We start from the raw sequence: 41,222 nt of genomic DNA, 5'->3' as shown, positions 1-41,222 counted from the left end.
GGTCACCGCGACCCGCGAGGCCCCCGACCTGCGCCTGGGCGCCTCCCCCCGGGCCGCCCTGCAGCTCCTGCGCACCGCCCGCGCGGTGGCCGCCCTCGAGGACCGCGAATACGTCGTGCCCGACGACCTGCAGGCGCTGGCCGTCCCGGTGCTCGCGCACCGGATCATCCCGACCGCCGACGCGCAGCTCGCCCGGCGCACGACCGACGCGATCGTCGCCGACATCGTGCACCGGCTGCCGTTGCCGCACGACCGCGGCCGCAACCCCTACGACACCCGCCCCCAGTCGTCTGACGGACGCGGCGACTACCGGAGGATGTGACGTGCGCGAAGCGCTGCGCGGGCTGACCACGCGCGGCCGCTCGTTCCTCGCGGCGGGCGGCGCGGCCGCCCTGTCGGCGCTGATCCTCGGTGAGAAGGATCTGCTCCGGGTCGCGGTGCTGCTGGCGATCCTGCCGCTGCTCGCCGCCGCGTACGTCGGGCGCAGCCGCTACAAGCTGGCCTGCAGCCGGTCGCTGGAGCCCCACCGCGTGCAGGTCGGCGCGAGCTCCCGGGTGATCCTGCGGCTGCAGAACCTCTCCCGGCTGCCCACCGGCACGCTGTTGCTCGAGGACCGGCTGCCGTACGCCCTGGGCAGCCGGCCCCGGGTCGTGCTGGAACGCCTCGGCGCGCACCAGGCCAGCTCGGTCGCCTACACGGTCCGCGCCGACGTGCGCGGCCGCTACGAGGTCGGCCCGCTGGTCGTCCGGCTGACCGACCCGTTCGGCCTGTGCGAGCTGTCCCGCTCGTTCCCGTCCGTCGACCGGCTCACCGTGATCCCGCAGGTCGTGCCGCTGCCGTCGGTGCGCCTGGTCGGCGAGTTCGCCGGCACCGGCGACAGCCGGGCCCGGTCGGTGGCCGTGCACGGCGAGGACGACGCGGCGACGCGCGAATACCGCCGGGGCGACGACCTGCGGCGGGTGCACTGGAAGTCCACGGCGCGGGTCGGCGAGCTGATGGTCCGCCGCGAGGAGCAGCCGTGGGAGAGCCGCGCCACGGTCGTCCTCGACACCCGGCAGGTCGGCCACCGCGGCGAGGGTCCCACCTCCAGCTTCGAGTGGGCGGTCTCCGCCGCCGCCTCGATCGCCGTGCACCTGCGGGCCGCCGGCTACAAGCTGCGCCTGGTCACCGACTCCGGCGTCGACGTCGACGCGTCCGAGGCGGGCGGCGAGGGCACCCTCCTCGACCACCTGGCCGAGGTCAAGCTGACCTCGCGCAGTGACGTCGGCCTGCTCGTCGAGCGGGTCCGGCGGCGCTCCGACGGCGGCCTGGTCATCGCCGTCCTGGGCGGCCTCGAGCCCGGTGAGACCGAGTTGCTCGCCGCGCTGCGGGGCAACAACGCCACCTGCATCGCGGTGCTGATCGACACGTCGACCTGGCTCAACCTGGCCCCCGAGGGCCGGGCCGAGGCCGACACCGCCCGCGAGGCCGCCGCGCTGGGCCTGCTCAGCAGCGGCTGGCGGGTGGTCGGGGCGGCACACGGCGACAAGCTGCCGGCGCTCTGGCCGCAGGCCGCCCGCGGCTCGCAGGGCTTCGCCTACCGCGCGACCATGGCCGAGACGGTCGCCGGCACGTTGGGAGTGACGCGATGAGAAGCCGGCGGCACATGGGCCTGGTGGCGGCGCTCGCCACCATCATGGCCGCTGCGCCCCTGAGCACCATCTTCGAGCAGTGGACCTGGCTGATCCAGTGCACCATCGCGGTCGCCCTGATCGCGGGTGCGGCGACCCTGGCCCGCACCGCGCGGGCGCCGGTCTGGGTCCAGACCATCGCGATGCTGGTCACCCTGCTGCTCGCGCTGACCTGGCTGTTCCCCAGCGGCCGGGAGCTGTTCGGCATCGTGCCGTGGACGGGCACGCTCGAGCACTTCGGCGAGCTGCTCACCCAGTCGGGGACCGACATGCGGACCTTCGCGGTACGCGTACCCGACAGCGACCCGCTGCTGTTCGTCACCGTGCTCGGCATCGGCGCGGTCGCGGTGATGGTCGACCTGGCCGTGGTCGGCATGCGCCGGCCCGCGCTGGCGGGTCTGCCGATGCTCGCGATCTACTCGGTCCCGGTCGCGGTCTACTCGGAGAGCGTCTCGTTCCTGCCGTTCGTGGTCGGCGCGATGGGCTTCCTCTGGCTGCTGGTCGCCGACAAGGTCGACACGGTGCGCCGGTTCGGCCGGCGGTTCACCGGCGACGGGCGCGACGTCGACGTCTGGGAGCCGTCGCCGCTCGCCGCGGCCGGTCGCCGGCTCGCGATCGTCGGTGTGCTGGTGGCGGTCGCGCTGCCCGTCGCCGTCCCGGGGATGACCTCGGGCCTGCTCAACCGCTTCAACGGCGGCGCGGGCGACGGCGTCGGGCTCGGCGACGGCTCCGGCCGGCCGGGCCGGATCAACCTGTTCGCGGCGCTGCAGGGCCAGCTCCGGCAGAACAACCTGGTCACCTTCGCGCGCGTGACGACCACCGACCCCGACCCGTTCTACCTGCGGTTCGCGGTCGCCGACGACGTCACCTCGGAGGGCTTCCGCAGCCGGTCGCCACAGGGGCGCAGCCTGCGCCAGCTCGAGGACCCGCGGGAGGCGCCGCGGGCCGGCGTCACCTACGAGCAATATTCCGCCGAGGTCGAGATGTCGCCCGACTACCAGATGCAGTTCGCGCCGCTGTACGGCATCCCGATCGGCACCGACGGCCTCGACAACCAGTGGCTGTTCGACACGAACCAGCAGGTCATCTTCTCCAACCGGGCGACCGCGCGGGACAAGGACTACCGGTTCGACTTCGTCCGCGGCAACTACACCGAGGACGCGCTGCGCCAGGCCCCCGACCCCGACCCCAACGGCCTCGAGGTCAAGCGGTTCACCCAGGTGCCGCCGGTGCGCCAGGTCCAGACCCAGGTCAACCAGCTGACCACGGGCGAGGACACGACGTACGACAAGGTCATGGCGATCTACCGGTTCTTCTCGGCGACCAACAACTTCCGGTACGAGCTGCAGACCGAGGGCGGCACCTCCAGCGAGGACATCGTCAACTTCCTGACCAACCGCAAGGGCTACTGCCAGCAGTACGCGGCGACGATGGCCTGGATGGTCCGGGCGGCCGGCATCCCGGCACGGGTGGCGTTCGGCTTCACCAACGGCACGTCCCGCGAGGGCGGCGCGATGGTGCTGACCAACCTCAACCTGCACGCGTGGACCGAGGTCTACTTCGGTCCCGAGTACGGCTGGGTGCCGTTCGACGCGACGCCGCGCACCGGGGTGCCGGGCGCGGTGCGGCCGGACTACGCGCCGGATCCCGACGCGCCGCGGATCACGCCGTCGGCGACCCCGTCGGCCGCCCCCGGCGGCAACCCGGACGACCTGGAGGACCCGCGGGACCGCACCGACCCGGGCGGCAACGAGGCACTCCCGGCGGCCCCGCCGCCGACGCTGCCGCGCTGGCCGTTCTACACGGCGGGCGGGATCCTGCTGGGCCTGCTCCTGCTGGGTCTGCCGGCGTTGCGCCGCTCGTCGCTGCGCCGCCGCCGCCGCGCGTCAACGGGCTTCGACCCGGCGGCACCGACGGTGCTGCCCACGACCGAGGAGGCCCGCCGGGGTCGGCACCACGCCCACGCGGCGTGGGACGAGCTGATCGACACGATGGTCGACTTCCGGGTACCGATCGACCGCACCGAGACACCACGGGCGACCGCGGAACGCCTCGCGGTGGCGGAGCTGCGCGGCGACGCGTCGGGCGCGGTCGACGGCGTGCGGCTGCTCGGGCAGGCCGAGGAGCGGGCACGGTACGCCCGCAGCCCACTGGCCGGCCCGGGCCTGGGCCACGCGGTCCGCACGGTCCGCCGGGGCCTGGCGAGCCGCGCGACCCGCCGCACCCGCCTGGTGGCGGCGCTGTTCCCACCATCGGTCCTGTCCCGCTGGCGCGGGGCGGTGGTCGACGTGTCCACAGGTGCGGTGACCTGGCTGTCCCGGGGCCGGGAACGCCTGGGCCGCCTCAGCCCGCGGCGGTTGCTGACGAACCGGGCCCGCTGACCCTGTCCTGCAGGCCGCGCCGCTCCCCCTGGGACGGCGCGGCCTTCGCCTTCCCGACGGCGGCGGCGTCCGCCCAGGCCACGCGCAGCTTCATTGGTCGGCCGACGGTCCGGCCGGGAACGCCGCCGGGATCGGAGATCTGAGCGCGCCCGACGACCCGCCCGCCGCGCGCGGCGTAGAAGGCTCTGGCCCTGGTGTTCTGTTCTTGAACCCAGAGATAGAGCGCGGACCCGCCCGCTTGGGCGGCGGCCCGGGTGAGCAGCGCGGACCCGAGCCCACCGCCCTGCTCCGCGCGGCGGACGTGCAGGTTGTCGACCAACGCTCCCCAGGTGGGGTCGTGGTCTCTGACCAGATGCACGAACCCGAGGATCTGGTGTCGGCTTTCCGACTCGGGGTCGACCACGATCGTGACGGCTCTGGGGTCGGGGTGGTTAAGGCGGGCGGCCCAGACGGCCAGGCGGTCGGCGAGGAGGTCACCGTCGAGGTAGTCGTCGGTGTAGGCGCCGCGATAAAACCGCCGCCAGCTATCGGCATGCAGAGCGGCGACGGCTTGGATGTCGCTGGCCAGGGCCGGACGAAGACGCATGCGGCGGACCCTCCATCGGAACGGCTTGCTGCGGGCCTGCCCACTCAACAAGACACGGCACCAACCCGGCAACGCCAAATCGGTGGTGACGCCCGCGGCTCTACTGATCCGGCGAGGGTCCGCAGGCCGACTCCGACCTAGGCGCCGCCGGCGGCCGCAGCGCCCGCCGCTCGGCTTGGTCGCGCGTGAGGCTGCCTTTGCTTCCAGACCCGTCGATCTGGGAAGCCATGGGGCCGATAGCCGGCGTGGAAAGTCGGCGCGGTCCACGCCCGCCGCGTCGTAATCGACCGCGACGGCGTCGGCCGACTCCTCGATTTGAGGTCAACGGCTAGCCGAGCGGTTCAACGCGCTGACCTCCGGCGGCCTGCGCAGGATGCCGAACCGCCGCTGCCAGCTGGGGGCAGGCGCCCCCCACCCGTCGACAACCCACATCCTGGCGAACCACATCCCGGCAACGCCTACTTACCGCCCCCCAGCCGCCGACGACCCGCATCCCGGCAATCCGCCGTCCCGGCAACGCCTACTCACCGCCCCCGCCGCCGACCACCCGCATCCCGGCAATCCGCCATCCCGGCAACGCCTACTCACCGCCCCCGCCGCCGACCACCCGCATCCCGGCAATCCCGCCTGGCCAGACGACCAGCGCGCACCCGTGCCGGACAGAACAGTCCCGCCGGCCTGGCGAAGAAGCACCGCCGCCTTTGCTCTTCGATCTGTCTCCGGTCCTCCCCCGTCCCCCCGATCGGTGCCGGATGCTCGGCTCTCGACCGGAGTCAAGGGTGGCCGCAGGCCATCGGCGCAGCCGACGCGAAGCGCCCCTGACGCCGGCCGAGAGGCGTGGACGCTCGTGCAGCGGGGGGACAGTTCCGCGCCACAGGCATCGGCGTATGCCGACCCGACGCGCCCTTGACGCCGGCAACGAGGCGCGGACTTTCATGCGGCGGGGAAACAGATCCGCGCCGCAGGCCACCGGCGCACGCCGACCCGAAGCGCGCTCGACGCCGGCCGGGAACCGTGGACACTCGTGCAGCGGAGACGGATCCGCGCCACAGGCATCGGCGCATGCCGAGCCGACGCGCCCTCGACGCCGGCGACGAGGCGCGGACCTTCATGTGGCGCGCGAGCAGATCCGCACCGCAGACCACCGGCGCATGGCGACCCGAGCGCGCTCGACGCCGGACGAGAGCCCCGTGGACGCTCGGGCACCGCGGACCGCTCCCCGGGTCGGGGCCGGATCAGGGCGCAAAAAGGCGTCGGACGCATGGTCCGACGCCACCAGAGCTATTTCCGTTGTGGCGGCCCGGGCGCCGCCCCAGCGGTTTGTCAGCGGTGTCCTTCGGGGCGCTGGCGCCAGCGCTCTTCGAGACGGTCCAGGAAGCCCGAGCGTCGCACGCGCGTGCGGCGGCTGGCGGTGCCGCCCACGACGTGCAGGTCGGGCTGTTGGCCCTTGCGGTGCGACTGCATGGCGAACGCCGCGGCGCCGAGCATGATGACGAAGCCCGCCACGCCCAGTAGCGGTGTCTTGTTCACCGTGCCGAAGACAACCAGGGCCAGGCCAGCGATGATCACGACGGCGGCCAACAGCAGACGACGCCGCGCGTGGAAACGCGGGTCGCTGGCACGCACGGCCGAGGCGAACTTGGGATCCTCGGCAAGCGACCGCTCGATCTGCTCGAACAGCCGCTGCTCGTGCTCAGAGAGCGGCACGGCACTCCTCCCCGGTCGCGAGGTCGACCCGGGCGGGCCGACAGACCGTGACAGTCAAGCGACTGCTTACCCGCAAGTCTACGAGGGGCTTCGCGGGTCGGAAAGCGGGACGACCGACGGCCGGGGTCGAATTTCCATCCGTTCGCCCGTGAGGAGGCTGGCCGGTCGGACCACAGATCGCCCGAAACGGGCAGCGGCGGCATCAGCGGCCGCTTCCGCCTCGCGCCACCCGCGCTCCGGCGCACCCAGCTCAGGCTGCCGCGCGGCCCCCGACGCACCCGTCAGCCCCTCGACCCGCACGCCCACCAACCTGACCCGGTCGCCGGGTCGAAGTGCCTGGTAGAGCGCCCACGCGGTCGCGAAGATCTCGCGCGCCACGTCGGTCGCGGTGCCCATGGTGCGCGAGCGGTTGACGGTGCGGAAGTCGGCCAGCCGCACCTTGATCGAGACCGTGCGCCCGGCCTGCCCGGCCCGGCGTAGTCGCTCACCGACCTTCGTCGACAGTTCCAGCAGCGCCCGCTTGATCACTTCGGAATCAGCGACGTCGGTGTCGAAAGTAACCTCGGCCCCGATCGATTTTTCGACGTGCTCGACGGTCACCCGGCGCGGATCGCGTCCCCAGGCGAGCTCGTGCAGGTGCGCCGCGGCCGCGTCGCCGAGCGCGCCCCGCAACATCCCGACCGGTGCCTCGGCCACCGCGCCCACGGTGGCGAGCCCGAGCCGGCGGAGCACCTCGGCCGCCTTCTCCCCCACGCCCCAGAGGGCGTCGACCGGCAGCGGGTGGAGGAACTCGAGCACCTGGTCGCGCGGCACGACGACCACGCCGTCGGGTTTGGCCCGCGCGGACCCGAGCTTGGCCACGAACTTGGTCGACGCGACCCCCACCGAGGCGCTCAACCCCTGCTCCTCGGCGACCCGCCGCCGGATCAGCTCCGCGATGGCCGAGGGCGACCCGAGCAACCGCCCCGCGCCGGCCACGTCGAGGAACGCCTCGTCGACGGAGAGCGGCTCCACCAGCGGCGTGATGTCGTGGAAGATCGCCATCACCGCCCGCGACGCCTCCCCGTAGGCGGCACCGTCCACCGGTAGGAACACCGCCCCGGGACAGAGCGCCCGCGCCCGCGCGGTCGGCATCGCACTGCGCACGCCGTATTCCCGGGCCTCGTAGCTGGCCGAGCTCACCACCCCGCGCGGCCCGATGCCCCCGACCACGACGGGCCGCCCGGCCAGGTCGGGTCTCTTGCGCACCTCGACCGACGCGAAGAACGCGTCCATGTCGACGTGCAGGATCGGACAGCCGGTGTCGTCGGCACCGGGCCCGAACCGCGGGTCACCCCCACGCGGCACCACCGCACTACGTCCCACGCAAGACAGGCTAACCAGGGGGTACGACGAAACCGGCCGGTCCTGAGCGCCGTTTGGTTGTGAACCGCGGACCTGGCAGCGGAGCGAAGCGGAGCGGTGTCCGGCGGGAGCGACGGTCCGGACCACCGCGGACCCGGGACAGGAGTCCTTGATCCTTTGTCTTATCGGGTCTTCGACGCCCGCGTTAGGGGCGGGCGCGGGAGATCAGGAGGGGGATCTCCATCTCGACCGCCGAGTACGCGCCGTGGTAAGCGATCAGCATCGCCTTGATCGCGTGTTCGGAGGTGGGGGCGACGACCGCGTGGGTGCCGTGGCAGATGGCCACCACCTCGCCGATGCGGGCGATGTTGCAGTCCGGCACGGGGCCGAACCAGCCCTGGGCGATGACCTCGTCGCGGTGGGCGACCCAGGCCGCGTCGCCGAGGATCTCGGTCCAGGTGGCCAGGACGTCGTCGGTCGCGCCCGGCAGGGTGTGCAGGTAGCGGACCCGCGGCTCGCCCGCGACCGCCCGCACGCCGGCGCGCAGGCGGGCGTCCGCGTCGAAGTCGAAGCGGTGGTGCGGCGGCACGTCGAGCTGGCCGTGGTCGGCGGTGACCAGCAGCGCGGCGTCCGGGGGCAGGCCGTCGAGCACCCGGTCGAGCAGGCGGTCGACGGCGGCCGCGGCCTCGCGCCACGGGTCCGAGTCGACGCCGAAGACGTGGCCGTAGCGGTCGAGGTCCGGGAAGTAGCCGTAGGACAGCGCCGGTGGCGCGCCCGGGTGGCCGAGGCCGGCCACGACGGCGGCGGCCAGTTCGTCGACGTCGGAGGCCGGTTGGTACGCGGCGCCGCGGTTGGCCGCCAGGGTCAGGCCGCTGGCGGCGAACTCGGGGCGGTTGGCGACGCTGACGGTCAGGCCGGCCGCGGCGGCGCGCTCGAACAGCGTCGGAACCGGCTGCCAGACCGCCGGGTCCGGGTCGGTGCGCCAGTGCGTGTGGGTCAGGACGGTGTCGGTGCCGGGGATCGCGACGCGGAAGCCGAGTACGCCGTGCGTGCCCGGGCCGACGCCCGTGCCGAAGGAGACCAGGCTCGTGGGGGTCGTCGACGGGAAGCCCGTCGTGATCATCCGGGGTGCGCGGGCGGCGAGGTCGGCCAGGGTCGGCGCGTACGGGGCCGCGGTCGGGATCTGGTGCCAGCCGAGGCCGTCGATCAGCAGGATGGCGATCCGGCGTACGCCGTCGAGCTCCAGGCCGAGGACGTCGGTGCAGCCGGGCACGCCGAGCTGGGCCAGCGCGCTCGGCAGCACGTCCATCAGGCTGTCGGCGCCGTACCTCGGCAGGACCTGGTCGAACTCGCTCATGCCTCCGCCGCCCTCCGGTCAGGCTGGCTCATACCGGGTCGGCGGGGCGGCGGGCGAGCAGGTGCAGCTGGGCGGCGATGTCCCGGTACGGCGGTCGGGTGGCGGCGGCCAGCTCCAGGTCGAGCAGGGTGCGCGGGTCCGCGTCGGCGGCGGCGGCCGGGACCAGGTCGGCCAGGACGCGTACGCCGTGGACGTCCTCGATCGCGAGACCCGCGTCTCGGAGCAGGTCGGCGGCCCCGTCGGCGTCGTAGCGGCGGCGCAGCGTGTCGCGCGGGCCGGTGCGGCCGTCCGGGTCGGCGAGCAGCGCGGCCGCGGCGGCGAGGTTGCCGCCGGTGGCGCGGGCCAGCACCGCGGCGGCCCGGGAGGCGACCAGCACCGAGGCGGCACCGCCGGGGCGCAGGGCGGCGGCGATCGCGGTGACGACGCCGCGCGGGTCGTCGACCACCTCGAGGACGGCGTGGCAGAGCACCAGGTCCACCGAACCCGGGGTGACCAGGCCGGTCAGCGCGTCGCCGTCGCCCTGGACCGCGCGTACGCGGGGCGCGACGCCCGCCTCGGCGGCGCGGCGGTTGAGCGCCGCGAGCGCGTCCGGGCTGGCGTCGACGACGGTGACGCGGTGGCCGGCCTCGGCCAGCGGCACGGCGAAGCCGCCGGTGCCACCGCCGACGTCGAGGATGGTGAGCCCGCCGTCGGGGGCACGGTCGAGCTCGCGGCGCAGCACCTGCCAGACGACCGCGGTGCGAGGGCCGGGACGGACCGTTGTTCGCTCCACGCGCCGAGCCTAACGGTCGCGTGCCGCACCGGTGCGCTGCGGCGATCCCGGTTTGGGTGGAGGCGCCGCGCGGATCACTCCAGTTTCATTGCGTACGGGCCGGCTTTGGCTGGATCGTTGTTCCAGTCAATTGATGGTGCTTCCAGTGAACGGAGGTCAGAATGACGCTTGCCGAGAAGCTCGCCCGTGGGGTGCTCGACGCCATGAACGCCGGTGACATCGCTGCTGTCGGCCCGCTCGTCGCCCCGGATTTCGTCGACCACGGCGCGCCGCCGTGGGCGCCGCAGGGGCGGGCGGGCTATCTGGAGATCCTCGGGTACGTGACGCGCGCGCTGCGGATCCGCTACGAGGTGCACGACGTGGTGGCCGCCGGCGACAAGGTGGCGATCCGGGCCACCGCGCACGGGGTCAACGAGGTCGACATGCTGGGGTTCACGCCGACAGGCAAGCCGTACGCGATGCACACCATGCATCTTTACCGCGAGGCCGGCGGGCTGCTGGTCGAGCACTGGGGCATCCGGGACGAGATCGGTGTCCTCTGGCAGGTCGGCTCGCTCCCCCGCCCGCGACCGGCGGGTTTCGGTCTGCCCGCGGCGCGGTAGCGGGCTGGAAGAATCGGTGGGGTGACCACGCGGCGCTATCAGAGTGCGGTCCGCGCCGAGCAGTCCCGGGCCACCCGGCAGCGGGTACTCGACGCGGCCCGCGCCCTGTTCGTCCGCCGCGGCTACAACGGCACGACGGTCGAGGCGATCGCGGCGCGGGCGAAGGTGAGCGTCCAGACGGTCTACAACACGGTCGGCGGCAAGGCGGCGGTGCTCAAGGCGGTCTACGACGTGACGATCGCGGGCGACACCGACCCGATCCCCATGATCGAACGCCCGACCGGCCGCGCCCTGCGCGCCAGCGAGGACGGCCGCGAGGCGATGCGGTTGTACGCCCGGATGAGCCGGGAGATCTACGAACGGATCGGGCCGCTGGTGCCGATCCTGCTGACCGAGGGGGCGGCGGGTGATCGTGAGGTGCGGGCGTTCATCGACACGATCGAGAGCGAACGGGCCGTCGGCACGACCAACATCGCCCGGCACGTGGCGAGCCGGTTCGGTCTGCGGGCCGGGCTGTCGGTGGAGGATGCGGCCGACATTCTGTGGACTCTGACTTCTCCGGATGTTCTGTATCGGTTGGTCCGGCGGAGGGGGTGGTCGCTGGACCACTTCGAGAGGTGGCTCGGCGAGACGATGGCGGACTCGCTGCTGGGGCCGGTGAAGGACGCCTGACCGACGCGCGGGCCCGGCGGGCAGCCGCTGGTCAGCGGAAGTCGCGGGAGGCCGGCGTGACCGGTGGCGTGATGGCGTCGAGCCGGTCCGCGCGGAGGTTGACCACCCCCTCGGCCATCTCCAGGCGCCCGCGTACGACCAGGGCCGCGCTGCGACGGGCCACCCGCTGGTAGCGCTGCCACAGCCCCTGCGAGCACGTGACGTTGAGCATGCCCGTCTCGTCCTCCAGGTTGATGAACGTGACCCCGCCCGCGGTGGCCGGGCGTTGGCGGTGGGTGACGATGCCGCCGACGCGGACGCGTTGGCCGTGTTCGTAGCGGCCCAGGCGGGCGATCGGGATCGCCCCGATCGCCGCCAGTTGCGGGCGGATGAACTGGGCCGGGTGGCTGTCGGGTGACAGGCCGGTGGCCCAGACGTCGGCGACCAGGCGGTCGACCTCGTCCATGCCCGGCAGCGGTGGCGCCTGGGTGGCCGCGGTCGTGCCCGGTAGTCGGCCGGGGCGCTCCTGGGCCGCCGCGCCGGCCGCCCACAGGGCCTCGCGCCGGGTCAGGCCGAAGCAGGCGAAGGCGTCGGCGGTGGCCAGTGCCTCCATGTTGGCCGTGGTGAGGCCGACCCGGCGGGCCAGGTCGGACATGTCGCGGTAGGGCCCGGACTCCACCCGCTCCCGCTCGATCTTCTCGGCCAGGTCGCTGCCGATCGTGCGGACGCCGGACAGGCCGATCCGGACCGCCGGACCGCCCAGCCCCCAGCGGTGCGGCGGCTCGCCGGGCGCACTGCCCCAGCGGGTGTCCTTCGTGGACTCCAGGACCGCCTGGGCGTTGCTGGCGTTGATGTCGGGCCGGCGCACCTCGACCCCGTGCCGGCGGGCGTCGTCGGTCAGGGTCTGCGGCGAGTAGAAGCCCATCGGCTGGGCGTTGAGTAGCGCGGCGAGGAACGCGGCCGGGTGGTAGCGCTTGAGCCACGAGCTCGCGTAGACCAGGTAGGCGAAGCTCATCGCGTGGCTCTCGGGGAAGCCGTAGCTCGCGAACGCCGACAGCTTGAGGTAGATGTCGTCGGCCAGCGCACCCGTGATGCCCCGCTCGGCCATGCCGGTGTAGAGCCGGTCGCGGATCTGCGCCATCTTCTCGGTGGACCGCTTGGACCCCATCGCCCGGCGCAGCTGGTCGGCCTCGGACGGGTCGAAGCCGGCCACGTCGATGGCGAGCTGCATCAGCTGCTCCTGGAACAGCGGCACCCCGAGCGTCTTGTCGAGCGCCTTGGCCATCAGCGGGTGGTCGTGCTGCCACTGCTCCTGGCCGTTCTTGCGGCGGATGAAGGGGTGCACCGAGCCGCCCTGGATCGGGCCGGGCCGGATCAGCGCGACCTCGACCACCAGGTCGTAGAACACCCGGGGTTTCAGCCGCGGCAGCGTCGCCATCTGGGCCCGGCTCTCGACCTGGAACACCCCGACCGAGTCGGCCCGGCACAGCATGTCGTAGATCTCGGGGTCGTCGAGCGGCATCGTGCTGATGTCGAGATCGTCTTCGATCATGTCGTACGCGTAGCGCAGCGCGGAGAGCATGCCGAGCCCGAGCAGGTCGAACTTGACCAGGTCGACGGCGGCGCAGTCGTCCTTGTCCCACTGGAGCACGGTGCGGCCCGGCATCCGGCCCCACTCGACCGGGCAGACCTCGATGATCGGCCGGTCGCAGATCACCATGCCGCCCGAGTGGATGCCCAGGTGGCGCGGGAACGTCTGCAGCTCGTTGGCGAAGTCGACGACGTGCTCCGGGATGTCGTCGACGTCGACCTTGGCGACCGAGCCCCACCGGTCGATCTGCTTGCTCCACGCGTCCTGCTGGCCGGGCGAGAACCCGAACGCCTTGGCGATGTCGCGCACCGCCGACCGCGGCCGGTAGGAGATCACGTTGGCGACCTGCGCGGTGTGCCGCCGGCCGTATTTCGCGTACACGTGCTGGATGACCTTTTCCCGCTGGTCGGACTCGATGTCGACGTCGATGTCGGGCGGCCCGTCGCGCTCCGGGGCGAGGAACCGCTCGAACAGCAGCCCGTGCTGGACGGCGTCGACGTTGGTGATCCACAGCGCGTAGCAGACCGCGGAGTTGGCGGCGCTCCCCCGCCCCTGGCAGTAGATCTTGTTGTCGCGGCAGAACGTGACGATGTCGTAGACGACCAGGAAATAGCCCGGGAAGCCGAGCTGCTCGATCATGTCGAGCTCGTAGTCGAGCTGGCGGTAGGCGTCCGGATGCGCCTCCCGCGGCCCGTAGCGGACCAGCGCCCCCTCCATGGTCAGCCTGCGGAGGTGGTCCATCTCGCTGCGCCCGTCGGGCACCGGGTAGTCGGGCAGCTTCGGTGCCACGAGCTGGATGTCGAACGCGAGGTCACGCCCGTATTCGGCGGCCCGGGCCACGGCACCCGGGTAGGCCGCGAACCGCTGCGCCATCTCGGCGCCCGTGCGCAGGTGCGCGGTCGCCGCCGCGGGCAGCCACGGGTCGATCTCGTCGAGGCTGCGCCGGGCCCGGACCGCCGCGAGCGCGGTCGCCAGCCGCCGCCGCGCCGGCGTGGCGTAGTGGACGTTGTTGGTCGCGATCGTCGGCAGCCCACGCGCGGCGGCGAGCGCGGCCAGCGCGTCGTTGCGGTCACCGTCGGACGGGTCGCCGTGGTCGGTCAGCTCGACCGCGACGTTGTCGGCCCCGAACAGCCGGGCCAGCCGGTCGAGCTCGCGCGCGGCCGCGTCGACCCCCTCGGTGAGCAGCGCCGCCGGCACCGTCCCCTTGCGACACCCGGTGAGCACCAGCACGTGGTCGCGGAGCTGCTCGGCGACGTCTTCCAGCGTGCCGTAGTCGGGTCGGCCCTTCTCACCGCCGTCGAGCTGGGCCTGCCCGATGACCGACGACAGCCGCGCGTAGCCCTCGGTGCCGTGCGCGAGCGCCAGCAGGTGCCGCCCGTGCGGGTCGGGCTCGCCCGAGCGGATCACGGTGTCCCGGCCCCGCACCCCCTCGGACAGCGACATCTCGGCGCCGAAGATGGTCGGCAGCCCCAGCGCCCGCGCCGCCTCGGAGAAGCGGACCACGCCGTAGAAGCCGTCGTGGTCGGTCATGGCGAGCGCGGTCAGCCCGAGCCGCCGCGCCTCCTCGGCCAGCTCCTCGGGATGGCTCGCCCCGTCGAGGAAGCTGAAGTTGGAGTGGCAGTGCAGCTCGGCGTAGGGCACGGTGTCGGCGTCCTGGCCGGACGACGGCTCCGGCGGGACGTAGGGCTGGCGCTTGCGGGTCCACGCCGGTGAGTCGCCGCCGTCGGCATCAACGGCCAGCGGGTCGACGACGTGCAGGTGGCGGCGGCCGGAGAGCGTCCCTTCCAGCTGCGACCACGAGATCCCGGGGTTATTGAAGCCCATCAGGAGCCCCCGCAGTAGCAGGAGCCAGGAGATCAGGATCTGGTCCCGGGCCCGCGGTGGTCCGGACCGTCGCTCCCGCCGGGCACCGCTCGCTGCGCTTCGCTGCCGGGTCCGCGTCGTCATACCCGTTACATCGAGATGACCTTGCGAACTGGTTCGCTCTAGTCATAGATCGCCTCCACCGACCACTGGCCGCCGGCCAGGGAGAGCAGGAAGGCGCTGCCGTCGGCGAGAGCGACCTGGAAGCGGGCGCGGCGGCGAGCCTCGGTGGGTGCCCACCAGCGTTCGTCGACCGGCCAGGGGCCGGTCCAGCCGACGATCTCGGCGGGCGGCCCGTTGCCGATCGTGAGGCGGGCCGGGGCGGCGGTGACCAGCAGCCGGGCGGAGACCCCGACGGGCTCACCGCGCGCGTCGCGGACAGTCGCCGGGAGTGGGGCCGGCAGGACCAGCGCGGGCGCCGGCGCCGGCAGCCGCCCGGGCCAGGGCGCGGCGGGTCGGGCCGGGGACAGCTCGTCGCCCCAGGGCACCAGGCGTACCTGGTCGGCCGGCGACCGGCCACCACCGAGCACGGCGGTGACCACCGACTCGGGGCCGAGGATGCCCTGGATCCGGTTGAACGACCGGTGTGCCCGCTCCTTCTCCTCCCCCGTCTCACCCCACAGGCCGGGTTGGAGGCCGGCGTGCGGGAGCACGCCTTCCGGCACGAGGCGCAGCCGGATGAGGCCGGCGGTCGGCCGGGCGGGTGCGCTCCGCGCGCCGCGGCCGGCGGTCCCCGACAGCCACCCGTCGAGCTGCCAGCGCACCCGGTCGGCGATCGCGGCGGTGGTCAGCAGCCCGTCGTGCCGCCAGACCCGGTGCAGCTCCTGGCCGTGCGCGGTGACCGCGCCGATGGCGAGCCGGGTGCAGGCCAGCCCGTAGCCGGCCAGCCGCTCGTGCAGCCGCTCCGCGAGCATCCGGGCGGCGAACGCGGCCACGTCGACCCGCTCCAGCGGATCGTCGCCGTAGTCCTCGCTGACCTCCAGGTCCGGCGGCGGCTGCCGGACCGCCAGGGGCCGCTCGTCGCCGCCCGAGGCCAGCCGGTGCGCCAGCGCGGCGTCGAACCCGAACCGCGCCAACACGTCGCCGCGGGCCAGCCCGGCGAACGCGCCGAGGTTCGTGATGCCGAGCCGCCGTAGCAGCTCGGTGAGCGCGGGCCGGGCCAACGCCTCCACCGGCCGCCCGGCCAGAAAGGCGATCGTCTCCCCACTAGGGACGATCAACCCTTCCCGAGCCGCGAGCCCGGCGGCGAACCCACCGTCGGCGACCCCCACCTGGCTCTCCACCCCGCAGGCCTGCGCGACGTGTTCGACGATCCGCTCGGCCGCGGGCTCCTCGCCACCGAAGTACCGGGCCGGCCCCCGCGCCGCGAACCCGCACACCCCCGGCCGGACCACCTCGACCCCGGCGACCATCTCCTCCACGGCCGCGACGACCGGCTCGAACGCCCGCGCGTCACGGGCCGGATCGTGGTCGACCACGACCAGCCCCGGACACCGGCTCTGCGCTTCCCGCTTGCGCAACCCGCGCCGCACACCCTCGCCCCGCGCCGCCTCGGACGCCGCCACGACCCGATTGGCATGCAACACCGCGACGGGCCCGGTAGCCGCCACCCCGTCGACGATCTCGGCCGCGATGACGGGCCAGTCAGGACACCAGAGCACAGCGGTACGCGCCACCGCGCCCTCGCCGCCCCCACCCCGACCAGCGTCGACCCGCCGGGCGCCCGAGCCACCCACCCTGCCTGCGGCACCCACACCGACCGCACGGTCCGCGGCACCCGGCCTGCCCGCAGCACCCGGACCACCCGCACGATCCCCGGCACCCACACCGCCCGCGCGGGCCGCGCGCGGCCTGCCCGCGGCACCCGCACGATCCGCGGCACCCGACGTGCCCACGACGTCCGGGCCACCCGCACGATCCGCACGGGCCGTGGCACGCCGGCCACCCGCACGATCCGCGGCTTCCGCGGTGCGCACGGCGCCGGAGCCGCCCGCACCACCCGCCATGTCCTGGCCGCCGCCGGCGGCGGCCAGGGTGCTCATCAGATCGGCGACCTCCGCACCGCCCCGGGCGGTCGGCTCCGGCGCGGTCGTCGGGTCCGGCCTCGTGGTCCGGCGGCGGGTGGTGGTGGGGGTTCGTCTGGTCGTGGTCATCGGACCCCGCCGCCGACGAGCTTGAGGCGGGGGCGGTCGTCCGCGTCCGCGTGCGTGGCGGACGGGCGCGGGCCGTTTCCGGCCGACCGGCCCGGAACCGCCCACGGGTCGGCCTGGTCAGCGGCGGTCTCCCCCAGGGGCGTCGGGACGCCCGAAGGTGACCCGCCTCCCGGAGCAGGCGGCGTCGACTCGGCTGCGGCGGCCGGCGTGTCCGGGCCGCCGTCCCCGGCGCCGCCGGGGACCGCGACCCCCGCGGCCCGGTCACCCGCACCCGACGACGGACCCGGCGAGGCCGCCGGGCGGGCGCGCGTCGCCGCGGTGCCCGGAGGGGGCGCGGGCGTGGCCGGGTCGCGGACCGCGTGCAGCGACGGTAGGGCGATGGGCTCGAGGGGTGCGATGGCGACCGTGCCGGTCAGTGGGCGGAAGCCCGGCATCCAGACGGTGATCTCGCGGGGTTGGGTGGCCGCGCCGCGGCCGCGGGCGACGATCGTGACCTCGCGGCGGCGGAGGCGGCCGCGGCCCGTGGCGGACAGGCCCTCCCAGCGGCCGCGGGTGACCCGCAGGGTGAGGTCGGCGCCGTCCCAGTGCCCGTAGGGCACCAGGACGCTGCCGCGTTGCCGGGCGCGGGCCGCGAGGCGGGCCGTGACCGAGCCGGAGACCGCGCCCGGGCCCGGCACCGCGAGCACCACCACGTCGACGCCGTCGATCAGGGCGGCGACCACCGTGGCCCACTCGGGGCCCGGGTTGGGCACCAGGGCCAGCCGGTCGAGGGCGACGCCGCCGTCGGCGGCCGCGACCGCGCCGAACGCCGGGACGCCCACCACCGCGCACCAGGAACCGGCCCGGGACGCCTCGGCGATCAGCGCGTAGACCAGCGACGTGCCGCCGCTGGGCGACCGCGAGCCGGCGCCGACCGCCACGGTGCTGCCGCGCCGGAGGCCCCGGCCGGGCAGCAGCCCGCGCAGCTCGGCCGGCACCGGCAGGGTGCGGTGCGCGTCGTCGGGTGCGGCGCTGGCCGGCCTGACCAGACCTGACAAGGCCGCTGATCCCAGCGTCATCTGCCCCGCCATGCGCTCACCCCCGTCGTGCTGGTTGTGCTGGTTGTGCTGTTGGTGCCGTGTCGTTATGTGCTGGTCAGGCGGCCAGGCCGTCGAGTGCGGGCTGGTGCGAGATGCCCAGCGCGACCTCGACCACGCCCACGAACTGCTCGGCGGCGCGGAGCAGGTCGTCGGCCTCGCGGGCGGTGACCACCCGCGGGATGCCCGCCTCGGCGGCGGCGCGCTTGGTCGCGCCGGCGGCGAAGAAGGTGGCCCACTCGTCGAGCTCGGGCGCGACCATCACGAGCAGCGTCCAGACGCTGGTGATGCGGTTGCGCCGGGTCGGCGACGGGCGGGCGCGGGCCGCGAGCATCGCCGCGGCCGCGCGTAGGGCGGATAGGTGGGCCGCGGCGTAGCGCAGGCCGTCGGGGCGGGTCTGCGCCGCCTCCGCCAACCCGTGCCGGGCGATCGCGAGCAGCTGGGCCGGCGTGCGGTGCGGCAGCACGTGTGCCGGCACGGTCGGCGCCTGGGCCGGGCTGGTCGTCATGGTTCTCCTCCGCGTGTGCAGCAGTCGGTGAGGACGTGCCCCGCCGCGGAGGAAGGCGCAGCGGTCGAGCTAGTTGCCGGTCGGGCGTGACGCTTCCCCACACCACACCCGACCGGCAGGTCGGCTGGTCCGTCGCCCACCGCCCGGGGGTCGAGGGCGGCGGACGACGGTCCTGCCTGATGTGCGGCCCGCGAAGCCGCACTGCCCGGAAGCCGCGCCGCGAATCGCGCCTCCCGGAGCGTCAGAACGAGTGTGCGAGCCAATCGAACACGCGTTCTAACTAAGAAGAAGAGTACACCTTGGGTCCGACAAAAACGCAACGTGGCGCGCGCTGATGTCGACTGATGTCCCCGAGCGTCGTACCAGCATGAGATCGTGTCCCGATGCAGGAGCACCCCAACGTCGCCGCTGTTCAGGCGCTACTTGACGCCGCCGGTGCCCGGGACGCGGCCGGCCGCCCCAGCCAGGTCCGCATCCTGACCGACGCCGCACCCACCGCCGCCGCGGCCGCGGCACAGCTCGGCGTCGAGGTCGGCCAGATCGCCAACTCCCTCGTCTTCGACGCCGACGGCGCCCCGCTGCTCGTGCTGACCAGCGGCGCTTACCGGGTCGACACCGACCGGGTGGCCAAGGAGCACGGCATCGAACGCGTACGACGCGCCAAGCCCGAGTTCGTCAGGGAGCACACCGGCCAGGTCATCGGCGGCGTCGCGCCGGTCCACCCCGGCCGCCCCGCCATGCGTACCCTGGTCGACACCGCCCTTTTCCAGTTCCCCGAGGTCTGGGCCGCCGGCGGCATCGCGCACGCCGTCTTCCCCGTCACCCCGGCCGAGCTCGAACGCCTCACCTCCGGCACCGTCACCGACGTCGCCTGACCAAGACGGGACGACGAGACGACGAGGAGGGACGACGACAACGAGGACGACAATGAGCGGGATGGACCCCGTCGTCACCCTGCACGTCTGGCGGATGCCCCGGCGCGCCCTGCCCGAGGTGCTCGTCCGGATGGCGACCGACCGCGCCCGCCTCCGCCGCCACCCCGGCGTCCGCTTCGCCAAGCTGCTCGGCACGGGCACCGGCACCGGCTTCGGCCCGGGCGACGTCGACCCGACCCGCTGGGCGGCCCTCCTTGTCCACGATCCGACACCCACGGAGCCGAGAGCCAAGGAGCCGAGAGCCACGGAGCCGAAGGTCATCACGGCCTGGACGAGAAGAAGCGAGGCCCACGCCCGGATCGACCTCACCCCACTCACCAGCCGCGGCACCTGGAGCGGCCACCAACCGTTCGAACCCAGCGATACGCGTACGAACGGCATGGTCCTGGCCCTGACCCGAGCCCGTCTCAAGCCGACCCGCGCGGCCACCTTCTGGCGCGCGATCCCCCCGGTCGCCGCGACCCTGACCGACGCGCCCGGCCTGCTGGCCCGGTTCGGCGTCGGCGAGGCGCCGATCGGTTGGCAGGGCACGGTGACCGTGTGGCGAAGCACGGCGGATCTGGTCGCCTTCGCGTACCGTCAGCCGGAGCATCGTGCCGCTATCGTGCGCACGGAGCAGGTCGGCTGGTACGCCGAGGAGCTTTTCGCCCGGTTCGCGGTGTCCGGCATCATGGGTGACCGCGGTGTGCTCGGCTGGGCACAGACGACAAGGAGCGATCCGGCATGAGGCTGGTGCCGTGGAAGCCCGACGACCTGGCGCGTCGGCTCGACGACGTGGTGGCCGTCTACGGCGAGGCGATGGGCTACCGGCCGGAGCTGATGGAGGCCCGGCGCGGGATCATCGCCACCCACGTCCGCCGGTCCGGCTTCCGCGCGGTCGCGACGCTCACCACCGACGGCCACCTCGCGGGTTTCGGCTACGGCTACGTCTCCGGCTCGGGGCAGTGGTGGCACGACCAGGTCCGCGCCGCGCTCTCCGAGGAGCAGCGCAAGCGCTGGCTGACGGACTGCTTCGAGGTCGTCGAGCTGCACGTGCGCCCGGCGGCGCAGGGCCATGGCGTGGGCGCCCGGCAACTGCGTACGCTGCTCGCCATGGCGCCCGGCGTGACCACCCTGCTGTCCACACCGGAGGCCGACGAGAAACGGTCCCGGGCCTGGCGCCTCTACCGCAGCTTCGGGTTCGTCGACGTGCTGCGCGACTTCCGCTTCCCGGGCGACGAGCGCGCCTTCGCCGTGCTCGGCCACGACCTGCCGCTGCGCGCGCCGTCCGGGGAATGACCAACAGGCTTGTCTGGTACGGGCTGGGTCTGCTGATCCTCGCCCAGATCTGCTATCCCCTGACCGGCGGCGGCGCGCGGGCGGCGGTCACCGTCACCACGGTCGTCCTCGGCTTCCTGCTCTCGGTCGGGCACGCGGCACTCACCCGGGGCGTGCGTACCGCCGGCGCCCTCGTGCTCGTCACCACCGGCGGCGGCCTGCTCGTCGAGGGGCTGGGCGTCGCGACGGGCTGGCCGTTCGGCGACTACACGTACTCGGGCGCGCTCGGTCCCAAGATCGCCGGCGTGCCGTGGGTGATCCCGCTCGCCTGGACCTGGATGGCCTGGCCCGCCTGGCTCGCCGCGGTGCGGCTGGTGCACCGGCGGGCGGCCCGCATCGTGGTCGCCGGCGTGGGTCTGGCCGCCTGGGACGTCTTCCTCGATCCGCAGATGGTCGCCGAGGGTTACTGGACGTGGTCGGACCCGTCGCCGAGCCTGCCCGGGGTGTCGTCGGTTCCGCTCGGCAACTACGCGGGCTGGCTGGTCGTGGCGCTGCTGATGATGGCGCTGCTCAGCACCCGGCGGGGGACGTCGAAAGGGCCCGACGCGCCCATGTACGCGCTGTATCTGTGGACCTATTTCTCCAGCATCCTGGCGCACGCGGCGTTCCTCGGGCTGCCCGCGTCGGCGGCCTGGGGTGCCCTGGCGATGGGCCTGGTCGCGCTGCCGCTGGCCGCGTCGCTGGTGCACGTCAAGACCATGCCGTGGGTACGGGCATGAGCGCGCTGAGCGGGCTCGCCTGGCTGCCGGCGGCGCTGGCCGGCGCGCTGGCGCTGCACGCCGTGGTCAACGCGCGGCTGCTGCGCCGCCCGTCGGCGACCGACTTCCCGGGTCCGGTCGCGGTGCTGCTCCCGGTGCGCGACGAGGCCGACCGGGTCACGCCGTGCCTGCGGTCGCTGCTGGACCAGCGCGGCGTACCCGATCTGTCGATCCTGGTCCTCGACGACGGCTCCACCGACGGGACCGCGTCGGTCGTGCGTGCGGTGGCCGGTGAGGACAGCCGGGTCCGGCTCCTGACCGGCGCCCCGCTGCCGCCGGGCTGGCTCGGCAAGCCGCACGCCTGCCAGCAACTCGCCGACGCCGCCGACCCGGCCGCCACCGTCCTGGTGTTCGTCGACGCCGACGTGGTGCTGGCCCCGACGGCGGTCGCGGGCGCGGCGGCCCTGCTGCGCTCGGCCGGGGTCGGCCTGCTCAGCCCGTACCCCCGGATCGTGGCCGGCTCGTGGGGTGAGCGGATCGTGCAGCCGTTGCTGCAGTGGTCGTGGCTGACGTTCCTGCCGTTGCGGGCGGTCGAGCGGTCGGCGCGGCCGTCGCTGGCCGCGGCCGGTGGGCAGTTCCTGGTGGCTGACCGTGACGCCTATCGGGCCGCCGGCGGGCATGCGGCGGTGCGGTCGTCGGTCCTGGAGGACATCGCGCTGGCCCGCGCGGTGAAGCGCGCGGGTGGCCGCATCGCGCTGGCGGACGGGTCGGGCGTCGCGACGTGCCGGATGTACGAGTCGTGGTCGTCGCTGGTCGCCGGCTACTCCAAGTCGTTGTGGGCGTCGTTCGGCGCACCGTCGGGCGCGGCGGCCGTGGTCGGGTTGCTGCTCCTGGTGTACGTCCTGCCGGTGCTGCTGGTCCTCGCGGGGCTGCTGGCCGGGTCGGTCTCGGTGCTGGTCGCCGGTGGCGTCGGGTACGCGTGCGGCGTGCTGGGCCGGGTGGCCGGCGCGGCGGCGACGGGCGGGCGGTGGTGGCCGGACGCACTGGCGCAGCCGGTGTCGGTGCTGGCGTTCGCCTGGCTGGTCCGGCGGTCCTACCGGCTGCGCCGCGGCGGCGCGCTGACCTGGCGTGGCCGGCCGGTGGTGCCGTCGGGTGGTGGTGCCCGTGGCTGAGGTTGTGGTGATCGGCGCCGGGGTGGGCGGGCTGGCCTGCGCGGCGCGGCTGGCGGCCCAGGGCCACCGGGTCACGGTGTTCGAGCGGTCCGCGGTGGTGGGCGGCAAGCTCGGCCGGCGGGAGGTGGTCCGGCCCGAGGGCACCTACCGGTTCGACACCGGGCCGAGCCTGCTGACGCTGCCGCAGGTGTTCGACGAGTTGTTCGCCGACATCGGCGGGGAGCCGCCGGCTCTCGTACCGCTGTCGCCCGTGGTCCGGCACGTGTTCCCGGACGGCACGGTGCTCGACTCGTGCGCGGACCCGGCCGAGTTCGCCGACCGGATCGGCGCGGCGCTGGGACCCGCGGCGGCGGCCGACTGGCGGCGGTTGTGGCGGCGGGCGGGCCGGGTGTGGGACGCGTCGTGGCGCGACATCCTGCGCCGGCCGGTCGACTCGCCGGCGGCGCTGGCCAACCTGGCGTGGCGGTTCGGCGACCTGGCCGCGGTGGCGCCGGGCCAGACGCTGCGGGGCCTGGGCCGGCGGCGGCTGCGCGATCCGCGGCTGCGGATGCTGCTGGACCGGTACGCGACGTACACGGGCGCCGACCCCCGCCACGCACCGGCGGCACTGGCGGCTGTGCCGTACGCGGAGCTGTCGTTCGGGGGCTGGTACCTGCCGGGTGGGCTGGGGACGCTGGCCGACGCGCTGCTCGCGCGGTGTGCGGCGCTGGGCGTGACGGTCCGGACGGGCGCTTCCGTGGACGCCGTCGAGACGGCGGGTGGGCGGGTGACCGGCGTACGGGTCGGCTCGTCGGTGGTCCGGGCCGACGTGGTGGTGTCCAACGTGGACGCGGTGACGCTGTACCGGGACCTGCTGCCGACGCCGGGCCGGCTGGGCCGGCTCGCCGACCGGAGCCTCGCGGGTTTCGTGCTGTTGCTGGGCGTCGCCGGGCGTACACCTGGGCTGGCGCACCACACGGTGTTCTTCCCGCCGGACTACGACGCGGAGTTCGACGCGGTGTTCGCGGGCCGGCCGGCCGCGGACCCGGCGGTGTTCGTGACGGTCGCCGACGACCCGCTGATCCGGCCGGCCGGGCACGAGGCCTGGTTCGTGCTGGTCAACGCGCCCCGGCACGGCGTCGGGGTGGGTGCGGTCGACTGGGACAGGCGCGGTCTGGCATCCGCGTACGCGGACCGGATCCTGGCGGTGCTCGCGTCACGCGGCGTCGACGTCCGTGATCGGGTGCTGTTCCGGGAGGTGCTGACGCCGGCGTCGCTGGAGCGTTCGGCGGGGGCACCCGGTGGTGCGATCTACGGCACCGCGGGCGGCCTGCTGCGCCCACCGAACCGCGGCCCGGTGCGCGGTCTGTACCTGGTCGGCGGCTCGACCCACCCTGGTGGCGGCCTGCCGATGGTGGCGCTCTCGGCCCGGATCGTGGCGGGCGAGATCGGCCGGGCCTGACCTACCACAGCGCTCACGACCGCAAATCTGTCACGCGTCCCAGTGCCGTCAGCTTCGCCGACGTCACGGCTGGTGATTCCAACGGGATGAACTTGCCGCCCACCATTTCAATCGAGCGCATCATCGGCGATCTCAAAAACTCCAATGCGTCTTTGATTTCGTCCGGATCCGGATATAGATCCTCACGTAGCAGGTAGCGCAACGCTGTGCTGTCGAGAGCACCCCCGCTGTGCGCAACCTCCCGCTCGTTGTTCGCCTCGATCCAAAGCGTCCGCATTACGCCGAGCAGCACCGTCTGGCGACGTAGCGACGACTCCCACAGGGCATGCGGCTCTGTCGTCTCCACATCGAAAAGCTTGCTGAGCGCGCTGGACGCCAGCGGGGTGCGTGCGTTCAGCCGCAGATACTCCGTAAGGGCAGCAATGTCGATCAAGCGTACTCGCCGTTTTCTGGCCCGCGCTTGAAAACGGCCCTCTGGAAATGACGGACCTACCACAGCGATGCCGTCGGCTTCGTGGCGCAATCGATGCTCCTCCAGCGAATCGAAGTCGACTGCGCTTTCGAGAACTTGGCCAGACTTTCCGGTCTTGGCGTCGACAACGAAGCGTCTGATCATGCCCGGTGCCATCCACGCGGACACCAGAACGTCGGTATCGCCAGACGGACCCAGATGCGTCGCTTGGAAGCCAAGCGTCGCCATTGCCTCACACACAGCTTGCTCAAATCGCGTGTATGCAGCAGTGTCCGTCGCTGCATCTGTGAGCTCCGCCACCAAGATTTCGAGTGGGTCGTCAGATGGTTCAGCCGCAGCAACTGCGATGACTTCTTCACGGGGTGTGGTATCGATCTGTTCGACGGGAATCGAATCCAAGAATCCGCGGCCTAGGGCTGTCGTCACGTAACTGGTATACGTAACCTTCGCCATCAGGCCTGCCGCGGTGAGCAGACGTAAGCGGGTGCTGATCTCTGCTCGGCTGGGCGCGCGACGGCCGAACGATGTGTTCGCCATGGACACGAAGGCAGATCCTTCGACTGGCGTGGCGGCTAAGTGCAGCAGCTCTCCTACCAGCACGACATGAGCGTGCAGAATTCTGACTAGATCCTGTGGCTCAGAAGACTCCAACCATTCGTGGGCCCACGGAGTTACTTCGAAGGTTTCGAAACCTACTTGTCGTATAAGCCCAGCGGCCTTGAGCGCGGTGAGCGTTGACGCGGCGGACGAAGCAGCGAGCCCGAAGTCTTGCCTGTACAGATCGATGAAGCGCTGTCGCGCAATCGGAGGGCTGCACAGCGTAGCAAGCTGGTGGAGACTAGCGAAGATCGATTCGGTGTCTGACCTTGATGGCACAAACCCGATGTTGCGTTTACGGCTCGCGAGACGCTTGGCGTCGAGCCGCCCGATCAACTCGCCAACGAGGGCGCTGGGCTTCGACGGCGCTGCTTTCGCCGCCGGATCCGGAATGGCCGCCGAAATAGATGCAGGTTCAGCGAGCTCGAGGGCATCGAGGAGCGCGTACCCCTCGGGAGTGACGGCGACCTCGGTGAAGCTCCATCTCGCGACGAACTGTGCAGCACGGAGCCAGCCAGTACGACGCCGCACCTGGTCGAGAGAACTCCATTCGAGGCCATATTTGTTGGCAGCTACTTCCAACAAATTCTCCTGCGTTCGCGCTCCCGCAGCGATCGCGGCAAGCGCCTCGCCGACGAATCGGATCCTGCTGTGGAGCAAACTGATCAGATAGCCGTCGTTGCGAGTACGGAGCCACACATCAGCGGCATCCGTAAGTTGAAGGACACCCGCTTCCGTCTTTCGCACCAAGCCCAGTGGGCCAAGGCGGTGAAGCAGCACGTCGCCTTTGCCCTGTGCAGGCTGGCCCCGCCACATCGTCGAGTTCGCCCGATGCGCACGTGCCGACACCGCCTGCAACGTAAGCGCGAGATCCGGCAGCCACTGTTCGACAGGGCCAGGAAGCGTCGGGATCGCAAGCAGTCGCTGGTGCCAGGGCCGAACAGGAACGATGTCACCGGCATCCCCGCTCGCATTGGAAGACGTCACGATCCACCTTGTCGTCGAAGCCATCGGAGCAGTAATCGACATGCTGTGTCCGGCAGTCTAGGAGTTGCTGAACACAATGCGCTAGATCGAAAAATCACTCGTACGAGTGCTTCTCGCGTCCGAATCTCCGCGTTCAAGCTATGTGAAGTCAGACTGGCCGAAGGCGTGCAAAGCCCGTCAGCGCAGGTGGCGGCGTACCGCGCGGGTGAGTTGGGTCAGGCCGAAGGCCGCCAGGAGGATCCAGAGCGCGAGGAAGACCGTGAGCGTGCCCGGGACCAGGTCGCGGTCGAGGCCGCCGGCGGCTGCGGCCGCCAGGAAGGCGACCGTGGTGACGCTGACGCGGCTCGGGCGTTCGCCGACCGTGACCGTGCCGATCTCGGTCATGCCGGCCGCGGCGGCGCGGGCGCGGATGTACTCGTGCAGCCAGGAGAGCGCGCCCGCCGTGAAGACCAGGGGTGCCGGGGCGCCGGCTACCCAGAAGGCGGTCAGCCAGCAGAGTTCGCCGAGGCGGTCGGCGACCGAGTCGTAGACGTAACCCAGCCTGGTCGTGCGGTCGGTCGAGACCGCGACCGCGCCGTCGACGCTGTCGGCCACCGCGGCCAGGAGGACCAGGATCGCGGCCGTGAGCAGGCCGCCGGGCGCGCGGGTGGCGGCGATCGGGGTGGCCGCGCAGAGGGCGAGGCCGCCGGTGGTGACCGCCGTCGGGCTGATCCGCAGGCGGCCGAGTCGCGAGCCGATCTCGTAGGACAGCCGGATCCAGCCGCGGACAGCGATGCCGGCCTGGCGCGGGTCGAAGCCCCCGTGGAGCGCCGCCCAGCGTGCCGCGTAGTCGTGCCAACCCAGCCTTGTGCCCACGTTCAGCTCAACCGTCGATCGGCGGTCTAGGTTTTGTCCCGATTTGTCGACCCAGGCCGGCCCTGCGACCACGTGCGGCCGCCGCGGCTCGGAGGTCGTCCACGTCGGGACAGGAGCCGGTCACACCGCGGCGTCGACCCGTAGGTGTTGCCAGACTTCGCGCGTCGCCGTGGACCGGTTGAGCGTGATGAAGTGGATGCCGGGCACGCCCTCGTCGAGCAGCCGGCGGCACATCTGGCTCGCCTGCTCGATGCCGAGCCGGCGCACCGCCTCGGGATCGTCGGCCACCCGCGCGAACTGCTCGGCCAGCGCCGGCGGGAACGGCGCGCCCGATAGCTGCTCGGAGCGGGCGATCGTGCTCATCCTGGTCACCGGCATGACGCCGGGCAGGATCGGGGTGTCGCAGCCGGCGGCGGCCACCCGGTCGCGGAGCCGTAGGTAGTCGTCGCCGTCGAAGAACATCTGCGTGATCGCGAAGTCGGCGCCGGAGCGGCACTTGCGGATGAAGTGCTCGGTGTCGCTGGCGACGTCGGCCGACCGCGGGTGCTTGTAGGGGAAGGCGGCCACGCCGACGCAGAAGTCACCGGACTCGCGGATGATCCGGACGAGATCTTCGGCGTAGTCGACGCCCTCGGGGTGGCGCACCCACTCCCCGTTGGGGTTGCCGGGCGGGTCGCCGCGCACGGCGAGGATGTTGCGGATGCCGGCGCCGGCCAGCCGGCCGATCACGTTGCGTAGCTCGGCCACCGAGTGGTTGACGGCCGTCAAATGCGCCATCGGCAGCAGTGTGGTCTCGGTCGCCACCCGCTCGGTCACCGCGACCGTGGTGTCCCGGGTGGTGCCGCCCGCGCCGTAGGTGATCGAGACGAACGACGGCCGCAGCGGCTCGAGCTCGCGGATCGCGCGCCACAGCTGCACCTCGCCTTCGGGCGTTTTGGGCGGGAAGAACTCGAACGAGAAGGTCGGACCCGCATCGCGGATCAGGTCACCGATCGACGGCTGTGATCCGGGAAGGATCGAAGGGAGTCCGAGTGCCACGGGTCGAGCGTACCGGCTGGGCGGCGGGCCGGGACGCCCCACCGAACGCCTGTGGACAACGCGGGTTTGCCCTGGTGGCGGCGTCGGCGGCGGGTTGGGGACGGGAAAACGTCGCACCCGTGGGGTACATGTGTTCTACGCGCCGCGGGCCGCCCCCACGGTCAGCAGGGCGACGCGTGGGATGCCGTTCGCGGCGTCCGGGGGCCACAGGCAGCACCGCTTGTCACGGGGAGGGTCCATGATGTCCGCGTCGCCACCGCACCCGTTCGACGCGGCCGGTCCGCGTCCCACGTTCGGTCCCTATCTGACACAGCTACGGCTGCGCCGGGGGTGGAGCCAGCTCCGGCTGGCCGAGCACCTCTGCGCCGCGTCGGGCAGCCCGACCGTGACCCGGCACGAGGTCAGCCGCTGGGAGCGCGAGGAGCGGCTCCCGGCCGAGTTCTGGCTCGGTTGGCTCGCCGCGGTGCTCGACGTGCCGGTCGACGGCCTGGCTGTGGCGGCCGAGCGGAGTCGGGTCCGGCAGCGGCTGATCGCGCCCGGGCGGCCCGGCCCCAACCGACCGGAGAGCCGCGACCGGGTCGGTCTCGACCTGCTGGGGCTCGCCCACACCTGGCTGACCGCCGACGAGCCGCCGCTGATCGGGCCGCCGCGGCCGGCCTCGGGGCCTGTCGCCAGGGCGGGGCCGGCCACCGTGGCCGAGGTGACCGCGCGGCTCGCCGCCGCCCGCCGCCTCGACGACGTGCTCGGCGGCGCCGAGCTCGCGATGGCGGTGCACGGGCTGGCGGCGACGGCCGACCAGGCCACCCTGCCACCGGCCGGCGTGCCGCTGACCCGCAAGGCGGCCCGGACCCGGGCCGAGGTGTTCCAGCTCCGCGGCTGGACGCTGGCCGACGCCGGCGACCCGGTCGGCGCGCTGTCCGCCTATCGCGCCGCGTTGGCCTCGGCCGCCGCCGCGGGCGACCGGCCGCTCGCCGGCCACGTCCTCGGCTCGGCCAGCCACCTGCTCGTCGGTTCCGGTGACCCGGCGCCGGCGCTGCTCCTGGCCCGCACCGCCTACGCGGGTGCGCGGCGCGCCCTGTCGGCCTCCGGCCGGGCGTTGCTGCTGCACCGGATCGCGTTCGCGGCGGCCTCGGCCGGGCTGCGCGGTGCTGCCGAGGCCGCGCTCGGCGCCGCCCAACGCGCGACCGAGCGGCGGGCCGCCGAGCACGACCCGCCCTGGCTCTACTGGCTCGACGAGGGCGAGCTCGACGCGTTGGCCGGCCGGTGCCTGGTCCAGCTCGGCCGGCCGGCCCGGGCGCTACCGCTGCTGTCCCGGGCCGCCGCCCGCTCGGGCCAGCCCCGCACCGCCGCGCTCGACCAGGCCTGGCTGGCCCGGGCCCGGCTCGACGCCGGCGAGCCCGAGGGGGCCGTGCTCGCGGCCGGCGCGGCGGTGCTCGACACGATCCGGTCCGGCTCGACGCGGGTGCTCGACCTGCTGACCGCGTTCGGTGATCGACTGGCGCCGCACGCGCGGTTGCCGGCGGCGCGGGACTACGCCGACCTGATGGTGGCGGCCCGGCCCTATCTGCCGCGGCCGCTGGGCGGCGAGCCGGCCTGGGGTTCCCGGTCCCGGGCGGCCGGCGATGGCTAGCCGGCCGGCCGCGTGGCGCGGGGGCGGTGCCGCGCGGCTCGGGGCGGCCGGGGCGATCGGTGCGCGCCGCGGCGGAGGTCGCGGGCCGCCGGCGAGGGCACGGTCCCGCGGCCGTACACGGTGGGTCGCCACGCGGTAGTTACCGCTCCAGTTGTCGTCGCGCCGGTTTGACCCTAGTTTCGTGGCGTGACCGCGCCGCACAGCCCCTCCGACGACGCCGGCCCCGGCGCTGCCGACCACGCCCGCCCGACGGCGGCTACGAGCCTGCCCGCCACGGACCGCATCGGCCTTCGGCATCGCGTCGACAAGTCGCTGGCGTGGTTCCTGGCCGACCGGCGCGCCTGGATGGCGGGGGTCGACAGCGCGCTGGCGCCGGTCGCCGACGCGATCGAGGGATTCGTCCTGCGCGGGGGCAAGCGGCTGCGGCCGGCATTCGGTTACTGGGGCTTCCGCGGCGCCGGGGGCCACGACTCCGACCAGGTGGTGACCGCACTGGCGGCGCTCGAGCTGGTCCAGGCCAGCGCGTTGATCCACGACGACCTGATCGACCGCTCCGACACCCGCCGGGGCGAGCCGGCGGTGCACCGCCGGTTCGCGGTCAGCCACCGGGCACAGGGCTGGGCCGGCGACGCCGACGGTTTCGGCGAGTCGGCGGCCGTGCTGCTGGGCGACCTGTGCCTGGTCTGGTCCGACGAGCTGCTGCACGCGGGCGGCCTCGACCCGGCGGCGATCTCCCGCGCCCGCCCGGTCTTCGACGAGATGCGTACGGAGGTGACCATCGGCCAGTACCTCGACGTCCTCACCCAGGCCACCGGCGACACCTCGGTCGAGCGCGCCGGCAAGGTCGCCCGCCTGAAGTCGGCGAAGTACACGGTCGAACGCCCGCTCCTGCTCGGCGCCGCCCTGGCGGACGCACCGGCGCCGGTCGCCGCGGCCTACTCGGGCTACGGCCTGCCGCTGGGCGAGGCCTTCCAGCTACGCGACGACCTGCTGGGCGTCTTCGGCGACCCCGCCCTGACGGGCAAGCCGGCGGGCGACGACCTCCGCGAGGGCAAACGCACCTACCTGGTCGCGGCGGCGTTCGAGTCGGCGACGGAGTCGGGCCGCGGCGACCTGCTCCGGCTGCTCGGGTCGCCGGAGCTCGACGCCGCGGGAATCGAGCGCCTGCGCGAGGTGATCGTGGGCAGCGGCGCGGCCGAACGCACCGAGCGCAGGATCACCGTGCTCCTGGAGTCGGCACTCTCCGCGATCGAGGCGGCCCCGATCGAGGGCGAGGCACGAACGGCCTTGATCGACCTGGCCCACGCCGCCACCACCCGCACCGACTGACGACCGCAACGTCCGCCGCCGACGCAGGCGGGAACGTTGGCGCCGCCCAGGCCCGACCTTCGTCCTGGCGAACGGTGAGCTTCGCGGCGTTGCGGCCGCACAGTGTTGTCAGGCCGCAGGGCGGCCGGCCCACCGTGAGTACGCGACGGCTGCTCTCCCGCGCCTGGATCTGCTGGTAGCCGAGGCGTGGGCATGTGCGGGCCAGCACTGGGGTTGATCCTCGAGGTTGTAAAACGCGTGGGCCGAGCAACAAGGTTGGTCATCGCCCGCAACGGTGACCGACCGCCATCCGAAGCCGCGCTGGCGGGCCGCCTGCGGCCCGCGTGATCAGCGACCTCCTCCGCCTCATCCGGCGCGGCGCCGGAGTGACCTGCGACGCTGCTGGTCCCCCGGCCTCACGGCGGGCAGTGGCGGCGGGTGGGCGTTCCGGGTCGGCGTGGGATCATCGATGGCGTGCGTGGCCTGGACAGCCCGTGGGGTCTGCGCGTCACCGGGCTTGTCGGGGTCGCCGTTGTCGCCGCGGGGGCGTATGGAGCGGGGGCCCTGCCGGGGCGCGACCCCGGTCTGGGCCTGCGCGGGCCTGGCACGCCCGGGGTCGGCTTCTGGCTCGGGCTGACCGGATGGGTGGTCGGGCTCGCGATCCTGTCCGGCGCGTGGTGGCGGATCGGGCGCCGGCTCGACGGGGTCAGCAGCCGGTGGGTGCTGGGTACCGGGGCCTTGTGGGCCACGCCACTGCTGCTCGCGCCGGCGTTGGCCAGTCGGGATGTCTACTCCTATGCCTGCCAGGGCGAGATCTGGCGGTCCGCGCTCGATCCCTACGCGGTCGGGGCCGTCGACGGTGGCTGTCCGTGGGTCGATGCCGTGCCCGACCTGTGGCAGCACACCCCGGCGCCGTACGGGCCCGTCGGCGTCGTGCTGTCCGGGCTCGCCGCGGCCGTCGCGCGGGGTGCGGGCGATCATCAACTGCTCGTCGCCGTCACCCTTCTCCGGGTTGTCGCGCTGATCGGTGGCGTGTTGATCGCCGGGTACGCCGGGCGGCTCGCCAGTGCCATCGGCGTCTCGCCGGTCGCGGCTCGGTGGCTCGGGTTGCTATCGCCGCTCGTCGCTGTCCACCTCGTGTCCGGTGCGCACAACGACGCGCTCACCGCCGGCCTCATCGTCGCGGCGCTGGCCGTCGCGGTGCCGGCAACCGCCGCCCGCCGCGACCCCGCCGGAACAGCGGCAGCGGGCACGACGGCCCGTGGTCCGGCAGTGCCCGCCGGAACAGCGGCGGAGGCCGTTCAGGCCCAGACCCCGGCAGGGCCGGCCGCGCACGACCAGAGCCCGGCAACGCCCGCCGGACCCACGACAACCGCCCTCCACACCCAAACCCCGGCAGGACCGGCCGCCCACACCCAGAGCCCGGCGGGACCCTCGACCCACACCCAGAGCCCGGCGGGACCGGCGGCCCACGCCCAGAGCCCGGCGGGACCGGCGACCCACGCCAACAGCCCGGCACCGGGCGGGCCAGCGGGGACACCGGCCCAAGCCCCAAGCCCGGGAGGACTTGCCGCACCAGACGAAACGACGTGGACGGGCTCACGCGGACCCGCCACCACCGTTCCAGCAGCGCATGCTTCCACGGTCTCGACCGGCTCAGACAGCAATCACGCGGTCATCACCCAGAGCACGGCCAGGACCAGCGCGAACATCCCGTCCCAGGTAAACGGGGAGCAGTCCCCACGCTCGGTCGGGGGCCACGCCTGGGGCGCTGCGGTCGCGGCCGGGACACTGCTGGGGCTCGCCGTCGGGGTCAAGGTCACCGCGATCATCGTCCTGCCGTTCGTCGTCCTGCTCGTCGCCGGCCGGCGGATCAGTCGTGGCGCACCCGCAGCGGGCGGCATCGCGCGAGCCGCCGGCGTCGTGACCGCGTCCGGCGTGCTTGTGTTCGCGGCCGCCACCCTCGCCGCCGGGCTCGATCTCGGGTGGGTCCGCGCCCTTTCCGACACCGGCAGCCTCGTCCAGTGGACCTCGCTGCCCACCGGCGTCGGCATGGCGGCCGGCTACCTGCTCCGGGCGGTGGGCCAGCCCGAAGGCGTCGACACCGCCGTCAGCGTCGCCCGCGCGGTCGGCATCGCCGCCCTCGCCCTCATCGCCCTCGGCCTGTGCTGGCGAGCCCTGCGGGCCACACTGCGGCTCCGCGAGGCGGACGGTGTCGAGGATGCGAGCGCGGCCGACCCGGAACAGCACCACCAAGGCGCCGTTCCGCTCGCAGAGGCGACCAACCTCCACCACGACCACAGGCTGACGGACGCCACGCACCAGCACACGCCAGGGCCCGGCGCCGACCGAGAACACGGGTCCGGGGAGGGGCGGCGGCAGGTGGTGGCTGCTGCCGGATGGAGCTTGGCTGCTGCCGCCGTCCTGCTGCCCGTCTTCTACCCCTGGTACGCCCTCGTCCCCCTCGCCGTCCTCGCCTGCGCCACCAAACCCGGCCGCACCAGAAACGCTCTCGCCGTCGCCGCCGTCGGGGTCACCGCCCTGACCCTCCCCAACGGCCTGGGCATCCCGGTCCTCACCAAGCTCCCCGGCGCCCTGGCCGACGTCGCGATCGTCGCCGCCGCGGCGACCTACTTCCTGCGGCGCAGGCGGCGCAACAGCCAGGACGAACCCGTCCCCGCGACCGGAGACCGCTGAACCCCGACCCGCCCCCAGAACACCCACAGCGACAGCGTCAGCAACACCAGCGCGAAACCGAAGAACAGATCCTCCACCGGCGCGTAGACGATCCGCAGGCCGACGATCGCGTCCGGGTCGTACAAGACGATCTTGCGGCCCGTCAGGATGCCGTTCGAGAGGAGCTGGAAGAACACGATGATCGGGTACGTGGCCCAGAACACCGGGCGCAGGAGCAGACGGGTACGCAGGACGAAGAGGTCGACCACCACCGCACCGACCACGCCCACCATTGCCGCCGTCGTGTAGGTCACTCCTCGTCACCCGCCGGTAGGCGCAGGACCGCCCGGACCGCCTCGAAGCCGAGGATCGCGCACAGCGGCACGACGAGGAAGAACAGCAACTCGTCCAGCGGCAAGCCACCGGCAAGGACCACGCCCGTCGTCTGGCGTGGGTCGAACGTCCAGTGGCCGGCGGCGATCGCGGCGATGTCCCAGACAGCGAACACCACCGCCACCGGCACCAGGGTCAGCAGCAGCCGGCGCCAGCGCCGCAGGACGTGGACCCGCAGGGCCGGTTCGAGCCAGAGTGCACCCGCCAGGCAGCCCAGCAGGACCGCCAGGTAGAGGAAGCGCAAATCTAGAAGCCCAACGCCTGGGCGCGGCGTTTCACCTCGGTGGCCTTGTCACCACCGAGCGCCGACGCCGGGTATCCGGGCAGCGTGTCGTCCTCGGCGTACAGCCACCGCAGGCACTCTTCGTCGTTGTACCCAGCGTCGTGCAGCAACGTGATGACGCCCGGCAGGTGCTTGAGCACGGTGCGGTTGGCCACCAGCTCGGCCGGCACCCGCAGGACGCCGTCGCGACGGACCGCGAGCAGCGAGCCGTCACGGACCATCTGGTGCACCTTGCTGATCGACACGTCGAGGCGCTCCGCCACGTCGGGCAAGGGCAGCCACTGAGCGGGAACGGTTTCGGTCACCCGCTCACATTGCCACGCCGACATGGCGTGACACCACCGAACCACCCGGTACGGGGTACCGCCGTACCGCACGATCATTTCGGAAGGATCTCCCGTGACCACCTGGCGGGGTGTGCGCAAGGAATTCGTCGGTGCGTGGCGGTCGCTGCAGTACGACCTGTCGCGGGCGCGCAGGAAGCGGCCGGACGGCGACGAGACCACCGAGCTGATCTTCCCCGGGCACGCCGGACAGCCGGGACGGCGGGTCGCGGCGGGCGGGTTCGTGCTGGTCAGCGTCGCGGGCGCCATCGGCACCTACTTCGCCGTGGTGAACGGGCTGGGCGCGCTGCTGGCGCCGGAGGCGGAGCAGGCCGACGAGACACCCGCGAGCGTCGTGGCCGGGGCCGCGGGCACCGGCCAGCGCCCGCCGGAGGCGCGGTTGGACCGGACGGTCCGGATCGCCCGGCAGGGTGGGCCACTCACCGTCGCCGGCAGGCAGGCCGCGGCGGGTCGCGCCGGATCATCGGATACGCGCGACGGCGCACCCACCGGCGTCGGACCCGCCCCGGACCTCGTCCGCGACCCGGGCGGCCCGCGGCCCGAGCAGTCGGAAGACCCCGCGCCGGAGCCGACCGAACCGCCCGTACCGTCGGAAAGCCCCTCGCCGTCCCCGCACCCGACGCCGACCGACGAGCCCAGCCCGTCACCGAGCGCGACCGCCGAGCCCACCGACGAGGTCGACGACGACGGCGAGAGCCGCCACCACCCGCGCCGTCAGCACCGCCACGACCGGGACGAAAACCCCTGAATGCGGGGTTAGCGGTGAAGTTGCCGGCACGGCTGTGTCGCACTCCGGGTACGGGCACATAGACTCCCTGCCGATGGACATCCAGGTCGCTGACTCGCTCTTGGGCACACTGGTCGACGGGCGCTACCGCATCCGTGGGCGGGTGGCCCGCGGCGGCATGGCTACCGTCTACACCGCGACCGACGAGCGCCTCGAGCGCACGGTCGCCCTGAAGATCATTCATCCGGCGCAGGCGCGCGATCCGCAGTTCCTCGAGCGGTTCACCGACGAGGCCAAGACGATCGCCCGGCTCACCCACCCGAACGTGGTCGCCGTCTACGACCAGGGCCACCACGCCGGGCTGCCCTACCTGGTCATGGAGTACGTGCGCGGCAACACGCTGCGGGACGTGCTCGCCCAGCGCCGCCGGCTCAACCCGGGCGAGTCGCTGGCGATCCTCGAGCAGATGCTCGCCGCGATCTCCGCCGCCCACCGCGCCGGCCTGGTGCACCGCGACGTCAAGCCCGAGAACGTGCTGGTCGCCGAGGCGCCCAGCGGCGGCGCCGGCAACCTGGTCGACAGCGTGGTCAAGGTCGCCGACTTCGGTCTCGCCCGCGCGGTCGAGGCCAGCGCCACCGACGCCGACGGCGGCCAGCTCATGGCGACCGTCGCCTACGTCGCACCCGAGCTCGTCACCGACGGCCGCGCCGACCCGCGCAGCGACGTCTACTCGGCCGGCATCGTGCTGTTCGAGATGCTCACAGGCCGCGTCCCCTACGACGGGGCGCAGCCGGTCGAGGTCGCCTGGCAGCACGTCGACCGCGACGTGCCGGCGCCGTCGAGCCTGGTGCCGGGCATCCCGCCGGTGGTCGACGAGCTGGTCGCCCGGGCCACCCGGCGCGACCCGCAGGCCCGCCCGACCGACGCCGGCGCGTTCCTCTCCGAGGTGCAGGCCACCCGCGACGACCTCGGCTCCGCCAACGCCAACACCGCGCTGCTGCGGCAGGTCTCCGCGCGTACCGTCACGATCCCGCGCGTCCCCGCCGAGCCCGAGCGGCCGACCTGGGCCCGCCTGCCCGGCCAGGCGGAGCCGGCGCCCGCCGGCCGGCGCCGCGCTCCGGAGCCGGCGTACGACGACTACGACGACGACCGCGGTGGAGGCTCCCGGATCGGCGACCGCTACCGCATGGTGATGTCGCACCCCCGGGGCCGGATGGCGGTGGCCGCCGCGATCGTGGTCATCGGCCTGGTCGCCGCGATCAGCGGCTGGTGGTGGGGCATGGGCCGCTACACGGTCGCCCCGCAGCTCGCGGCGATGGACAAGGCCGCCGCCGAGGCGCAGGCGACCCGGGGCGGTTTCGCCATCGCGTACGGGCCGGGCCAGTTCGACGAGAAGGCCGCGAAGGACGTCGTGCTGCGGCAGGACCCGCCGGCCGCCGGCCGGATCCTCAAGGGCGGCACGATCACGCTGGTCCTCTCGCTCGGCGCCGAGCGCTACACGGTGCCCGACGTGGTCGGCATGACACTCGACCTGGCGACCTCCGAGCTGGAGCAGACCAAGCTGCAGATCACCAAGGGCGCCGACCGGTACGACGACAACCTGCCCAAGGGCGTCGTGGTGGCGGTCGACCCGGCCGTCGGCACCGAGACCAAGCCCGGCGACAAGGTGACGGTCTTCGTCAGCAAGGGCAAGGCACCGCTGACGGTCCCTCGCGTCGTGGGCAAGAGCATCAACGACGCCCGCGCCGAGCTGATCAACCTCGGCCTGGAGCCGCTGATCGCCTACAAGCAGTCCGACCGGCCGCGCGACGAAGTGATCAAGCAGACCCCGAACGACGGCGCCGGTGTGGAGAAGGGCGCCAAGATCGAGCTGGAGGTCAGCGAGGGCCCGCCGCAGGTCACCGTGCCGCGCCTGATCGGCCTGCCCTGCCCGCAGGCGGTGCAGCAGCTCCAGGGCATGAACCTCGTGCCGAACCCGCAGGTCAACCCGAACGGCACGGTGTTCGCGCAGCAGCCCAACGAGAACACGCCGGTCCCACCGGGAAGCCAGGTCGTGATCTATTGCTCGTGACCGACCGCCCGCTCGGCTCGCACACCCCGACCGCCGGCGGCATCGCGAAGACCGCGCTGCCGTACCTCGACGCGACGGGGTCGAGGGCCGCGCAGGTATACGTGTCGAACTCGCGCGGCTGGGCACTCCCGCCCGGTGACCCGGGTCAGGACGAGCTGTTCCGGGACGGCTGCGCGGAGCGCGCCGTGCCGGCCTACGTACACGCGTCGCTGCTGGTCAACCTGGGTTCACCGACCGCCGATACGGTGGAGCGCTCGACCGCGACGCTGGCGCACGCGCTGCGCCGGGGCGCCGCGATCGGCGCCCGCGCCGTGGTCTTCCACGCGGGCAGCTCGGTCGACCCGGCCCACTACGACGCGGCCCTCAAGCAGGTCCGCGAGGCGCTGCTGCCGTTGCTCGACGCCGACGGCCCGGAGCTGCTGGTCGAGCCGAGCGCGGGCGGGGGCCGGTCGCTGGCGTCCCGGGTCGAGCACCTGGCGGACTACTTCGAGGCCGTCGACTGGCACCCGCGCCTCGGCGTCTGCTTCGACACGTGCCACGCCTGGGCGGCGGGCCACGACCTGGCCACACCGGGCGGCATGACCGCGACGCTGGACCTGCTCACGGAGACGGTCGGTGCGGGCCGGCTGCGGCTCGTGCACGCGAACGACTCGAAGGACACCTGCGGCTCCCTGCGCGACCGGCACGAGACGATCGGCCAGGGCTCACTCGGCACGGCGGCGTTCGCCGAACTGCTCCGCCACCCGTCCACGGCCGGCCTGCCGGTGCTCGTGGAAACCCCGTCCGGCAAGTCCGGCGAGGGCCACGCGGCCGACATCGCCACCCTGCGCGGCCTGCTGCCGTAACACAGCCCCGGTCAGCCTCCCGTCCCCGCCGGGTCGAGGGCCGGCCGGTCGTCCGCGAGCGTGCGGACCGCGCGCACCGTCAACGGCGCCAGGGCGGCCACCGCGAAGACGACCCCGCAGACCAGGGCCACCCGCGGGCCGCCCCAGGCCGCGGCCGCCGGCCCCACGAGAAGCTGACCCAGCGGGATCGCCGCGAAGGACAGCAGGTCGTCGATCGAGGCCACCCGGCTCAGGTGCTCGCCACCCACGTGCCGTTGCACCGCGCTCTCCCAGGTGATCCCCGAGGCCGCGAACCCCACCCCGCCGACGAAGGCGCAGGCCGCCAGCCAGAACGGGTCGAAGCCAAGACCCAACGCCAGCAGCGAGCACGCGCCCAGGGTGCCGGCCAGCCGGCCGAAGCGCAGCGGGTGCCGCGGCGCCAGGCGGTACATCACGATGCTCATCGCCAGCAGGCCGGCCGCCCGTACGCTCAGGACCACGCCCCAGGTCGCCTCGCCCGAGCGCTGCTGGGTCAGCGACGGGCCGAGGATCTGCCACGGCCCGACGTTCACCAGGTTGATCACGGCATACGCGAGCGCGACCGGCCAGACCCACGGGATGCCCAGGAAGACCCGCCAGCCCGCGCGGATGTCGCCGAGCAGGCCGCCGCCGCCCGCGGAGATCGCCGGTGCCACCCGGGGCAGCCGGGACAGGAAGACCGCGGCGAGCACGAAGCTCACCGCGTCGACCGCGATGGCCCAACCGCCGCCGGCCGCGACCACCAGCAGCCCGGCGACGGTCGGGCCCACGATCCGCACGGCGCTGCTGGTCGCCGACAGCAGCGAGTTGGCCCGCCGCAGGTCGTCCGGGCCGACCAGCGACGGGACGATGCCGCGCAGGGCCGGCGAGGTGAACGCCTCCAGCGCCCCGGCCAGCAACGCCAGCCCGGCCACGAGCGGCAGCCGGTAGAGGCCGGCGATCAGCACGAGCGCGATGCCGCCCTGGGTGAGGCCCGCGCCCAGGTTGGCGACGACCAGCACCGTCCGGCGCGGCAGCCGGTCGGCCACCGCTCCCCCGACCAGCAGCAGGGCGAGGTGCGGCACGATCTGGCAGGCCAGCACGACGCCGAGGTCGACGGGCCGGCCGCTGGCGTCGAGCACGGCGAAGGCGAGCGCGACCGGCGTCATCGCGCCGCCGGCGAGCGACACCAGGCGGCCGAGATAGAACGCGCGGAACGGCGGGGCGAGCAGCACCCGGGGAGCATTCCGCCGGGCCCGGCCCGGCCGCTAACCTTGCGCCGAAAGGCGTAACGATGACTCTTCTGCGGCTCTCCCCCACGGCCCTGTCCCGCTGCCGGTTCGCGGTCTCACCGCTGGCCGAGACACTCGGCTCGCTCATCACGCTGCACCGGCCCGACCCCGAACCCTGGCTGCGCGACTGGCACGCCCGCCACCGGCCGTCGTACCAGGCCTGGCTCGCCGGTGACCCGTTCGCCGCCGGCCTGATGGCGCTCGTCTCGGCCACCAAGTGGCTGCCCGACCTGGTCGCGGTGCCGCCGACGGGCGGCACGGGGACACGGCTGCGGGACGAGTTGGCCGAGACCGCGCGCTTCACCGACGCGGAGGTTCGGGCGACCGTGGCCGACGCGGTCGGCGCGAGCTGGCAGCCCCAGGACACCGGTTGGTTGGACGCCGGCGCGCTCGGGCCGCGGACCGCCGCGGTGCTCCGGGCGGGCTGGCGCCGGTTCGTCGCCCCGGACTGGCCGCGCCGCCGCGCGCTGCTCGAACGCGACATCATGCACCGCGCCGGGCTGCTCGCCGCGTACGGCTGGAAGGAGGCGGTCCGCACGATGACCCGACGGACGGAGTGGGTCGGCGACGACGCGATCCGGTTCAGCGACCAGGACTACCCGGACCGCTGGATCAGCGACGAGGGCCTGGTCTTCGTCCCGAAGACCGCCGGTGACGGGTCGTGGACCTGCGAGCGGCCGCCCCGGTACGCGCTGGTCTACCCGGCCCGCGGCCCGGCCGCCGAGGTCACCGACCCGGCCGCCGACCCGCTCGCCACCCTGCTCGGCCCGGGCCGCGCCCGGGTGCTCCGCGAGCTCCGGCGGGCCGCGACCAGCACGCAGCTCGCGTACGCCCTGGACATCTCGCTGGGCACGGTCAGCACCCACCTGGCCGTGCTGCGCGACGCCGGCGCGATCACAGGCGCCCGGGCCGGCCGCGCGGTCGTCTACCGCCTCACCGACCGCGGCACCGACCTGCTGGCCACCCTCACCGGCGAGTGACTAGCCGACCAGATAGGACCTGGCCGAGTCGGGAATCCAGAGCAGAGCCAGCGCCACGGCCGTCACCACGAACCCGGCGGCGAGCAACGCCTTGACCGCCCACGCGTAGCTCCGGTCCTCGGCCCGCCACACGAACACGCGCCCGACGGACTGCGTGGCCAGCAGGACCGTCAGGACGACGAGCGCCCATCCGGTGCCGTCCAGGATCATGAGGCCCAGCCAGGCGTAGAGCACGGCGAAGGTCGAGTGGAAGAAGAACGGCACGTGCAGCCCGTACGGCGGGGTGGCGAGCGCGAAGACGTGCTCGACGACGAGCAGGGCGACGCAGGCCGCCGCCCAGACCACCGGTGCCGGAACGTCGGCCATGACATCTCCTCACATGAGACTATCCCAAATGAGATTATCTCTCATGCCATAGAATAGCGGCCATGCCCGACAGCGCCAGACCCCCGTGGCCCCCGGTCGACCTGCCCGACGGGCACGTCGCCACCGGGCTGCTGCTGCAGATGGCCCACCGGGCGGCCCACGACCGCCTCGCCGAGGCCCTGCGTCCGCTCGGCATGGACGTGCGGCACTTCGGCATCCTGCGGTTCCTGACCCGGGGCGGCCTGACGCAGCGGCAGCTCATCGACCTGGTGGGGGTCGACAAGTCGACGCTGGTACGGATCATCGACCAGCTCGAGGAGCAGCGGCTGGCCGTGCGCACACGCGACCCGCACGACCGCCGCGCCTTCCAGGTCACCATCACCGACCACGGCCGCCAGCGCCTCGCCGCCGCCGACACGGCAGCCGCGGAGGTGGGCGAACGGCTGTTCGGCTGGCTGGACCCGCCCGACCGCGGGCAGCTCCACCACACGCTGCGGCGGATCATCGCGCAGGCCCGGAACGACAGAACCTAGGCCC

35 protein-coding genes and 1 pseudogene are annotated in these 41,222 nt (G+C 73.6%); 19 read left to right on the top strand and 17 right to left on the bottom strand.

Annotated elements, in window-relative coordinates:
- The 3 genes from Asi02nite_RS31690 to Asi02nite_RS31680 all read left to right on the top strand — a co-directional run.
- The coding region (locus tag Asi02nite_RS31690; RefSeq protein ID WP_373312361.1) for an AAA family ATPase at positions 1–322 on the top strand (322 nt) is incomplete at its 5' end.
- A 1-nt stretch (position 323) separates the two neighbouring features.
- Complete coding sequence (locus Asi02nite_RS31685) at positions 324–1,631, top strand: DUF58 domain-containing protein (protein WP_203717678.1); 1,308 nt, start codon at positions 324–326, stop codon at positions 1,629–1,631.
- Complete coding sequence (locus Asi02nite_RS31680) at positions 1,628–4,051, top strand: transglutaminase TgpA family protein (protein WP_203717677.1); 2,424 nt, start codon at positions 1,628–1,630, stop codon at positions 4,049–4,051. The genes Asi02nite_RS31685 and Asi02nite_RS31680 overlap by 4 nt, the downstream gene beginning before the upstream one ends.
- Here the strand turns inward: Asi02nite_RS31680 and Asi02nite_RS31675 are convergent.
- From Asi02nite_RS31675 to Asi02nite_RS31655, 5 genes are all read right to left on the bottom strand, one after another.
- Complete coding sequence (locus tag Asi02nite_RS31675) at positions 4,014–4,637, bottom strand: GNAT family N-acetyltransferase (protein WP_203717676.1); 624 nt, start codon at positions 4,635–4,637, stop codon at positions 4,014–4,016. The two genes, Asi02nite_RS31680 and Asi02nite_RS31675, sit on opposite strands and share 38 nt — an antisense overlap.
- A 1,323-nt stretch (positions 4,638–5,960) precedes the next feature.
- Complete coding sequence (locus Asi02nite_RS31670; protein ID WP_203717675.1) at positions 5,961–6,344, bottom strand: SCO2097 family morphological protein; 384 nt, start codon at positions 6,342–6,344, stop codon at positions 5,961–5,963.
- A gap of 78 nt (positions 6,345–6,422) precedes the next feature.
- Positions 6,423–7,709: a DNA polymerase IV gene (dinB, locus tag Asi02nite_RS31665; RefSeq protein ID WP_203717674.1), complete on the bottom strand. Its 1,287-nt coding sequence runs from the start codon at positions 7,707–7,709 to the stop codon at positions 6,423–6,425.
- 184 nt (positions 7,710–7,893) lie between these two features.
- On the bottom strand, positions 7,894–9,045 hold the full coding sequence (locus Asi02nite_RS31660) for an alkaline phosphatase family protein (protein ID WP_203717673.1): 1,152 nt from the start codon (positions 9,043–9,045) through the stop codon (positions 7,894–7,896).
- 28 nt (positions 9,046–9,073) lie between these two features.
- Entirely contained in the window at positions 9,074–9,817 is a 744-nt protein-coding gene (locus Asi02nite_RS31655; RefSeq protein ID WP_203717672.1) for a methyltransferase domain-containing protein, read from the bottom strand.
- Between the two features lie 161 nt (positions 9,818–9,978).
- Between Asi02nite_RS31655 and Asi02nite_RS31650 the strand changes: the two genes are divergently transcribed.
- Entirely contained in the window at positions 9,979–10,419 is a 441-nt protein-coding gene (locus tag Asi02nite_RS31650) for an ester cyclase (RefSeq protein ID WP_203717671.1), read from the top strand.
- Between the two features lie 21 nt (positions 10,420–10,440).
- Positions 10,441–11,091, top strand: coding sequence for a TetR/AcrR family transcriptional regulator (locus tag Asi02nite_RS31645; protein WP_203717670.1), 651 nt, complete (start codon positions 10,441–10,443; stop codon positions 11,089–11,091).
- A 31-nt stretch (positions 11,092–11,122) separates the two neighbouring features.
- On the opposite strand, the gene Asi02nite_RS31640 is transcribed toward Asi02nite_RS31645, so the two are convergent.
- The 4 genes and pseudogenes from Asi02nite_RS31640 to Asi02nite_RS31625 all read right to left on the bottom strand — a co-directional run bounded on the left by Asi02nite_RS31640 (position 11,123) and on the right by Asi02nite_RS31625 (position 18,261).
- Positions 11,123–14,485, bottom strand: a complete 3,363-nt coding sequence (locus Asi02nite_RS31640; protein ID WP_203717681.1) for an error-prone DNA polymerase — start codon at positions 14,483–14,485, stop codon at positions 11,123–11,125.
- A gap of 161 nt (positions 14,486–14,646) precedes the next feature.
- Complete coding sequence (locus tag Asi02nite_RS31635) at positions 14,647–16,200, bottom strand: DNA polymerase Y family protein (protein ID WP_203717680.1); 1,554 nt, start codon at positions 16,198–16,200, stop codon at positions 14,647–14,649.
- Between the two features lie 779 nt (positions 16,201–16,979).
- Positions 16,980–17,747: pseudogene (imuA', locus tag Asi02nite_RS31630) on the bottom strand (DnaE2-dependent mutagenesis accessory factor ImuA'); the annotation flags it as partial.
- A gap of 64 nt (positions 17,748–17,811) precedes the next feature.
- The gene (locus tag Asi02nite_RS31625) at positions 17,812–18,261 is read right to left on the bottom strand and encodes an SAV_6107 family HEPN domain-containing protein (protein WP_203717669.1); all 450 of its coding nucleotides are present in this window, start codon (positions 18,259–18,261) and stop codon (positions 17,812–17,814) included.
- 383 nt (positions 18,262–18,644) lie between these two features.
- On the opposite strand from Asi02nite_RS31625, the gene Asi02nite_RS31620 reads away from it, so the two are divergent.
- From Asi02nite_RS31620 to Asi02nite_RS31595, 6 genes are all read left to right on the top strand, one after another.
- Complete coding sequence (locus tag Asi02nite_RS31620; RefSeq protein WP_203717668.1) at positions 18,645–19,136, top strand: YbaK/EbsC family protein; 492 nt, start codon at positions 18,645–18,647, stop codon at positions 19,134–19,136.
- A 61-nt stretch (positions 19,137–19,197) separates the two neighbouring features.
- Positions 19,198–19,923, top strand: coding sequence for a monooxygenase (locus tag Asi02nite_RS31615; protein WP_203717667.1), 726 nt, complete (start codon positions 19,198–19,200; stop codon positions 19,921–19,923).
- Entirely contained in the window at positions 19,920–20,474 is a 555-nt protein-coding gene (locus Asi02nite_RS31610; protein WP_203717666.1) for a GNAT family N-acetyltransferase, read from the top strand. The genes Asi02nite_RS31615 and Asi02nite_RS31610 overlap by 4 nt, the downstream gene beginning before the upstream one ends.
- The gene (locus Asi02nite_RS31605) at positions 20,471–21,232 is read left to right on the top strand and encodes a carotenoid biosynthesis protein (protein WP_203717665.1); all 762 of its coding nucleotides are present in this window, start codon (positions 20,471–20,473) and stop codon (positions 21,230–21,232) included. Before Asi02nite_RS31610 ends, Asi02nite_RS31605 begins: the two co-directional genes overlap by 4 nt.
- On the top strand, positions 21,229–22,383 hold the full coding sequence (locus tag Asi02nite_RS31600; protein WP_203717664.1) for a glycosyltransferase family 2 protein: 1,155 nt from the start codon (positions 21,229–21,231) through the stop codon (positions 22,381–22,383). The genes Asi02nite_RS31605 and Asi02nite_RS31600 overlap by 4 nt, the downstream gene beginning before the upstream one ends.
- Positions 22,376–23,824, top strand: a complete 1,449-nt coding sequence (locus Asi02nite_RS31595; RefSeq protein ID WP_203717663.1) for a phytoene desaturase family protein — start codon at positions 22,376–22,378, stop codon at positions 23,822–23,824. Before Asi02nite_RS31600 ends, Asi02nite_RS31595 begins: the two co-directional genes overlap by 8 nt.
- Before the next feature lie 13 nt (positions 23,825–23,837).
- Here Asi02nite_RS31595 and Asi02nite_RS31590 read toward each other — a convergent pair whose 3' ends face one another.
- From Asi02nite_RS31590 to metF, 3 genes are all read right to left on the bottom strand, one after another.
- On the bottom strand, positions 23,838–25,880 hold the full coding sequence (locus Asi02nite_RS31590; protein ID WP_203717662.1) for a restriction endonuclease: 2,043 nt from the start codon (positions 25,878–25,880) through the stop codon (positions 23,838–23,840).
- A gap of 177 nt (positions 25,881–26,057) precedes the next feature.
- Complete coding sequence (locus tag Asi02nite_RS31585) at positions 26,058–26,735, bottom strand: CDP-alcohol phosphatidyltransferase family protein (RefSeq protein WP_203717661.1); 678 nt, start codon at positions 26,733–26,735, stop codon at positions 26,058–26,060.
- 120 nt (positions 26,736–26,855) lie between these two features.
- Positions 26,856–27,773 (bottom strand): methylenetetrahydrofolate reductase [NAD(P)H], encoded by a 918-nt coding sequence (metF, locus tag Asi02nite_RS31580; RefSeq protein WP_203717660.1) that lies wholly within the window; start codon positions 27,771–27,773, stop codon positions 26,856–26,858.
- Positions 27,774–28,011: 238 nt separating this feature from the next.
- On the opposite strand from metF, the gene Asi02nite_RS31575 reads away from it, so the two are divergent.
- From Asi02nite_RS31575 to mptB, 3 genes are all read left to right on the top strand, one after another.
- On the top strand, positions 28,012–29,403 hold the full coding sequence (locus tag Asi02nite_RS31575; RefSeq protein ID WP_203717659.1) for a helix-turn-helix domain-containing protein: 1,392 nt from the start codon (positions 28,012–28,014) through the stop codon (positions 29,401–29,403).
- Positions 29,404–29,748: 345 nt separating this feature from the next.
- Entirely contained in the window at positions 29,749–30,732 is a 984-nt protein-coding gene (locus Asi02nite_RS31570; RefSeq protein ID WP_203717679.1) for a polyprenyl synthetase family protein, read from the top strand.
- A gap of 453 nt (positions 30,733–31,185) precedes the next feature.
- A complete protein-coding gene (gene mptB, locus Asi02nite_RS31565; RefSeq protein WP_203717658.1) occupies positions 31,186–33,408 on the top strand; it encodes a polyprenol phosphomannose-dependent alpha 1,6 mannosyltransferase MptB in 2,223 nt (740 codons plus the stop codon).
- On the opposite strand, the gene Asi02nite_RS31560 is transcribed toward mptB, so the two are convergent.
- From Asi02nite_RS31560 to Asi02nite_RS31550, 3 genes are read right to left on the bottom strand one after another with little or no spacing between them, the layout of a single operon-like run.
- Complete coding sequence (locus tag Asi02nite_RS31560; RefSeq protein WP_203717657.1) at positions 33,342–33,701, bottom strand: lycopene cyclase domain-containing protein; 360 nt, start codon at positions 33,699–33,701, stop codon at positions 33,342–33,344. The two genes, mptB and Asi02nite_RS31560, sit on opposite strands and share 67 nt — an antisense overlap.
- Positions 33,698–34,024 carry a lycopene cyclase domain-containing protein gene (locus Asi02nite_RS31555; RefSeq protein ID WP_203717656.1) on the bottom strand — a complete coding sequence of 109 codons (327 nt, stop codon included), beginning with the start codon at positions 34,022–34,024 and terminating at the stop codon, positions 33,698–33,700. Before Asi02nite_RS31555 ends, Asi02nite_RS31560 begins: the two co-directional genes overlap by 4 nt.
- Before the next feature lie 2 nt (positions 34,025–34,026).
- Positions 34,027–34,392, bottom strand: coding sequence for an Rv2175c family DNA-binding protein (locus tag Asi02nite_RS31550; RefSeq protein WP_203717655.1), 366 nt, complete (start codon positions 34,390–34,392; stop codon positions 34,027–34,029).
- Between the two features lie 70 nt (positions 34,393–34,462).
- Here Asi02nite_RS31550 and Asi02nite_RS31545 point away from each other — a divergent pair, with 70 nt between their 5' ends.
- The 3 genes from Asi02nite_RS31545 to Asi02nite_RS31535 all read left to right on the top strand — a co-directional run bounded on the left by Asi02nite_RS31545 (position 34,463) and on the right by Asi02nite_RS31535 (position 38,050).
- On the top strand, positions 34,463–35,155 hold the full coding sequence (locus Asi02nite_RS31545; RefSeq protein ID WP_203717654.1) for a hypothetical protein: 693 nt from the start codon (positions 34,463–34,465) through the stop codon (positions 35,153–35,155).
- Between the two features lie 73 nt (positions 35,156–35,228).
- Entirely contained in the window at positions 35,229–37,205 is a 1,977-nt protein-coding gene (gene pknB / locus Asi02nite_RS31540; RefSeq protein ID WP_203717653.1) for a Stk1 family PASTA domain-containing Ser/Thr kinase, read from the top strand.
- A complete protein-coding gene (locus Asi02nite_RS31535) occupies positions 37,196–38,050 on the top strand; it encodes a deoxyribonuclease IV (RefSeq protein ID WP_203717652.1) in 855 nt (284 codons plus the stop codon). The genes pknB and Asi02nite_RS31535 overlap by 10 nt, the downstream gene beginning before the upstream one ends.
- Positions 38,051–38,061: 11 nt before the next feature.
- Here Asi02nite_RS31535 and Asi02nite_RS31530 read toward each other — a convergent pair whose 3' ends face one another.
- Positions 38,062–39,282 (bottom strand): MFS transporter, encoded by a 1,221-nt coding sequence (locus Asi02nite_RS31530; protein ID WP_203717651.1) that lies wholly within the window; start codon positions 39,280–39,282, stop codon positions 38,062–38,064.
- A 59-nt stretch (positions 39,283–39,341) separates the two neighbouring features.
- Between Asi02nite_RS31530 and Asi02nite_RS31525 the strand changes: the two genes are divergently transcribed.
- On the top strand, positions 39,342–40,319 hold the full coding sequence (locus Asi02nite_RS31525) for an ArsR/SmtB family transcription factor (RefSeq protein WP_203717650.1): 978 nt from the start codon (positions 39,342–39,344) through the stop codon (positions 40,317–40,319).
- Here Asi02nite_RS31525 and Asi02nite_RS31520 read toward each other — a convergent pair whose 3' ends face one another.
- Positions 40,320–40,685, bottom strand: coding sequence for a hypothetical protein (locus Asi02nite_RS31520; protein ID WP_203717649.1), 366 nt, complete (start codon positions 40,683–40,685; stop codon positions 40,320–40,322).
- Positions 40,686–40,747: 62 nt separating this feature from the next.
- Between Asi02nite_RS31520 and Asi02nite_RS31515 the strand changes: the two genes are divergently transcribed.
- Positions 40,748–41,218: a MarR family winged helix-turn-helix transcriptional regulator gene (locus Asi02nite_RS31515; RefSeq protein WP_203717648.1), complete on the top strand. Its 471-nt coding sequence runs from the start codon at positions 40,748–40,750 to the stop codon at positions 41,216–41,218.
- The last annotated feature ends 4 nt before the right edge of the window (positions 41,219–41,222 follow it).

This window comes from Asanoa siamensis (assembly GCF_016862555.1).
Classification (GTDB): domain Bacteria; phylum Actinomycetota; class Actinomycetes; order Mycobacteriales; family Micromonosporaceae; genus Asanoa; species Asanoa siamensis.
This window is presented reverse-complemented; position numbering and strand designations above follow the sequence as displayed.

What these genes read in the sequence shown, in the direction of transcription:
- Asi02nite_RS31680 (WP_203717677.1), top strand. Translation starts at nt 1,628, where the DNA reads ATGAGAAGCCGGCGGCACATGGGCCTGGTGGCGGCGCTCGCCACCATC.
- Asi02nite_RS31675 (WP_203717676.1), bottom strand. Translation starts at nt 4,637, where the DNA reads ATGCGTCTTCGTCCGGCCCTGGCCAGCGACATCCAAGCCGTCGCCGCT.
- Asi02nite_RS31660 (WP_203717673.1), bottom strand. Translation starts at nt 9,045, where the DNA reads ATGAGCGAGTTCGACCAGGTCCTGCCGAGGTACGGCGCCGACAGCCTG.
- Asi02nite_RS31650 (WP_203717671.1), top strand. Translation starts at nt 9,979, where the DNA reads ATGACGCTTGCCGAGAAGCTCGCCCGTGGGGTGCTCGACGCCATGAAC.
- Asi02nite_RS31640 (WP_203717681.1), bottom strand. Translation starts at nt 14,485, where the DNA reads ATGGGCTTCAATAACCCCGGGATCTCGTGGTCGCAGCTGGAAGGGACG.
- Asi02nite_RS31625 (WP_203717669.1), bottom strand. Translation starts at nt 18,261, where the DNA reads ATGACGACCAGCCCGGCCCAGGCGCCGACCGTGCCGGCACACGTGCTG.
- Asi02nite_RS31620 (WP_203717668.1), top strand. Translation starts at nt 18,645, where the DNA reads ATGCAGGAGCACCCCAACGTCGCCGCTGTTCAGGCGCTACTTGACGCC.
- Asi02nite_RS31615 (WP_203717667.1), top strand. Translation starts at nt 19,198, where the DNA reads ATGGACCCCGTCGTCACCCTGCACGTCTGGCGGATGCCCCGGCGCGCC.
- Asi02nite_RS31610 (WP_203717666.1), top strand. Translation starts at nt 19,920, where the DNA reads ATGAGGCTGGTGCCGTGGAAGCCCGACGACCTGGCGCGTCGGCTCGAC.
- Asi02nite_RS31605 (WP_203717665.1), top strand. Translation starts at nt 20,471, where the DNA reads ATGACCAACAGGCTTGTCTGGTACGGGCTGGGTCTGCTGATCCTCGCC.
- Asi02nite_RS31600 (WP_203717664.1), top strand. Translation starts at nt 21,229, where the DNA reads ATGAGCGCGCTGAGCGGGCTCGCCTGGCTGCCGGCGGCGCTGGCCGGC.
- Asi02nite_RS31575 (WP_203717659.1), top strand. Translation starts at nt 28,012, where the DNA reads ATGATGTCCGCGTCGCCACCGCACCCGTTCGACGCGGCCGGTCCGCGT.
- Asi02nite_RS31570 (WP_203717679.1), top strand. Translation starts at nt 29,749, where the DNA reads ATGGCGGGGGTCGACAGCGCGCTGGCGCCGGTCGCCGACGCGATCGAG.
- Asi02nite_RS31550 (WP_203717655.1), bottom strand. Translation starts at nt 34,392, where the DNA reads ATGTCGGCGTGGCAATGTGAGCGGGTGACCGAAACCGTTCCCGCTCAG.
- pknB (WP_203717653.1), top strand. Translation starts at nt 35,229, where the DNA reads ATGGACATCCAGGTCGCTGACTCGCTCTTGGGCACACTGGTCGACGGG.
- Asi02nite_RS31525 (WP_203717650.1), top strand. Translation starts at nt 39,342, where the DNA reads ATGACTCTTCTGCGGCTCTCCCCCACGGCCCTGTCCCGCTGCCGGTTC.
- Asi02nite_RS31520 (WP_203717649.1), bottom strand. Translation starts at nt 40,685, where the DNA reads ATGGCCGACGTTCCGGCACCGGTGGTCTGGGCGGCGGCCTGCGTCGCC.
- Asi02nite_RS31515 (WP_203717648.1), top strand. Translation starts at nt 40,748, where the DNA reads ATGCCCGACAGCGCCAGACCCCCGTGGCCCCCGGTCGACCTGCCCGAC.